This is a genomic window from Psychrobacter sp. BI730 (assembly GCF_013414195.1).
GTDB lineage: Bacteria > Pseudomonadota > Gammaproteobacteria > Pseudomonadales > Moraxellaceae > Psychrobacter.
This window is the reverse complement of record NZ_JAATTV010000009.1, coordinates 1-57,671: the sequence shown is the minus strand read 5'-3', so window position 1 is coordinate 57,671 and position 57,671 is coordinate 1. Positions and strand designations below refer to the sequence as shown.

Annotated in this window: 43 protein-coding genes, 4 tRNA genes and 1 pseudogene (1 of these 48 running past the window's edge); 25 read left to right on the top strand and 23 right to left on the bottom strand. The window is 42.9% G+C overall.

Annotated elements, in window-relative coordinates; all coding sequences use genetic code 11:
• The 4 genes from HCZ91_RS08485 to cysM all read right to left on the bottom strand — a co-directional run.
• Positions 1 to 802 carry the 5' end (the start) of a bifunctional (p)ppGpp synthetase/guanosine-3',5'-bis(diphosphate) 3'-pyrophosphohydrolase gene (locus HCZ91_RS08485; protein ID WP_101204259.1) on the bottom strand. The gene continues 1,736 nt to the left of window position 1, outside the view, so the window shows 802 of its 2,538 coding nt (coding positions 1-802); it begins with the start codon at positions 800 to 802; the stop codon falls past the left edge of the window.
• 423 nt (positions 803 to 1,225) lie between these two features.
• Entirely contained in the window at positions 1,226 to 2,758 is a 1,533-nt protein-coding gene (gene rlmD, locus HCZ91_RS08480; RefSeq protein WP_179799081.1) for a 23S rRNA (uracil(1939)-C(5))-methyltransferase RlmD, read from the bottom strand.
• A gap of 101 nt (positions 2,759 to 2,859) precedes the next feature.
• The gene (locus HCZ91_RS08475; protein ID WP_179799039.1) at positions 2,860 to 3,684 is read right to left on the bottom strand and encodes a 3'-5' exonuclease; all 825 of its coding nucleotides are present in this window, start codon (positions 3,682 to 3,684) and stop codon (positions 2,860 to 2,862) included.
• A 142-nt stretch (positions 3,685 to 3,826) separates the two neighbouring features.
• Positions 3,827 to 4,783, bottom strand: coding sequence for a cysteine synthase CysM (gene cysM, locus HCZ91_RS08470; RefSeq protein ID WP_218870111.1), 957 nt, complete (start codon positions 4,781 to 4,783; stop codon positions 3,827 to 3,829).
• A 606-nt stretch (positions 4,784 to 5,389) separates the two neighbouring features.
• Between cysM and HCZ91_RS08465 the strand changes: the two genes are divergently transcribed.
• From HCZ91_RS08465 to tsf, 10 genes are all read left to right on the top strand, one after another.
• A complete protein-coding gene (locus tag HCZ91_RS08465; RefSeq protein ID WP_179799037.1) occupies positions 5,390 to 9,019 on the top strand; it encodes an ATP-binding protein in 3,630 nt (1,209 codons plus the stop codon).
• 223 nt (positions 9,020 to 9,242) lie between these two features.
• A complete protein-coding gene (locus tag HCZ91_RS08460) occupies positions 9,243 to 10,055 on the top strand; it encodes a crotonase/enoyl-CoA hydratase family protein (RefSeq protein ID WP_179799036.1) in 813 nt (270 codons plus the stop codon).
• A 357-nt stretch (positions 10,056 to 10,412) separates the two neighbouring features.
• On the top strand, positions 10,413 to 11,672 hold the full coding sequence (locus HCZ91_RS08455) for a multidrug effflux MFS transporter (RefSeq protein WP_179799035.1): 1,260 nt from the start codon (positions 10,413 to 10,415) through the stop codon (positions 11,670 to 11,672).
• 353 nt (positions 11,673 to 12,025) lie between these two features.
• Positions 12,026 to 12,895 carry a transporter substrate-binding domain-containing protein gene (locus HCZ91_RS08450; protein WP_179799034.1) on the top strand — a complete coding sequence of 290 codons (870 nt, stop codon included), beginning with the start codon at positions 12,026 to 12,028 and terminating at the stop codon, positions 12,893 to 12,895.
• Positions 12,896 to 12,907: 12 nt separating this feature from the next.
• Entirely contained in the window at positions 12,908 to 15,088 is a 2,181-nt protein-coding gene (locus HCZ91_RS08445; RefSeq protein WP_179799033.1) for an ATP-binding protein, read from the top strand.
• A gap of 61 nt (positions 15,089 to 15,149) precedes the next feature.
• Positions 15,150 to 15,512 (top strand): response regulator, encoded by a 363-nt coding sequence (locus HCZ91_RS08440; RefSeq protein WP_057758425.1) that lies wholly within the window; start codon positions 15,150 to 15,152, stop codon positions 15,510 to 15,512.
• 30 nt (positions 15,513 to 15,542) lie between these two features.
• Entirely contained in the window at positions 15,543 to 15,992 is a 450-nt protein-coding gene (locus HCZ91_RS08435; protein ID WP_057758427.1) for a chemotaxis protein CheX, read from the top strand.
• Positions 15,993 to 16,027: 35 nt separating this feature from the next.
• Positions 16,028 to 16,477, top strand: a complete 450-nt coding sequence (locus HCZ91_RS08430; RefSeq protein WP_057758429.1) for a chemotaxis protein CheX — start codon at positions 16,028 to 16,030, stop codon at positions 16,475 to 16,477.
• A 452-nt stretch (positions 16,478 to 16,929) separates the two neighbouring features.
• The gene (gene rpsB / locus HCZ91_RS08425) at positions 16,930 to 17,721 is read left to right on the top strand and encodes a 30S ribosomal protein S2 (protein WP_057758431.1); all 792 of its coding nucleotides are present in this window, start codon (positions 16,930 to 16,932) and stop codon (positions 17,719 to 17,721) included.
• A 375-nt stretch (positions 17,722 to 18,096) separates the two neighbouring features.
• Positions 18,097 to 18,978, top strand: a complete 882-nt coding sequence (tsf, locus tag HCZ91_RS08420) for a translation elongation factor Ts (RefSeq protein ID WP_179799032.1) — start codon at positions 18,097 to 18,099, stop codon at positions 18,976 to 18,978.
• Between the two features lie 156 nt (positions 18,979 to 19,134).
• Here the strand turns inward: tsf and HCZ91_RS08415 are convergent, their stop codons facing one another.
• The 4 genes from HCZ91_RS08415 to hflX all read right to left on the bottom strand — a co-directional run bounded on the left by HCZ91_RS08415 (position 19,135) and on the right by hflX (position 23,373).
• Complete coding sequence (locus HCZ91_RS08415) at positions 19,135 to 19,941, bottom strand: lytic transglycosylase domain-containing protein (protein WP_179799031.1); 807 nt, start codon at positions 19,939 to 19,941, stop codon at positions 19,135 to 19,137.
• A gap of 486 nt (positions 19,942 to 20,427) precedes the next feature.
• On the bottom strand, positions 20,428 to 21,117 hold the full coding sequence (locus tag HCZ91_RS08410; protein WP_102094604.1) for an LrgB family protein: 690 nt from the start codon (positions 21,115 to 21,117) through the stop codon (positions 20,428 to 20,430).
• A 16-nt stretch (positions 21,118 to 21,133) separates the two neighbouring features.
• Entirely contained in the window at positions 21,134 to 21,568 is a 435-nt protein-coding gene (locus HCZ91_RS08405; RefSeq protein ID WP_179799030.1) for a CidA/LrgA family protein, read from the bottom strand.
• A 377-nt stretch (positions 21,569 to 21,945) separates the two neighbouring features.
• On the bottom strand, positions 21,946 to 23,373 hold the full coding sequence (gene hflX, locus HCZ91_RS08400; protein ID WP_057758442.1) for a ribosome rescue GTPase HflX: 1,428 nt from the start codon (positions 23,371 to 23,373) through the stop codon (positions 21,946 to 21,948).
• Between the two features lie 306 nt (positions 23,374 to 23,679).
• Between hflX and HCZ91_RS08395 the strand changes: the two genes are divergently transcribed.
• Positions 23,680 to 24,480: a lysophospholipid acyltransferase family protein gene (locus HCZ91_RS08395; RefSeq protein ID WP_179799029.1), complete on the top strand. Its 801-nt coding sequence runs from the start codon at positions 23,680 to 23,682 to the stop codon at positions 24,478 to 24,480.
• Positions 24,481 to 24,653: 173 nt separating this feature from the next.
• Here HCZ91_RS08395 and HCZ91_RS08390 read toward each other — a convergent pair whose 3' ends face one another.
• Together HCZ91_RS08390 and HCZ91_RS08385 are read right to left on the bottom strand one after the other, a co-directional pair.
• A complete protein-coding gene (locus HCZ91_RS08390) occupies positions 24,654 to 25,694 on the bottom strand; it encodes an aldo/keto reductase (RefSeq protein ID WP_179799028.1) in 1,041 nt (346 codons plus the stop codon).
• A 65-nt stretch (positions 25,695 to 25,759) separates the two neighbouring features.
• Positions 25,760 to 26,257 (bottom strand): peptidylprolyl isomerase, encoded by a 498-nt coding sequence (locus HCZ91_RS08385; RefSeq protein ID WP_179799027.1) that lies wholly within the window; start codon positions 26,255 to 26,257, stop codon positions 25,760 to 25,762.
• 183 nt (positions 26,258 to 26,440) lie between these two features.
• Here HCZ91_RS08385 and HCZ91_RS08380 point away from each other — a divergent pair, with 183 nt between their 5' ends.
• Complete coding sequence (locus HCZ91_RS08380; RefSeq protein WP_346342187.1) at positions 26,441 to 27,109, top strand: DUF1294 domain-containing protein; 669 nt, start codon at positions 26,441 to 26,443, stop codon at positions 27,107 to 27,109.
• A 139-nt stretch (positions 27,110 to 27,248) separates the two neighbouring features.
• On the opposite strand, the gene lspA is transcribed toward HCZ91_RS08380, so the two are convergent.
• From lspA to HCZ91_RS08360, 4 genes are all read right to left on the bottom strand, one after another.
• Complete coding sequence (gene lspA, locus HCZ91_RS08375) at positions 27,249 to 27,905, bottom strand: signal peptidase II (RefSeq protein WP_179799025.1); 657 nt, start codon at positions 27,903 to 27,905, stop codon at positions 27,249 to 27,251.
• Positions 27,898 to 30,759 (bottom strand): isoleucine--tRNA ligase, encoded by a 2,862-nt coding sequence (gene ileS, locus HCZ91_RS08370; RefSeq protein ID WP_179799024.1) that lies wholly within the window; start codon positions 30,757 to 30,759, stop codon positions 27,898 to 27,900. Before ileS ends, lspA begins: the two co-directional genes overlap by 8 nt.
• 450 nt (positions 30,760 to 31,209) lie before the next feature.
• On the bottom strand, positions 31,210 to 31,758 hold the full coding sequence (locus HCZ91_RS08365) for a protein disulfide oxidoreductase (protein WP_179799023.1): 549 nt from the start codon (positions 31,756 to 31,758) through the stop codon (positions 31,210 to 31,212).
• A 206-nt stretch (positions 31,759 to 31,964) separates the two neighbouring features.
• Positions 31,965 to 33,602: a carbon-nitrogen hydrolase family protein gene (locus HCZ91_RS08360; protein WP_134292634.1), complete on the bottom strand. Its 1,638-nt coding sequence runs from the start codon at positions 33,600 to 33,602 to the stop codon at positions 31,965 to 31,967.
• A gap of 537 nt (positions 33,603 to 34,139) precedes the next feature.
• Between HCZ91_RS08360 and HCZ91_RS08355 the strand changes: the two genes are divergently transcribed.
• Positions 34,140 to 34,769, top strand: a complete 630-nt coding sequence (locus HCZ91_RS08355; protein ID WP_179799022.1) for a BLUF domain-containing protein — start codon at positions 34,140 to 34,142, stop codon at positions 34,767 to 34,769.
• 90 nt (positions 34,770 to 34,859) lie between these two features.
• Here the strand turns inward: HCZ91_RS08355 and HCZ91_RS08350 are convergent, their stop codons facing one another.
• Positions 34,860 to 36,296 (bottom strand): FAD-binding oxidoreductase, encoded by a 1,437-nt coding sequence (locus HCZ91_RS08350; RefSeq protein WP_179799021.1) that lies wholly within the window; start codon positions 36,294 to 36,296, stop codon positions 34,860 to 34,862.
• Between the two features lie 336 nt (positions 36,297 to 36,632).
• Here HCZ91_RS08350 and serA point away from each other — a divergent pair, with 336 nt between their 5' ends.
• On the top strand, positions 36,633 to 37,859 hold the full coding sequence (serA, locus tag HCZ91_RS08345; RefSeq protein WP_057758460.1) for a phosphoglycerate dehydrogenase: 1,227 nt from the start codon (positions 36,633 to 36,635) through the stop codon (positions 37,857 to 37,859).
• A gap of 149 nt (positions 37,860 to 38,008) precedes the next feature.
• Here the strand turns inward: serA and HCZ91_RS08340 are convergent, their stop codons facing one another.
• From HCZ91_RS08340 to HCZ91_RS08325, 4 genes and pseudogenes are all read right to left on the bottom strand, one after another.
• The gene (locus HCZ91_RS08340) at positions 38,009 to 39,067 is read right to left on the bottom strand and encodes a rhodanese-related sulfurtransferase (protein ID WP_218870107.1); all 1,059 of its coding nucleotides are present in this window, start codon (positions 39,065 to 39,067) and stop codon (positions 38,009 to 38,011) included.
• Between the two features lie 229 nt (positions 39,068 to 39,296).
• Positions 39,297 to 39,878: a tetratricopeptide repeat protein gene (locus HCZ91_RS08335; RefSeq protein ID WP_057758462.1), complete on the bottom strand. Its 582-nt coding sequence runs from the start codon at positions 39,876 to 39,878 to the stop codon at positions 39,297 to 39,299.
• Positions 39,879 to 40,292: 414 nt separating this feature from the next.
• Positions 40,293 to 40,901, bottom strand: a complete 609-nt coding sequence (gene metW / locus HCZ91_RS08330) for a methionine biosynthesis protein MetW (protein ID WP_057758464.1) — start codon at positions 40,899 to 40,901, stop codon at positions 40,293 to 40,295.
• A gap of 32 nt (positions 40,902 to 40,933) precedes the next feature.
• A pseudogene (locus HCZ91_RS08325) lies at positions 40,934 to 42,262 on the bottom strand (homoserine O-acetyltransferase); the annotation flags it as partial.
• 488 nt (positions 42,263 to 42,750) lie between these two features.
• On the opposite strand from HCZ91_RS08325, the gene hemH reads away from it, so the two are divergent.
• Entirely contained in the window at positions 42,751 to 43,770 is a 1,020-nt protein-coding gene (hemH, locus tag HCZ91_RS08320) for a ferrochelatase (RefSeq protein WP_179799019.1), read from the top strand.
• Positions 43,771 to 43,884: 114 nt separating this feature from the next.
• Here the strand turns inward: hemH and HCZ91_RS08315 are convergent, their stop codons facing one another.
• From HCZ91_RS08315 to HCZ91_RS08300, 4 genes are all read right to left on the bottom strand, one after another.
• Positions 43,885 to 44,259, bottom strand: coding sequence for a hypothetical protein (locus HCZ91_RS08315; RefSeq protein WP_179799018.1), 375 nt, complete (start codon positions 44,257 to 44,259; stop codon positions 43,885 to 43,887).
• Between the two features lie 290 nt (positions 44,260 to 44,549).
• Entirely contained in the window at positions 44,550 to 45,008 is a 459-nt protein-coding gene (locus HCZ91_RS08310; RefSeq protein ID WP_227684724.1) for a hypothetical protein, read from the bottom strand.
• A gap of 356 nt (positions 45,009 to 45,364) precedes the next feature.
• Positions 45,365 to 48,253, bottom strand: a complete 2,889-nt coding sequence (gene polA, locus HCZ91_RS08305) for a DNA polymerase I (protein WP_257020022.1) — start codon at positions 48,251 to 48,253, stop codon at positions 45,365 to 45,367.
• 313 nt (positions 48,254 to 48,566) lie between these two features.
• Positions 48,567 to 48,980, bottom strand: coding sequence for an organic hydroperoxide resistance protein (locus HCZ91_RS08300; RefSeq protein ID WP_071002265.1), 414 nt, complete (start codon positions 48,978 to 48,980; stop codon positions 48,567 to 48,569).
• 266 nt (positions 48,981 to 49,246) lie between these two features.
• Here HCZ91_RS08300 and HCZ91_RS08295 point away from each other — a divergent pair, with 266 nt between their 5' ends.
• The 10 genes from HCZ91_RS08295 to HCZ91_RS13950 all read left to right on the top strand — a co-directional run bounded on the left by HCZ91_RS08295 (position 49,247) and on the right by HCZ91_RS13950 (position 57,337).
• Positions 49,247 to 50,149, top strand: a complete 903-nt coding sequence (locus HCZ91_RS08295) for a hypothetical protein (protein ID WP_179799016.1) — start codon at positions 49,247 to 49,249, stop codon at positions 50,147 to 50,149.
• Positions 50,150 to 50,354: 205 nt separating this feature from the next.
• Positions 50,355 to 51,950 carry a peptide chain release factor 3 gene (locus HCZ91_RS08290; protein ID WP_102094627.1) on the top strand — a complete coding sequence of 532 codons (1,596 nt, stop codon included), beginning with the start codon at positions 50,355 to 50,357 and terminating at the stop codon, positions 51,948 to 51,950.
• Positions 51,951 to 52,153: 203 nt separating this feature from the next.
• Entirely contained in the window at positions 52,154 to 53,005 is an 852-nt protein-coding gene (locus tag HCZ91_RS08285) for an RsiV family protein (protein ID WP_179799015.1), read from the top strand.
• 157 nt (positions 53,006 to 53,162) lie between these two features.
• The gene (locus HCZ91_RS08280; protein WP_179799014.1) at positions 53,163 to 54,383 is read left to right on the top strand and encodes an FHA domain-containing protein; all 1,221 of its coding nucleotides are present in this window, start codon (positions 53,163 to 53,165) and stop codon (positions 54,381 to 54,383) included.
• A 175-nt stretch (positions 54,384 to 54,558) separates the two neighbouring features.
• The gene (trpE, locus tag HCZ91_RS08275; RefSeq protein ID WP_179799013.1) at positions 54,559 to 56,055 is read left to right on the top strand and encodes an anthranilate synthase component I; all 1,497 of its coding nucleotides are present in this window, start codon (positions 54,559 to 54,561) and stop codon (positions 56,053 to 56,055) included.
• A 192-nt stretch (positions 56,056 to 56,247) separates the two neighbouring features.
• Positions 56,248 to 56,323: transfer RNA gene (locus HCZ91_RS08270), tRNA-Thr, on the top strand.
• Between the two features lie 67 nt (positions 56,324 to 56,390).
• Positions 56,391 to 56,474 (top strand) — tRNA-Tyr (locus tag HCZ91_RS08265).
• Positions 56,475 to 56,558: 84 nt separating this feature from the next.
• Positions 56,559 to 56,632: transfer RNA gene (locus HCZ91_RS08260), tRNA-Gly, on the top strand.
• Positions 56,633 to 56,735: 103 nt separating this feature from the next.
• Positions 56,736 to 56,810, top strand: a tRNA-Thr gene (locus HCZ91_RS08255).
• Positions 56,811 to 57,019: 209 nt separating this feature from the next.
• On the top strand, positions 57,020 to 57,337 hold the full coding sequence (locus tag HCZ91_RS13950; protein ID WP_257020013.1) for a DUF6122 family protein: 318 nt from the start codon (positions 57,020 to 57,022) through the stop codon (positions 57,335 to 57,337).
• The last annotated feature ends 334 nt before the right edge of the window (positions 57,338 to 57,671 follow it).

Below are 57,671 nucleotides of genomic sequence, written 5' to 3'. Positions count from 1 at the left end.
CACGCGTTTGACGCTCTGGCCTAGAAAACGTCAATTCACGCATGGCGAAAGTACGTTCAGCCAGTTTTATCAGTACCACGCGCACGTCGTTGGTGACAGAGATGAGCATACTATAAATATTTGATAGCTGATCACGCTGATTATTGACGAAATGGTCTTCTAAGCGCTTGTTACTCTCGATAATCTCCGACAGTTTACCCATTGCAAGGGTGTCTTTAACAAGCGTCAAAATATCTGGACCAAAGTTTTTTTCAACTTCAGCGAGACTAATGATTGATTTGCGCGCACTGCGATACAGCATGGCCGCGACCAGTGCTTCTTCATCTTGATAAAGATAGGTCAAAATATCAGTCATACCAATACCGGTCACATAAGCGCCTGAACGCTCAGATTCACTGGTATTCATATGACTGCGAATAAACTCGCAAGCTGCACTTAGGTTGGGTACTGACTCTTGTCCAATACGCTTGGCCACATTATCTAGCCAAGTAGGTACATCGATATTGGCTTGGTCTAAGTCGACTGCCTCAAGCTCTTTGTTTGATAGCGCATTGGTATCATCCAAATACTCGTCTTCAGTGTGAGGGTCATGCAAATGATAAGTGTGTGCAGCTGAGCGATCAAAAGTAGTATGTAGCTTGTGGGTTGCCAACTGGTATTTGATGTCGAGGGGAATTTGGGCATAGCTATTGGCTGACTGGTGAGAGCGTTGGCTCGCCACCAGTTGTGCCGCAAGTGTTGCACTATCGGCCTGAGTGGTCTGTCCATCCACCAGCGGTAATCCTTCACGAATTTTTACCATAGCCGACTCCTCTTAGCTATTTTGAATTGATTATAACCTCATCTACTATGCACACACTCTGAATTAACGATCCATAAAGCGTCAGCTATAAACCAATACAACTGCTGAAAATGTTATTTTTAGCAGCTATAAAATGCGCGTAAAATATATAAAGCTATGAGTGCAAATGCTTGCTATGTAGCGATTGGAAACATCATCAAAAACATAGGAAGATTGTTTACTATTATCTCATTTTAAAGTGACAAATCAAGCGAGCCTCTGTACGGCTGTGGTCAATTACGCTAAATAATGACTATTTATTAGCACAAACTTATCAAAGCTTTGAGTTATCTTAGATAATTGTAATAACGCTTAAATGTCTCTTTAATCAGGTTCAACTATCAGTCATTTCTAGCTATCAATCATTTTTGAAAATTAATAACGTTAAACTGCTACTTTTTCAAAGCGAGCGATAGATTCAACATGACCCGTATGGCAGAACATATCCATCACGCCAGCATGAGTCAGACGATAGCCTTGTTCTAACAATGCTTTTGTATCACGAGCAAGGGTCGCTGGATTACAAGAGACATAAACAATGCGCTCAGCATTAAATTTTGGCAAATATTGCATAATCTCCCAAGCACCAGAGCGCGGTGGATCAATCAACAGTGCATCAAAGCCTTGGTTAGCCCATGGCTTATCAGTACAGTCTTGAGTCAAATCTTGACTATAAAACTCAGTATTGTTGATACCGTTGCGACGAGCGTTGTCAGCAGCACGTTCGGTCATGGCCTCACTGCCTTCGACACCGACTACTGAGCCTGTCTCGCCAACGAGGCGCGCTAGCGGTAAGCTAAAGTTACCTAAACCACTGAATAAGTCTAGTACGCGTTCGCCTGCTTTTAAGTCCAATAAGTCACAGGCAAGCTTGGTCATCTGACGGTTCACAGATAGATTTACTTGAGTAAAGTCAGTAGGGATAAATTCAAAAGTCAGATCATACTCTGGCAATTGATAATATAAACGCCCAAATTGCTCGCTCAAATCATCAGCGTCTGTCAACGCAATACGTTGGATGCTATCAACGCCTTTCGACTGCAAATATAGCTGCCAATTACGCGCTGCGAAAAATACTTTTAGTTTGTCTATATCAGCGTCTGACAACGGTTCTAAATTACGTACGATGAGCGCAACTGGCTGATTGCCATCAGGTAGTTCTGGCAGTTGCTCACCCATTGCAAGCTCAAGCTGAGCAATCTTGTCACGGCTTTCTAAAGTGCTAATAAGCGTTTTTAGGTTTTCAATCTCAAAGCCAATACGCGGATCCAAGATATGACATTCATTTAGCTCTGCCAAGAAGTTACTTGAGCGCTCACGAAAGCCGACAAGCGCGGTTTCTTTTTTGACGACATAGCGTACGCCCAAACGTGCTTTGGTACGATAGCCAAGACGATCGCCGACCACAGGAGGGAGCCAATTGTCCGGTTCCGCGTTGGCTTGGTGCATCAGCATTTCAGCCAGTACCGACTGCTTGAAGTTTATTTGACCATCTGGTTGCCAATGTTGCAAGTTACAACCGCCGCAGGTACCGAAATGCGGGCAGGGTGGTACAGCACGTTCAGGGTTTGGGTTGGCAGTGATATTAATGGCATCGCCTTCTTCAAAGCTAGCACGGCTGTTAGTTATTTTTACTAAGGCGCTCTCACCGGGTAGGGCAAAGCTAACAAAGATCTTTTTGCCATGCTTGTCTTCAGCATGACCTTCAGCAACGTCAAAACCATTACCATACACAGCAACACCGCGACCATCATGTGATAAGCCATCTATATTGAATGGAATTGGCTCTGCATCTTTTAGACGACGACGTGTCTTTGATGATGGCTTTGATTTTTTCTTACTCGGCGGAATGACAATCGTTTGGGTGTCGTTTGTTTGAGCTTCATTCGTTTGAGCGTTACTGTTTTGCGCTGCCATATCAGATGCTGTAGATGTTTTTGAATCGGTGGGTTGCATAAACCTGCCTTAATAATAAATAACTAGAAGAGGGGAATAAAAAACTACTAATAATGCGAATTCTATAATTCGGGTGCCGATGACCAGTCAGCGATAAACTCTTGATGTCGCGGACTACCGTCAGCTTGGGTATACTTTGCCAGATAGTCATAGCTCTGCTGCTGCCAAGCATCAAAATCTTGTGAAGACAACTGTCCTGTTAGACGTAACCAGCGTAAATAAATAAGCCAAGTATTCATCACATCAGACTCACAGTATATAGATAGGGTCTGCCAGTCACCGCTACCAACAAGCGCGCCAACCATGCTGCCATCCACGTCAGTTTTACCGGGTAATCCGTACAGACTTGCGACGATATCCATAGCTTCGCGGCGGCTGGCACCGTACTGGCTAAACCGATCCATCAAGTCTAGATGACGCGTATGAAAGCGATTAACATAATTATCAAAGCGCATGTTTTTAATACGCTCGCCTTCTTCGAACAGCCATGGTGCTGACAAATCATATTGCATGGCACGATATATCAGTACAGGTATGTCAAAGCCTGAGCCATTCCAACTAATAAGTTGTGGCAGTGTCTCAATGTCATTAAACGCTCTAAAGAATTTGGCTAGGATTTCTTTTTCACTAAATTTATCGGCAGTCAAAGAAAATAGCGATAACTTACCATCTTTGATATACAGAGCTGAGATACAGACGATACGCTGTAGTGGCAAGCGCATAAAGTCGTGCCCTGCCTCTTGTGTACGTATGGCTGTCAGCGCGCTTAACGCATCTGCATCGTTAAGATCGGCCAATTGCGGATAGATACGGCGTGCTGCATCGACATCGGCAACAGTCTCGATATCGAAAACTAAGATAGGGTCGGATGGTAGCGCTTGTGACATAGATAATCCTGACTATTTATGAGCTTATAGTTAATTCATTATAAAAGAATGACAACATTAACCTTGCTTGAAGTATTACATCTGCACTTGGCCGCTTTGCACTTCTTTTAAATTAACGATACTAAATGGTATTTCTTATGCATTAATTAACTTCTGCGCTGCTGTTGTTCGTATTACTATCATCAACGTTATATAAACCTGTTGATAAATAACGATCGCCACGATCGCAAACAATGAAAGCAATAACAGCACTAGGATTTTCTTTTGCCACTTGGGTCGCTGCCCATGCAGCTGCGCCCGAAGATACTCCAGCAAAGATACCTTCAGTCTTCGCCAACTTACGCATATAGACTTCGGCAATACGCTGATCGATATCCATCACTTCATCAATCAAGTCTGCATCAAAAATACCTGGCATATAAGCCGCTGGCCAACGGCGAATACCAGCAATCGAAGCTTCTTCGTCAGGCTGTAGGCCAATGATTTTGACGTCTGAATTTTGCTCTTTTAAATAACGTGACACACCGGTAATCGTACCTGTCGTGCCCATTGAGCTAATAAAATGCGTAATTTTACCTTCTGTCTGTGCCCATAGCTCAGGGCCTGTAGTCAGGTAATGTGCTTGGCTATTGTCAGGATTATTAAACTGATCCAATACAACCCCTTTGCCATCTGCTTGCATCTGTAATGCCAAATCACGCGCAGCTTCCATACCTTCGTCTACTTCAATCAGCTTTGCGCCATAAGCAATCATGGCATCTTTACGCTCTTGGGTAGAGTTAGTTGGCATCAGCAACGTTATCGGGTAGCCACGCATCGCAGCAACCATGGCCAATGCAATACCAGTATTGCCACTAGTGGCTTCAATCAACATATCACCAGGCTTGATATCACCGCGTTGTTCTGCTTGATAAATCATATTAAAAGCAGGACGATCCTTTACAGAACCCGCTGGATTATTGCCTTCAAGCTTAGCTAGTACTGTGGCACCATTGGCAATGTGCTCTTGCTCAGGCAGGCGTTGAAGTTGTACCAGCGGCGTTTGACCAACGCAATCAGCGAGGGTAGTGATTTGAGTAATAAAGTTAGCATTTGACATGGCCGTAGTGGACATAAAGTATCCTTTTCTATTTTTTAAATATGTTTTTAATGGCTTGTTTTTGATGGAAGCGCTGTTTTTATTGTTTGATCATAATTTTAGACAGTCGCTTGGGTTATAGGTTTACGGTGATAAGCGAGCTAAAAACGAAAGGCATTAGAGTGCGCTCTCATATGTTATGACTATGAGCGATATATTGTGGTAAATAAAAAGTGGCTTTATTATATCATTTTGTTTTCAGCTGCGCTTATCGCATCAAGGATTAATAGTCACTGTATCAGGTCAATATCAATGTTACGTTGAGGGTTGCAAAAGTAGGACCATTGCTTAAAGCCATATTCTCTTTAACACAGAGTGGTTGGCACTCTAATTATAACGTTATTCATCACATGGAATGCCTAACCAGAACTTATAGAATCCTGTTAAGATAATCTTGAGTTGTATATCAATTGTCTTATCAGAACCAATTACTTTATTAACAATTAGTGGCTTCATTAAAAATAGCGCCTTACCCAGATGCTCTGAGATGATGCGCTGCAAGTATCACAAATACTGACATTATTACGAAAATTCACGGCAAGAACCTTAGTAGAGAGTAGACCTAGCATGGCATATAAAAAACGTTTCGATACCAGTAGTGCTTATGGTCAGCTGATCATACTGGTGTTTTTGCCTATCTGTGTGTTGGCAGCAGTAGGCGGCATTTTGGTATTTCACGAAACCATGCGTGCAAGCGACTCGGAGCAAGAAGTATTGGCCGAAGCGGTACTTATTCGTTATACACCAGTCATAGCTGAACTGATTCCTGAGCTGCTAGAACAAGAGCGCCAGCAAGTAGGGAGTAGTGCTGAGAGGACCCAGCAAGCGGCAATGACGACGCTAGAGGGTATCCAAGATAAGCTTGGACGTATGCAGTCTGAGCAGCATGTACAGCGCATTGCTATTATTAATGAAGGCAATCAAATACTAGCAACAGTCGGTTATGGTCTCAATGAAGAATGGCCGCTAATCAGTGATTCCGCAAGCTTTTTGTCACAACGACCAACGCCTGTAGGCACAGCGTATGGCAGTGTATTGGGAGAGTTTGAAGGGCAGACATTGTGGTTACTTGTCGATATGGATAACGAGCCGCTCTACATTGCACGCTACCGTATTGCGATGGCGTTAGTGATTACTGGTTTGTTTACTATCCTGATTCTACTATTGAGTCTAAATATCTATTCGAAACGTTGGATTGCCCCCATTTATGAGCTGCGTTTGCAGTTGCAGCGTACCCATGTCGATAATTTATACCAACCTGTACCCGTTGAGTCAGATGGTGAACTGAATCTATTACAGCAAGATCTAGTCAGAACGTTGCGCCGCTTACATAGAAGCTTTCAAGAGCTCAAAGACCATGCCGAGCAAACTGAGGATGATTTACGTTTGGCATTTGATGAGATGGAGATGCAAAACATCTCTATTCGAAATGCACGTGATGCAGCTATTTCAACCAGCCAAGCAAAATCTGCGTTTTTAGCCAATATCAGTCATGAACTGCGTACACCATTGAACAGTATCGATGGTTTTATTAACTTGCTGGCACGTCATGGCGAGCTCAATCCTGAGCAGGACTTGTATGTACAGACCATACGTAAGTCCTCAGCACACTTGCTCGCTTTGGTAAATGATGTCTTAGATTTTTCTAAAATTGAGGCAGGCAAGCTAGTACTGGATCGTCATGAATTTGATCTTTATGACACTATTTATGATGTGGTTGATATGCTATCTCCTGTCTCTGCGGAGAAGGGTTTGCGCATGGCAGTACTGTTTTACAATGATGTGCCGATGCGCATCAACGGCGATGCGTTACGTCTTAAGCAAGTATTGACCAATATCGTTGGTAATGCCATTAAATTTACGGATAGTGGTGATGTGGTGGTGCGTGTGAGCTTAGATGACCACCGTGATAATTATCTGATGATTAGTGTGCAAGATAGCGGAAAAGGCATTTCTCTGGCAGATCAAAAAATGCTGTTCCAAAGCTTTAGCCAAGGCGATCCATCAATCACGCGTCAGTATGGTGGTACAGGGTTGGGTCTGGTCATCTCCAAACAGTTAACGCGCTTGATGGGCGGTGATATTGGATTTCATGATAATGCGCAAGAGAATATTGCCAACCAAGGCGCGACTTTTTGGTTTCGCATGCCAGCCCATGTCGACGTGCTAGAGGCGGCCACAGGACAGACGATTGAATTGCCAGTATTAGCGCCACTGGCGAGCGAGACCGATGAATTTAATGTACTGGTTTGGATTAATCATACCGCTTCGATACAAGTACTAAAGGCTAGCTTGCAATATTTACCGATTAAATTGACTCAAGCCAACTCATTACCGGGTGTGCTTGAGTCATTAAAAGAGCATGGTAATTATTGGGATTGGGTCATCGTTGATGATGACACGCAAGACGATATGATGGCGCTCCTCAAGCAAATTCGTCTGCATTATCAAGGCAAGCTTGCTGTGTTTGGCTATCAAGTGGCGGCTGATCAAGCACTGCTAAACCGCTATCATGCCAATATACTGTACGAACCATTAGACAAAAGACAACTCTATGCGATGCTCGATACTCAAAGCCGTAGTACACCGCAAAGCTTGCAGGAACCACGCTGGAAAGGGGTCACGGTACTGGCAGTTGATGATCATTTGCCTAATTTATTAGTGCTTGATGCTCTACTGAGCGAGCTAGGGATTCAGGTAGTCACAGCGAGCAGTGGGTTTGATGCTATCGAGATTATCAGTAAACAACAGACCAAAAACATCAAAACTACCAAGAGCGATAAGCAAAGCCTATCGAATAAAACGCAACTCTCTAAAGCAGAAACACGTGATGAGATAAATAAGAAAGCAAATAGCGCGTTCTATCATGAAGACACGATCGCTGACGATAAAGCAGCTACGCAAGACAAAGACAATATTGATTTGATATTTATGGATATTCAAATGCCGCGTATGTCAGGTCATGAGGCAGCTAAGCAGATTCGAAATATCGAAAATGCGGATAGTCGTATCCCTATTATCGCTCTGACCGCGCATGGGTTGGCAGATGAACGTGACAAACTTATAGCCAGCGGTATCAATGACTATGTCGGCAAACCTATTAGTCAACCTCAGTTATTGCAAGTGCTACAGAAATGGCTTGGTCGCAAGAGTACCACACCACAATTGACCGCATTGCCCGATACAGATTTGCAGAGCTTTGGCTTACAGCATCCAGATTTGCAGAGTGATAATTTACAAGATGCTAATGTACAAGGTGCTAACGTAAAGGGTACCGACCCAACAGGGGCTGAGTTAACTCCTATTGACTCGCTGCGTGGTTACTCAATCAATGACAATGATTTATCGAACGACTTGCTCTCTAACAAGGTAAATAATAAAGAGTCTCAAGCCAGTTCAGGTATGTCTTCAGATGACTCAACCTCTACTTATCCAATAATAAGAGGAGACGGAGTAGATCGTAACAGCACTTCTGTCAGTAGCGAGCCGAAAATTACCCGTCCACTATCCTTGAAAAAAATCCGTGATGATTATCTGCGTGATAGCCAGCCTCGTGACGGCTATAGACGAGATACTGCGCGTGATATTCAGCCGCGCTATGAAAGCTTACGTCTACAAAAACAAGGTCAGTCACCACTACTACAATTAACAACAAAATCTATCGACAACTCTCCAGATAGAAGCTCTCAAGACCAAAGCTCTCATGATAGTGCAACTAACGCTAATTCGACTCTACACGAGCAAATCAACAATGACCTTAGCCAAAATAATATAAGCAAAAGCGATACCTCAAACATTTTAGATTGGCAAGATGCGCTCACTCGTTCAGCGAACAAACCTGAATTGGCGGCCAAGCTTATTATCATGATGATCGATACTATCAATGATGAAAAACAGGCGCTTATTCAGGCATGGGAAGCTCATGACCGCAATATGCTGGCACAAATTGCCCATCGTATATTGGGCGGTAGTCGATATACGGGTGTACCACAATTGCGTCAGGCCAGCCAAGATTTGGAAGATAAGTGTCTGCTGAATGTACAGCATACGACACCTGTGCAATTTGCAATGATTGAGCCTTATTATGAGGCATTATTAACGGCGCTAGACAACCTGCAAAAGGTAGATTTATCATCTTATCCGCAGCTTAATTATCATCGCTTAAGCGAAAATGACATGACGTGGAAAATGATATAAGTTGAAGATGAGGTAATAAGGTCAGAATCATTCAGGTTCAGAGATCGATAAGTAACTTCGTTAAATTTGCTAGTCGCTATCAACTAGACAATCTATATCTGCTGTATATGAAACTGACTATAGTATCGTGGCAGTCAGTTATTACTACGGTACAACAAAGACAAGCCTGCTAATATTGTGAATATCAGCACCATATTTATTTTATTCATTAATAAGGATTGTTATGAACGCGATTGCAAGTTACCAGTATGAGACCTTACAAGTTAGTATTACAGACAACATACTGACGGTTACCTTAAATCGTCCACATAAAAAAAATGCCATGAGCTTTCAGGTAATCAATGAGCTGATTAAGCTGGCAGGTCGTATTAGCAAAGACAGAACCATACGCGCAGTCATTCTAAATGGGGCAGAGGGGACTTTTTGTGCAGGGATTGACTTAGGAGACTTAAATCATCCAAAGAACACAGCATTTGCGCTTTGGGAATTGATTAAACCATGGCAAAGTGCGTTCCAACGAGTATGCTTGGTATGGCGTGATCTGCCAGTGCCTGTCATAGCGGTATTGGAAGGGTATTGTATCGGCGCTGGACTACAGTTGGCATTGGCTTGTGACGTACGTGTCAGTCACCCTGACTGTCAACTATCTATTATGGAAGCTAAATGGGGGTTAGTGCCAGATATGGGACTGACCCAATCAGCATTTGGGGTCCTACGAGAAGACACTCTAAAAGAACTCGCCATGAGCGCTCGTATCATCGATGCTAATCAAGGCAAAGAGTTAGGCTTGATTAGCCATTGTAGTGAAGCACCTCTTGAACAGGCACAAAAACTTGCTGCTGAGTTTGCAGAGCGCTCTCCTGATGCAGTGCTAGCAAGCAAACGCGTGATAAATGCGATGTATGATCAACCTGCTAAGACTCTATATAAAGAAAAAGCATGGCAGCTTAAAATGATGCTTGGTCGCAATCGTAAGCTTGCTCTCAGAAAAGCAAAGCAAGCCAGTACTTTATTTGCCAAACGTCAATTCCGCTAAATTTTTTCCACTAGCAACTTTGCTAGTTCTGTTTTTTATTTGACTCGCTTTAATGTAAGAGGGCTATTATCTAAGAACACCAGACATATTTTGATAAGTTCTTTCGACGAGTTTTAATTGTTAGCGGTTGTTTCGCCAATATCTTATAGCCATTGAAATGCAAGCAGATAGCACGATATAGCATTGTCTGCTTGCACCGATGTGGGTAAAGATGCACTATTGTTGTTAAAGGTATCTATTTTGATTACTGGATAAGCCAGTAAAACGATGAAAGCCTACCTAAAAACACGTGCAAGCAATTAAACGTCGAAAAATAAAATATTAAAAATAATAGCCACTATATAAAACGGTCTAAATATGTCTGCTTCAAAACCCTCCCTTCCAAACAAACCTATCGCTTCTGAGCGAGTGCGCTCTGCTGATTTGCCTGTTGCATGGATTATGATGCTTGGACTGATGGTTGCGGTAGGGCCATTATCAATTGATATGTATCTGCCAGCACTGCCATCGATGGCTGATGATTTCGGTGTTTCAACGGCATTTATGGCCAACTCTGTTCCTGCATACTTTTTAGGTTTGGTATTTGGGCAGCTATTTTACGGACCTTTTAGTGATCGTGTCGGCCGTGTCAAACCTTTATATATAGGCATGACGTTATATGTTATCGCTTCTATCCTTTGTGCGACCACTGACAATGAGTACGTACTGTTTGCAGGCCGTACTTTACAAGCGTTGGGCGCGTGCGTCGGTGCAGTAGTTACTCGCGCTGCGATTCGAGATCGCCTCACTGCCAAACAAACGGCAAAAGCTTTTTCCATCATGATTTTAGTGATGGGCTTAGCACCCATATTGGCACCATCGCTTGGCGCGCTATTCTTACAGTTTTTTGATTGGCACTCTATCTTTTGGTTCTTAGCTGCATTTGGCGCTCTCAACTTGCTACTTACTAAGTTTTTCTTTTTTGAAACTTTAACTGAAGAAAATCGCAATGTACGCCCTGCAAGAGAAGTGCTCAGTCAATATTGGGATTTGTTAAAAGATCCGACTTTTAATTACCCAGCAATTGGTGGCGGATTGTTAATGGGAGCAATGTTTGTCTATATCAGCTCGGCTTCTGAATTAATCATGGATACCTATGGCGTCTCAGCGACGCATTTTGGTTGGTTGTTCGGAATGAATGCGGCAGGTTTTGTAGGTTTGACTCAGCTTAACCAATGGCTTACCAATCGCTTTCGAATACTAAGTATTTTGCGATTTGGGGCAATGATGCAGGTTATCTCTGCGGGTGTGCTATTCGTGACTGGTTTGCTTTTAGGGACGGATGCTTGGTTGCCACTAGTACTGGCTTGTATTTTCTTTTGTATCGCAGGATTGGGTCTGACCCAACCCAATGCTTCTGCAATTGCGCTCGCTTTTCAGAAACGCCGTGCTGGTATGGCAAGTGCACTACAAGGCTCGCTGATGTTTTCAGTCGGTATCTTCGGCGGTTTATTATTAAACCTGTTTCCAGTCAACCCAGTTCTCAAGGTTGGCATTGCCCTGTTCTCATTAATGAGTTTCGGTTCTTTCCTGATTTGGAAAATTGATCGTAATCTCAATTTGGACGATGCAGAGTAAAAGCATCTCTATTTTAAGTTAACTGTATTTTAAAAAAGCACTCATACGTTCACAGCGTATGAGTGCTTTTTTTGTGTTGAATAATTATTCAGTTAAGGATCAAGTCTTATAGAGACTTTAAGTAGCAACGGTTATCAGACTTTAGCAAACATAAGTTGTTCCGAATTATATGCTGTATTTTATATATATAACTAACTCTAAATAATGACCAAACATAATTATTGCAATCGCAAAATTAGGTAAGTATTATCTAATGTAACTTTCTGTAAGTAAATATGTATAGACATTGCTTAACCTTGCTAGATTGTCAATTAATTAAAATGTAAAACAACGTTAGGTTTCAAGGATAGATTATGAAGCAGTTATATCGAGCGTTACCAATTTTGTTGAGTGTTGGCCTATTTGGCTGTGGTAATTCTGCTACTCAAGAAAGTGCAAACGCACCAGTAAAGGAAAACACAGATAGCTTTGTGAGTAAGCTACCTGATACAGCGCCAACATTGAAAGTTGCCATGACTGGTGATTTGCCGCCTTTTTCGTTCCAAGATGACTATGGCAATATGCAAGGCACTGATGTTGATTCAATTCGTGCTATTGGTGAAGAGCAGGGATTCAAAGTCGAGTTTTATAAGGAAACTTGGCAAGATATGTTCGATAGCGTCGAATCAGGAAAGCGTGATCTAGCGATTTCTGGTATTTCTTACAAAGACGATCGTGCAGTGAGATATGGTCTATCAACACCATACTTTTTCAACCCAGCTACTATCATGTATTTGGAGGGTAAATTCGATATAAAAGGCTTAAACGATATAAAAGGTCTAAAAGCAGGTACGTTAGAAGGCTCTAAAGAAGAAGACACGCTAAAAGAGATAGGTAGTTCAGTGGAGCTAATTTCGAGACCTACAGCATTTTTGGCGTATCAGGATTTGGTTCAAGGTAATACGGATGTCTTCTTGTACGATATGCCAGTCTTGCAATATATCGTCAAAGGCTATCCTGAGCATAAAGTGAAAATTGTACCCTATGAAGCTGCAGATGCACCTTCAGCCCAGCAAGTGGTGCTCATGGCAAAAGAAAATACTCAGCTTATCAAAACGGTTAATGAAGGTATTGCAAAGCTTAAACAAAAAGGAACGTTTAAAGAGATTGAGAATCGTTGGTTGGGCGCAGCAGAGACTGCTGAAGAAAGTGATTCTGATACTAATACTAAGCAAGTGAACTAAGGAATTCTGAAGATGGCAACCGTACCTAATGTCGACAATAAGCGCTATCAAGGTCTGATTATTTCAATTGCACTATTCTTATCTCTAATCGGTGCTTTGCTAGCGTTCACGTTTTATACCTCAAACTTATTAGAAAGAAACACGGCTTTAATTGACCAAACTAACCAAGTGGCAAACAGTGCACAGGCGGTAATTAAAGATCTTTTCGACTTGGACAGCAGTTATGGTGAGGATACTAACTCTCCACACATACAGCGAGTGCTAAGCCGTTTAGAGCAAAACACTGCGCTAATCACCAGCTCTATCACTGCCATTGAGCAAGGCAGTACAATTACAGATGCAGAAGGTAATAGCTATGACTTGCCAAAAATTGATGGTCAAGCACAAACCAATATTGCTGCGGCCAACGAGCAGTGGAAAACACTAGAGCCCAAAATTCAAGCATACTTAAAAGATGCTGACAACGTCATGGTGCCTTCTGCTGATGAATTGACTCAAGCAGTTGAGCAGGCTAAGACATCAAGTTTGTTTATTAACGATTCTTTGGATAATCTAACCAAAGACGTATTTAATAGTGCAGAACGTCAAGCAACGACCATTCGTCTTATTCAGGTACTTGGTGTTGCCGCTATCTTTACCTACTTCCTAATCTTCGTATTCTTCTTTGTACGTCGTTTACGTGAGACGGATGCTGAAGCACTTGCCGCTCGCCAAGAAACGCAAGAGATTATGGAAACGGTAAATACGGGTCTTTTCCTACTTGATAAAGACTTGAATATTGGTCAACAGCATTCTCGTGCGCTGAACAATATCATCGGCTCTGATCGCTTGGCAGGGGAAAACTTTACCAATGTCTTGCGTGGTCGTATCTCTGATAAAGACCTTAAGACCACCCAGCAATTTATTGAGCAGCTCTATAACCCTCGCGTTAAAGAAAAACTGGTAGATTCACTTAACCCATTACACAAGGTCATGCTACATAACCTATCTGAAGACAAGAGTCTTGATAATCGCTTCTTAGATTTTAAATTCTCACGTGTTTATGACAATAAAGACATTGCTCGTATCTTGGTCAACGTTAACGATGTATCAGATGCAGTCTACTTAGAACAGCGCCTAGAAAAAGAGCGTTCGCAAAACGATATGCAGATTGAGATGTTAACGACTATCTTAAATGTGAATCCAAAGATTATTAATGAGTTTATTGGTAATACTCAAGCGCATATCGAGAAAATGAATAATATCTTGAAAAATCCTGGTAGCTCACAATATGAGCTTGAAGGCAAATTAAAAGCTATTTATCGTGAAATGCACAGCTTAAAAGGCGAGGCGTCAGCACTAAAACTACACAGCTTTACGAAGATTGCTTCTGATGCTGAAGACAAGTTACATGCATTGCAAAACCAAGGTCAGTTGTCTGGCAATGACTTCTTACCATTGGCAGTACATTTGGATGATTTGCTTAGCTTATCGAACACGATTGCGACGTTGGGTGAGCGTATCAACCGCTCAGCACCCACAGCAGCGAAGTCGTCAACTGTACAAGCACCAGTCACTACTCAAAATCCAGTAGCAGACCATACAGCTAGCAATGCTGACTTTGATGGTGGGTTAGATATCGACTTAGACAATGAAGCAGATGACGATTTATTGTCTTTTTACAATGAATTCACAAAAGAGATTGCTGCCAGACAAGGCAAGCAAGTACAGCTAAAAAGTACGACGCTAACCCAAACCAGTATTCCAGTGCATCTTGCAAAGCCAATCAAAGAAATCAGTATTCAGTTGCTGCGTAATGCGGTAGTCCATGGTATCGAGTCGCCAAGTGTGCGTCATACTACTGGCAAAACTGACATTGGGACCATAGATTTGGAAGTGCAGGACAACGGTTCAAACTTTATGTTGGTTGTGCAAGACGACGGACAAGGCATCAACTACGACAGCATCCGTAATAAGCTGATTAAAGAAGGTCGTTTCGGTACGGAAGAGGCAAATCAGCTTAGTAAAGGCGACTTGCTCAAACAGCTGTTCTCTTCTGGATTCTCTACCAAAGAGCACGCAGATGAAGATGGTGGTCGCGGTGTTGGACTTGATATCATCAAAGCAAAAGTAAAAGAGTATGATGGCAAGCTTAACGTAAATAGCGAGCTGGGTCAGATGACACGGTTTGTCATTACTTTACCTAAAGCTTAATCAAAATAGTAATTATATTGTCAGGGACGACAAGCACTTCATTAAAGGTAGTAGATAAGTTATGCATAAGTTAATGATTGTTGATGATTCAAATATTATTAGAAACCGTATTCAGCGCGCATACGATTCAGGAAAGTTCATGTTGGTTGCGACAGCGACCAGCGGTGTTCAAGCCATCGAAAAGTTCAATGTCCATCGTCCTGATGTGATCACCATGGACTTAACCATGCCACAAATGGATGGGCTAGAATGTATTGAAAAAATCATCGCGATTGATCCTGAAGTACGCATTTTAGTGGTATCAGCGTTATCGGATAAAGCCACCGGCATTGAGGCATTATCATTGGGTGCCAGCGGCTTTTTGTGCAAGCCCTTCTCAGAAGAGGAGCTTGTCGAGTCTTTGTATGAGCTGATGCAAGACTAACACCATTCATCGACCAAAGCAGATGTCATTATGAAAGAGCAAAAGCTACAGATTTTTTTAAGTATTATTAGTAATTATTTTGACCAGTTTGGTGGAGAAGAGCTTATTGCCGATACCCCTTACTTACTAGAAAACAAACAGCCAAAAGTCCACGATTATACGGGCGTGATTGGTATATCTGGTGGCCAAAAAGGCGTGGTATATTTTTCGGCGACGCGTGACTTACTGTCTTCAATCTTAGACAGCATGGGCGAAACCGATAAAAGTGAAGAGAACTATGTAGATCTGGCTGGGGAAGTGGCCAATACCATCGCAGGCAATGCACGCAAAGAGTTTGGCTCAGAGTTTCATATCTCTGTACCATTTGTGTTCAAAGGTGCGCCGCAAAGTATTGTATTGCCGAACGATGAGCGTTCTTTTATCATCCCCATCACTTGGCATTCTCAAGTAGGCGAGATTGTGGTTTGTTTGCAAGACTAATGCTGCCACGTAATACAGATGGATATTAATATATTATGGTTAAAGTAGAAAAACTGGGTGTATTTCTAAGCTCGATCAATGCATTTTTTGCGCAAATCGATGGCTCGGAAGTGTCAATTGATACCCCTTACTTGAACAACAACAAAAGCGCGATTGGCTTTGATTATAGCGGTGTCATTAAGATATCGGGCCCTTTAGAAGGCTGCGTCTATGTCAGTGCACCAAGCGTGATGTTGCGAGAAGTCATCAAAGTGATGGGCGAGCCTGACTCTTCAATCACGATGATGAAAGATTTGTTGGGTGAAATGGCCAATACAATCTCAGGTAACGCTCGGACAGAGTTTGGTTCAGAGTTTATTATCTCGCCGCCGCACATTGTTGAGAGTGCGCCAAGCGTGTCTTATCTGCCTAAAGATCGTCAAAGCTATATCACACCATTTACGTGGCGTGGTTACAAGGCGGTCATTGGTATTTGCATTGCATAAGTTATAGTCAGTCCTCTATAAACGAGTGATAACTATAAAAGAGTGACAGTGTTGACCTTGCTTGAAAAATAGCTATTAAAAAGATAATCATAAAAAAGCGATGCAAATGTGTCGCTTTTTTTGTTTTGTTATCGCCATATTTTGTTTTTATCTTATTGATACGCTACGAACAAACTGCTGGAGATTCCAAGACGTTATGTGATAAAATACAGCGCAGCTATTTTTTTATAGTTTAGATTTGGGCATCTGCTTCAATCTAGCGATAGCTTCTTTTTTTAAACCAACCAATGACACACACATCATGGCAAAAAATTGCTGGGTGTTTGGCGACTTGATTAATTTGTGATCTGTTAGTGCTTTACTAATGAAAACTAACCGGTAGCAGATGCGTGTCGCTAAATAGGCTGTTTTTGTGATGTGGAGGCATAACCCAACCAATAGGATATATTCTCATGGCTACAAAGAATCCAACCAAAATCGAAATGCGCGACTTACTACAAGCAGGCGCTCACTTTGGTCACCAAACACGTTTTTGGAACCCAAAAATGGGTCCATACATCTTTGGCGCACGTAACAAAATCCATATCATCAACTTAGAGCACACCGTAAAAGCGTTCAACGAAGCGTTGACTTACGTAAACGGCCTAGCTGCTAAGAAAAACAAAGTATTATTTGTTGGTACTAAACGCGCTGCAAGCGGTATCGTACGTGAGCAAGCAGCTCGCGCTGGCATGCCATACGTTGACCATCGCTGGTTAGGTGGTATGTTGACTAACTGGAAAACTCTACGCCAGTCAATCAACCGTCTAAAAGAGCTAGAAAAGCAAGCAGAAGACGGTACTTTCGCTAAGCTAACTAAGCGTGAAGCGCTAGAGCGTACTCGCGATATGGAAAAACTTGAGCGTTCACTAGGTGGTATCAAAGACATGGGCGGCCTACCTGACGCTATCTTCGTAGTAGACGTAGATCACGAAGCTATCGCTATTAAAGAAGCCAAGAACTTGGGTATCCCAGTTATCGGTATCGTTGATACTAACTCTAGCCCAGACAACGTTGATTACATCATCCCAGCTAACGATGATGCTATCCGTGCTGTGACTTTGTACGTAACTTCTATGGCTGATGCTATCATCGCTGGTAAAGAATACGCACAAACTCAAGCTGGTGGTAAAGCTGAGCAAGCACCTGCTGCAACTGAAGAAGCGCCAGCTGCAGAAGAAGCTGCTGCAACTCCAGCAGAATAAGTAGCTGACTTAAAAAGTTTAACTTTGTAAGGATGTCTTGATAGTGTATCTATCAGCATCCATATAATGTTTTGAACAGCGTATAAGCTCATAATAGGCATGATGTAGTTTTACTCGTCATGCCTTGTTATTGAATAAAGCCTTATTAATAATGCCATGCATATAAGCGAGCAGCTATTAAGCGAGTATTATCGTTCCTACTGGTCATATCGCTATATTATAGAGATGTTATTTGTTTGACATCATTTATGGCTATATTAGTAATCGTTCAAGACGAGCTGTCTGCTAGATTTTAAGTAATACTAAGATATCGAATAGAAATACAGCATTTAGAAATACAGCACTCCTATACATAACTATACTAAGGTGACTCTTATGACAGAAGTAAAAGTATCTGCCAAAATGGTAAAAGAATTGCGTGACCGTACTGGTCTTGGCATGATGGAATGTAAAAAAGCGTTAGAAGAATCAAACGGTGATGTTGAAGTTGCCATTGATAACCTACGTAAATCTGGTCAAGCTAAAGCAGCTAAAAAAGCGGGTAACATCGCAGCTGACGGCGCTATCATCATCGCTCAAGGCGAGAACAAAGCATTCTTGTTAGAAGTTAACTGCCAGACTGATTTCGTTGCAAAAGATGACAGCTTCACTGCATTTGCAGAAAAAGTTGCTAACCTTGCACTAGAAAACAACGTAACTGACGTTGCTGCTATCTCTGAATTGTCTTATGGCGAAGGTCAGACTGTTGAAGAAGCACGTGTATCTCTAGTACAAAAAATCGGTGAAAACATCCAGATTCGCCGTGTTGAAACCCTTGAAGGTGCTAACATCGCTGCATACCGTCATGGTCTACGTATCGGTGTAGTTGTATCTTTTGAAGGTGGTGACGCTGACACTGGTAAAAACCTTGCTATGCATATCGCTGCATTCAACCCTGTTGCTGTAGATGACGAAGATGTTGCTGCTGACGTATTGGCACGCGAAAAAGACATCATCGAAGCAAAAGCTCGTGAGTCTGGCAAGCCTGACAACATCGTTGAAAAAATGATCGAAGGTGGCCTACGTAAGTACCTAGACGAAGTAACTTTACTACGTCAGCCATACGTTATGGACAACGACAAGAAAGTTGGCGAAGTCCTAAAAGCTGAAAACGTAAAAGTACTTGGCTTCAAACGTCTAGAAGTTGGTGAAGGCATCGAGAAGAAGCAAGAAGACTTCGCTGCTGAAGTTGCTGCAACTCAGGCTGCTAACAAGTAAGTACCAAATAGTGTTGGATCAGGCTGTGAGTCCTTAATTGTGGCTCACAGTTTGGCTTTATTACTCTTAATGCATCAAGATATAAAGCATCCAAACATAAAAAAGCCCATTAACGAATTAATGGGCTTTTTTATGCCTGACTTTTAGATAATTGGCTTAGCGTAAAGCAGCATAGGCTGAGTTGGCATAGCTGGCACTATTCACATTGCTGCTGGTGCCGTAACTGACATTTTGTAAGCCACTACTTGTACTAGTGCTACTGGTTTGATTGTTAGCACTGATACTTGCACCAAACAGTCCGGCATCGTTTTTATACAGGCTATGATAACGGCTCATCACTCTTTGAACATAGTTACGTGTTTCTTTGAATGGAGGGATGCCACCATATTTATCGACATTGCCTTCGCCCGCATTGTAGCCTGCGACAGCATGTTCGACATTGTTATTGAAGCGGCGCATGAGCCACGCGATATATTTGGCTGATCCTTCGATATTATCTGCAGGGTTCCAAGGGTTGCTCACATTGAAGCGGCGCGCAGTTGCTGGCATCAACTGCATCAGACCTTGTGCGCCTACTGGTGAACGTGCATTTGGATTGAAAGCTGATTCAGTATGCATCATCGCTTTCATTAGGGCAGGGTCCACACCGTTGCGTTCAGCGGACGCACGAATGTAGCTGTCGTAAGAGTTGCGACTTCCGCTGTTGCTAGCGGCACTGCTACCATAGCTATCGCTGCTTCCGTCATACATCTTAGAGTCTTTATAATAAGTTACTTTTACTTTTTTCGTGAACTTATCAAAATTTCCACTAGGATTGACGTTGGTCAACAGCACTTGTCCACCTTTGTCTTTGTAGATATACATGTTGCCTGCATTGGCAGCGACAGAAAAGGTCGAAAGAGCAATGGCACTTAGTAAAAGGGGAGATAAGCAGCGAGTCATTAAAGTAGCCGTATTTATCATAGTAAAATCACTTTTTATCGAATAACAGCAAATTGTTTTGCCTACATATGCATTGATTTAGGCGCTTAAGCGGTTACTGATTTTGCAGAATTATTTAGCCCACTGTGAAGACAGCAGCTTAGCAATTATCACTTTCAATAAGGAACCACTTGCAATAGATACAAAAAATAATAGTTGCTTACTATAACATATAATAACTTTTTGGCGCATCAGATTGACAAACTAAGTTGTAAAATCAGATTTTTATTATTAAATAACCTTAGATAAATCAATATGCTAACTTTTCTAAGTGATTTAATGAGCCATTTGTAGTAGGTTTTTTGAGTTGATAAATTTAGACAAATAAAGTGTCTCAATGTTTTAAGAAATAATAATGACATTTGAATAATCGAGGTGATTTTCAATCTGACATTAACAGTAGATAAGCCTATTAATGGTTAGGTTTTTAAAAATATAAGAGTAGTTTAGGTAGGCTTTCAGTGATGACTAGATACCGATAGCACTGATAAAAATAGGCACCCAAACCGCGGTAACCAACCCGTTCACTGCCAAACCAAATGCAGCATAACGTCCTGCTGTATGACTGATTTGCCAAGCTTCTACTGTACCAAACGCGTGAGCCGCTAACCCCAGTGCTAGACCTTTAGCACGGTCGTCATTGATACCGCGGAACAAAAAGCGAGCGACCGTACCACCTATCAGACCTGAGACGATGATAATTAGGTTAGCCATTGCCAGTGGTGCTTTGATTAAATCTGCGACACTCAAGCCAATAGGCGTCGTAACAGAACGGGTAGCGAAAGCCAATAGGGTCTCATGACTGAGCGAAAATAAATAGGCCAGTGACATAGGCAGTAATGCGCCAACGACGCTAGCGATAGCGACAATTAAGGTGAGTTTTTTAACTGGTAAGCCTTTGAAATTCATCGCCGCCAATGGCACAGCCAGAAGTACTGTCACATATCCCAACAGATGGTCAAATACAGGTTTTGCCGCGCTGTAATAGTTGTTGTAATCCCACTGCAGTAAAAATAGGAAAACAAGTACTAGGACAAGTGCGGTAATGACCATCGGTAACCATGATAATTTACGTGCTAATACACGTGCAATTACGTGTGCTGCTAATGTCAATAATATTGCAGCTAGGGTTGCCATAAATACGCTGTCAAAAGTCATAATATCTCTCCGCAGCTCACGGCTGTCCCTTTTGCTCAGTGGTAGTCGTACTATCAGTGTTTGCAGCATGGTTAAGCCAACGATTGGCCAATAATGCCAGTCCCCACAGTGGTATGAGCGTACTAACGATCATCGTTATCATCACACCCAATAGCTCATCTCCTAGAGCAAATAGCAACAAGCCTGCACCAGCAGAAACTGGTAAGAAGGCAAAACCACTATCGACTAGTAATGTATTACTGGCCTGTGTGAGCCAGATCGGTAACCCCTTGAGCAGTCGCCACGCCATCAAAATGACAAACATCGCAACCAAACCGACAATATTGGCCGCTTTTTCGATGCCTGCCATTTGACAGAGAACAACCGCCGTCTCTCGGACAACGATAACCATGGTCAACGTTAAAATTAACGAAATCCATAGCGGGAGATGGGAGGAGTGAGCAGGCTTCATAAGCAATTCTGGCCAAGTCAGATATAAATGGATGGTGTACCAAACAAAGTATGTGATCACACCAAGAACACAACGTAGAAAATGATGCTATGCATACTGATGGTAGCAATGATTCACTTTCGAGAGATTAGCGCTATCTATCAATATTTATTGAATGTATAACAGGCGATTATATAGAGAGTGGAGCAACTAATAAAGCCTATGCACCGTGACTGGTCATATCCAAAAAAAATAGACGATATCAATGGATATCGTCTATTCTATTTTAACGTACTATACAAGGGTTTGTGGTCGAACAGTATGAATCAAACGTTCATTCAATTACTGCCGCAAATGACTCACTATTCATAATAGCTGTTATTTTACAGGAACAACGATTATTTTTCTGAATCAGCTGTTTCTGAGTGTAATGCATCAAACTCGTCAAACGCTTTTTCCTCAGCCTCTGTCATGGTTGGCTCTTCAACGTCATCAACTTTTTCAAACTCTTCTAGTACCGGCATCAGCAGTGTTGCTTGTGCAAGCGGCAACACATCGATAGGTTTTAAGTTGGCTTGACCCAGTAGCTGTCTTAGACGGTCACTTGGCAAACGAATCGTCAGACATTCACGACCTGTATCGTCATAGCTTTCTTCTTCAATAACGCCCAGTTCATATAGAGTGTTTTTGAACTGTCCGGCATCATACGGCAAGGTCAAATCAAACGTTGTCAATTTACCTGTCAGCAGTTGCTGTACGGCAAGCGTTAGCTCTTCCATACCGAGGTTCTGTCTAGAAGAAACATAGACGCGGTTTGGCTGACCTTCGCTAGCATAGCCGATATGTGCAGGCTCGTCAGTCAAATCAATCTTGTTATAGACATTGAGCACAGGTACATCGTTATCGATTTCTGCCAATACTTCCTTGACCGCCTGAATCTGCTCGTGCATGTCCTCGCTAGAGGAGTCAATGACGTGCAATAACAAGTCTGCTTCTAGCGTTTCTTCTAGAGTCGCATGAAAAGACTCAACCAGCTCATGCGGCAGATGACGGACAAAACCAACCGTATCGACCAAGACGACACGACCAACCCCCTGCCAGTCTAGACGGCGTAGAGTAGGGTCTAGCGTCGCAAATAGTTTGTCAGCAGCGTAGATATTTTCATCGACCAAACGGTTGAACAAAGTAGATTTGCCCGCATTGGTATAGCCGACCAGTGAGATGGTCGGTACGTCTGATTTTTGGCGACGGGCACGACCTTGCGCACGGGTCTGGCGAACTTTTTCTAGTTTGCTCTTTAGCTGATTGACGCGAGTCTGTAGTAGACGACGATCGGTCTCAAGCTGAGTCTCACCCGGCCCACGCAGACCAATACCACCTTTTTGACGTTCCAAATGCGTCCAACCACGTACCAGACGCGTTGATAGATGGTTAAGCTGAGCCAGCTCTACTTGCAGCTTACCTTCGTAAGTACGAGCGCGCTGCGCAAAAATGTCCAAGATTAAACCAGTACGATCCAACACGCGGCACTTCACTAGCGCTTCGATATTACGCTCTTGTGATGGCGACAAGCTGTGGTTAAACAGTACGATATCGGCTTCGTGTTCGCGCACCAATTCTGCGATTTCTTCTGCTTTTCCGCTACCAACGAAGTATTTGGCGTCAGGGCGCGAGCGTGATCCCGTGACTAGTGCCAATCGATCGGCACCTGCTGAATCAGCCAACAGCTCAAATTCACTAAGATCGTCAGGATCTTGAATTTGGCGGATGTCTAAATGTACTAAAATGGCGCGTTCGCCACCTTCATGTCTTTCAAAATAATCCAAAGAGTATCACCTATTTAATAAAGTAAATGTCTCGCTATGATCAGCTCAAGAAGCTTTGATGTAGCGTTCATATTATTATCTATATATGGTCTTATCACTTGATATTAAAGCGTATTAGCATAATTAGCGATGGTTTTATGTTACAGCGTTTGCTGCGGATAATTTTTTATAAATCTGCTTTATTACCCATTTGTATAAAAGTCAGCATTCACTGAGTGAACAAGCTATCACTGAGTGTGCGAACTTTGTTATACTGGGCTCGTTTTTTGACTATTAAACACCCGTTATTTAATCATGAGGGCGAAGATGAGCCAAGCTAAATCAAGCTTTTCACTCAGACGACAGTTGAGCCGAGGTAGACAGGTTGCTGGTATGACCACGACTATGGTCGGCGGCATACGCGCGGCGAAGCGTATCGGTGCCTTTAAGCAGCCACCACGCGAAACCCTACCACGCTATATCCAGACATTCTGCCGCAAGATGGCAGGCTCTTTTGGTGTAAAAGTAGTAGAAGTGGAACCTGTAGAGCAGTTCCATGGCTTGTGGGTATCGAATCACGTGTCATGGATGGATATTCCTGTCGTTGGTACTGTGAGCCCAGCGTTCTTTTTATCCAAGGCTGAAATCGGTGAATGGCCTGTATTTGGCAAACTTGCCCATGCCGCAGGGACGCTTTTCATCGAGCGTGGCTCCGGTGATGCAAGCTCAGTATCGGCACAGATTGCTGACTTTTTAGCCAAAGGTTTTTCGATTATTTTCTTCCCTGAAGCGACCACTACTAGTGGTAAAAAAGTAAAGCGCATTCATGGAACATTGCTGCAAGCAGCCATTGACGCTGATGTGCCTATCAGACCGATCATCATCGCTTATGTCAATAAAGACGGCACACTAAGCGACGCATTGCCATACTATGGTAAGCTGACGATGAAAGAAAGTATGAAAAAAGTGCTCGATAGCAAAAACGTGACCGCTTATGTATTGCCACTCGCGCCTATAGATCCAGAGGGTCGTAACAAAAGCGAGCTGACCAATTTATTGCAAGCACGCATGAATGAAGGGTTGGCTGAGCTGCACTCAAGAGTACTTAGCGCACCAGTTGAAGAATGATTACTTAGAGTTGAGCTAGTTAGAGTTGAGCTAGTATAGCTAATCTCAGCCAGTTAATAAAAGGGCGCAAATCGTTTCGATTTGCGCCCTTTTTTATAGGAAGTTTAATAGAGCATGCATAATCTTATTTATCCAGCAGGCTCTATTAACATCCAGTCTCTATAAAATACCAACTATGGCGATGGATTAGGCTGCTGTGTATGCACCGCTTCAATCGCTTCTAATACATCTGCTGTTAGCTCCACATTGACACTGTCGATGTTTGATTTGAGTTGCTCGGTCGTTGTCGCTCCAATGATGTTGCTGGTGACAAAGTGACGAGAGTTTACAAAAGCCAATGACATCTGCGCCATGTCCAGACCTGCATCAGCAGCTATCTTGGCATATTGCTCAGTAGCTGATTTGGCTTGCTCATTCACGTAACGACCGAAACGATCATACATGGTCAGACGGGCGCCAGTTGGACGTTTGCCATCAAGATATTTACCAGACAATACACCAAAACCAAGCGGTGAATACGCAAGTAGACCAACGTTTTCACGATGGGCAATCTCAGCCATACCAACTTCGTATAAACGGTTCAATAGGCTATATGGGTTTTGCACGGTAAGAGGTGGAATTAGGCCATTTTTATCTGCTTCCCATAGATAGCGCATGAGTCCCCACGCGGTATCATTCGATAAGCCATAAGCACGAATACGACCTTTTTTGATTTCATCGTTCAACGCTTGAATGGTTTCTAAAAATGGGGTTAAATCGTCTAATGACTGTGCCGCCATCTCTTCATCATAGCCGCTCTGACCAAAGAAATTCGCCTGACGCTCTGGCCAATGCAGCTGATAGATATCGATATAGTCTGTTTGTAGACGTTCCAAATTACCATCGATAGCGCTACTAATATGCTCGGCGTTAAAGCGCGTTTGACCATCACGCAAAAACCCCATCGGTGATATTTTGCTAGCAAGAATGACTTTGTCACGCTGTTTGGTCTTGTTAAACCAAGTGCCCATAAAGCGTTCAGTATCGCCCTGTTTGTCTTTATCTGGTGGTGACGGGTACATCTCGGCGGTATCCCAAAAGTTCACACCTTCACTGAGTGCCATGTCCATTTGCTCATGTGCTTCGGACTCAGTATTTTGCTGTCCCCATGTCATCGTGCCTAGACAGATTTTAGATACTTTTTCATCGAGTTGCGGTAACGTTTGATACTGCATATAAGTCTCCCTTTTGACTGTTTTTTATCAATATTTATTTTTAGATGAGTTGTATTTATTGATGTTTACATCAATTTGATACCAGTGACACCGGGTGGTGTGACTTTAAAGATTTTTACTTTAAATAATACGTCTTGTCCTGCCAGTGGGTGGTTAAAGTCTACTTCGACTTGGTCTTCATCGATGGCACTAATCGTACCGGGTAAGGTGTTTTTACCTTTGTCTTCGAACTCAACCATCATGCCAATTTCTGGATTGTCAGCGACTAGCGCAAACTGAGTACGGCTAAAATGTTGAATGTTTTCAGGATTCCACTCACCAAAAGCTTGCTCTGGCTCAAGATGTGCGGTACGAGTATCACCGGCGCGCAGATTCATCAGTACTTGCTCAAAACCAGGTAACAAGCTCTCATCACCAATGGTCAAAGACACAGGTGCATCACGATTAAAGGTTGAATCGATGATGGTACCGTTCTCTAGTGAAACTTCAAAGTGCAACTTCACAAGGCTACCATAAGCGATACGAGTGTCTTCATTTGGGTTAATAAATTGAGATTGAGTCATAATAAAAAGCCATCGGTTACTAGAGTAAAAGAATAGAAAATAATGTGTTTGATTGCAGTCTTTTTAATTGCAGTATTATAGTGTAAGAAATAATAAGCCATCTAAGACCAGATGTAAGCGTCAATAATGTAACGCAGATGGTGTACTATAATTGGCAATTCTAAAAGATATGAGGTGTCGGTAGTGAATAAACAACAAGGCACTGTCAAAAAATGGCAGGACGATAAAGGGTTTGGCTTTATTGAAACTGAAGCAGGCGAGTCTGTCTTCTTTCATGTGAGTGAGTTTAAGGCTAAGCGCCGTCCTGATATCGGTGAGGTAGTGGTCTTTAGCATTGGACAGGATGCGGAGGGACGCAAGCGAGTCACGCAAGTACAAGAGCTTGGGTTTGTGCAGCAAAAAATGGCACAAAAAAATCAGCAGATCCGTCAGCGCAATCAGAAACGGAGCCATCAGGCAGAGTTTGAAGCGGGCCAAAAGAAACGCTCGTTCCTTGGACTGGCTTTTTATGGTGTTTTAGCTTTATTAGCAGCGACAGATAAATTGAGCTGGCTAGTGTTCGGCTGGTACGTCGTGCTAGGGATTATTACTTATGGTATGTATGCCAAAGATAAAGCTGCTGCGCAAAGTGGCGACTGGCGTACGCCTGAGTCTACACTGCATATACTAAGTGCGCTTGGCGGTTGGGTAGGCGCGCTATTGGCTCAGACGTATCTTCGGCACAAATCACAAAAGCCTGAGTTTCGAGTGACTTATTATTTGACCGTCGTTGTGAACATGGCAGGGTTGTTGTTTCTATTGGCAGGTGGTGGGTTAGAGACTGTGACTGGTTTACTGTCAGAATTTCTATAAATAATTGCATTCACGATCTGCAGTATTGCTACGTGTCTGACGAAAGCACTAAAACGATCGACAAAAAGAAGGTGGGTTACGTAGTCGTAACCCACCTTCTTTATTTATAAATTGAATTAATATCTCTAGCTATAGACGATTATGACCGTGGCATTTCACGCTTCTTTTCCAAAAACAGCATATCAATGACAATCAATAGTACACCGATAGATATACCGATATCCGCGATATTAAAAATCGGATAATGCCAAACATCAGCATAATGCACATGGATAAAATCAATTACATGACCATGTAATAAGCGGTCGATTAAATTACCAACTGCACCGCCCAATACTAAAGCCAGACCGAAAGATAACAGCGTAGCTTTGCGAGGTGCTTTAATCAGATAAATGATTAGAAATAGCGACATGAGTAACGCCAGCCCTGAAAAGAACCACTTCTGCCAACCGCCAGCATCTGCCAAAAAGCTAAAAGCTGCGCCATAGTTGTAAGCCAATGTCCAATTGAGAAATGGCTCAATCACCGGCACTGGATCATGAAAGGTCAGTTTGGTTTCTGCCAACCACTTGGTCCACTGATCGATAATGACAATAACCAATGCCAATATATACCATACAAAAGCACGACTGCCATTGGCCACCAGCTTTGGTGTCCTATTTGTTGACTTGGTCAGGCGACTTTTAGGCGTGGTCGAGCTACCCGTGGTTGCATGAGCAGGCTTAGGCGAATGATCGACTTCAGATTGCGACGGCTTATTGTGCTGGCTATCAGGTGTATCTGTTGGATTAGGCATAATGGCGCACCTCGCCATCGCCACTGACATTGGTCACGCAGCGCGCGCATAGCTCAGGATGGGCGCTATCCGTGCCGATATCATCACGGATATGCCAGCAGCGTACGCACTTAGTACCAGTAGCCGCGCTTACTTGGACTACTAAATCTACAGCCTCTTCTGTATTCGTTTCGGTTGCTTCTGCTGTCTGTGTGATGCTATCAGCAGGCGCTTCGCTCATTGGCTTTAATGCAGCGTTACTAGTAATTAGTACAAAACGTAGCTCTTCATCAAGCTTAGCTAAGCTCTCATGCATAGCACCGTCAGCGTATAGACTCACGTCGGCAGACAAGTTGGCATTGATGATTTTTTCGCCACGTGCAGTTTCGATATGTTTGTTTACCATGTCTTTTGCGAACATGATGCGCTGCCAGTCATCGTTGCTGATAGCACTTAGCTCAAACGCTGGGAACTCGTACCATTCTTGAGTAAATACATAACCGCCTTTATCCGCATCACGTTGATTCAATACTTCCCAAGCCTCTTGCGCTGTGAATGACAAGATTGGTGTAATCCAGCGAATCAATGCATGAGTGATATGGTAGATAGCTGTCTGCGCAGAACGACGAGGCTGTCCATCTGCCTGCGTGGTGTACTGGCGATCCTTGATAATATCTAGATAGAAGCTACCCAAGTCTTGCGAGCAAAACGCAGTGACGTGCTGAGTGACTTGGTGAAAGTCCATCGCATCGTAAGCGCTAATGATTTGCGCTTGTACGGTTTGTGCGCGCTCAATGATGAATTTATCAAGGCTAACCAATTCGTTGATATCAATGCTATCAGTCGCTGGATTGAAGTCATCGGTATTGGCAAGCAAGAAACGTAAGGTGTTACGGATACGGCGATACATATCGATCGCACCTTTAAAGACCGTCTTACCTGCGCTCATCTCATAACGATAGTCACTTGAAGCAATCCATAAACGCAGCATGTCCGCGCCTGTTTTATTGATCTCTTCTTGCGGGGTGATGATGTTGCCAAGTGACTTACTCATCTTGCGACCGTTTTCATCGACCACAAAGCCATGGGTCAATACTTGCTTAAACGGTGGGCGCTCATACATCGCTTCTGACGTCAGCAGTGACGTCTGGAACCAGCCGCGATGCTGGTCAGAGCCTTCTAAATACATGTCAGCTGGATTGGTCAACTCATCACGTTGATCAAGTACGGCAAAATGCGTCGTACCTGAGTCAAACCAAACGTCTAATGTGTCAGTTGCTTTGTCATAGTCAGCGGCTTCACTGCCTAAGAAGTCTTCACAGCTAGCATCAAACCACGCTTCTACGCCGCCTTCATTGATTTTTTGCGCCGCAGTTTCCATCAGCTCAAGCGTGTTTGGATGTAGCTCGCCTGTTTCTTTGTGCGTAAAGAAAGTGATCGGCACGCCCCATGTACGTTGACGTGAGATACACCAATCAGGACGACCCGTCATCATTGATTCGATACGGTTTTGTCCCCACGCTGGAGTCCAGTTGACTGTAGGAATATCAGCAAGCGCGCGAGCACGTAAGCCTTTGGTTTCCATGTTGATAAACCACTGAGGCGTAGCACGGAAAATGATTGGCGACTTATGACGCCAGCAATGCGGATAGCTGTGCTCAATTTTGGTATGGCTGATTAAATGACCATTGTCATGTAGGGCAGCGATGATTTTTGGATTGGCTTTATAGATATGCTCGCCAGCAAATACAGCAGCGCTATCTAAATAAACGCCCGTACCGCTTACTGGGTTTTCTACTGGTAAGTTGTATTTTAAACCAACGATATAATCGTCTAAACCGTGACCAGGTGCAGTATGTACCAGACCAGTACCACTATCAGTAGTCACATGATCGCCCAAAATGAGCGGCACTTGACGGTCTGCAATTAGTGGATGCTGGGCATGTAGGCCTTCAAGCTCGCTGCCTGATACGGTTGCTAGGATGCCGTTATTTTCTAGTTTAAGTTCGTTTAGCGCAGTCTCTACAAGATCCGCTGCGAGTAATAGGTTGCTTTTTTCGGTAGCAACCACGCTATAGTTATGCTCAGGATGTACTGAGATAGCTTGGTTGGCAGGTAGTGTCCATGGCGTGGTGGTCCAAATAACAGCAGCGATATTATCTGCGATATCTGCCAATGCGGCTACTTTATCCGTACCGAGTACATCAAAGCTGACATAAATCGCATCAGAGACTTTATCTTGATACTCTACCTCTGCTTCTGCTAGGGCAGAGCTACAGTCCAAGCACCAGTTAACTGGCTTCATACCGCGAGTCACATGACCATTGTCATAGATTTTGGCAAGCGCACGCACGATGTTAGCTTCTTGATGAAAGTTCATCGTCAGATAAGGATTGTCCCAATCACCAAACACACCTAAGCGCTTGAAGTCTGCCTTTTGCAGTTCAATCTGAGTGCTCGCATATTCGCGGCATAGGCCACGGAATTCGGTCGCAGACACTTTTTGACCGACTTTACCGACCTTAGCTTCGACTTTTTGTTCGATTGGCAGACCATGACAATCCCAACCAGGGACATAAGGAGCATCAAATCCCGATAGGGTTTTTGATTTCACGATAATGTCTTTTAGTACTTTATTGACTGCGTGACCCAAGTGAATCTGACCGTTGGCGTATGGAGGGCCATCGTGCAAAATATATTTGGTTGCACCAGCACGCGCCTGACGAATTTTACCGTACACGTCATCTGCTTCCCAAGCAGCTAACCAATCTGGCTCGCGTTTGGCAAGGTTTGCGCGCATCGCAAATGGCGTATCCGCAAGGTTCAGCGTATCTTTGTAATCTTGGCTTGGTGTGTCAGTGCTTTTATCAGTCATAGAAGGTATCTTTTTAAAAGGTAGGTTTGTGTGTCGGTTCAAAACCGGATACAAGGCTCGATGTTCAATGTAGTTCAATATAGTACTGAGTGTCACGCGGTATTGATAATGCTTAATTACTAATAGTAGGTATATTGCTCATCATAGTCGGTTTATCAACCATCATGTCAATAAATACCCATTGTCGCTCATTAGTCGGTAAATAGTTACGTCAATAATAAATGGTAACGAGACGATTGCAACATAAAATATGCTAGTAAAAATAATTCAAAAAAATATTTAGATCGGCAGCTATTATATGACAAAAAGGGTAGGGTAAAAAGAGCTGTGCGAGGTCGACCCAATTTTGTCCAATATCAATCCTTTACCTGCGCCGTATATCATTGGCAAAGACGTAACTATAATCTCTTCGCATAATGATTTATTGAAGCATGAAGTACGTCACAAGTGCTAAAAAACAGATGCTAACCATAAGCGCAGTTTCAATGACCATAATGGCTGAATCCCTGTTAGCCCTTGTGTCATCTCACCATTCTCTAATACCACATAAGATGGTGTGACTTGTCCTTGCCAATCTGTAAAGATATTGCCTTGTTGATCATTTATGGTGGTGAAATCAAACTGATGCTGATCGAGGTAGCTGTGTAACTCTTGATTTGAGCCGGACTGTACGGCAACAGTGACAACAGGATAGTTATCTGCTGCTAGTTTATTGATTGTGGGCGAAGTAAAGCTGCAGACTGAACACCACGTACCCCAAAAGTATACCAGCGTAGGCCGCTCATGACTCATCGCCGCTAGATCGATAGTTTGTCCTTGGTAATCGGTCAGTTGCAACTGAGGGTTGGCAGGCATGACAGGCTGTCGCCACCAATTGACCACGCTATAGATCACAACAAACATGAGACCGTATAACATTATCGTTTTAAGTATCGAAATGATCTTTCGCTTCGGCTGCTTCTTTGGCTTTATTTCTGTTTGCTCAATATCAGTCGTCATGACATCCGCTTTTTAGTTTGCATATTGTTTTCAGTTATTTTCAAATGATGGCCTATCGTCACTGCTTATCTTATGGTAATTGCCTATATGATCATTGCACAAAGAGTAGACAATAGATAAAAATAAACGGCTGAAAATCAGCCGTATTATTTATAAAGTCTACTATAAGTGTGCGACGTCAACCGACCATAACTAACTACAATTAACTACGGCTTTTGCGCTCGGTTTTGTAATGGATCACCAATAAGCACGCTGCCTGAATTTTCAAGGCGCTGCTCATCACTCAATTTGCTCGCTGGCACTTTGGCCTTGCGCTTCCACTTTAAGCTGAACAAATCATCACGGCGGTCAATCAGGTTATGTACTGAGCCTTCATGACGAACGTGAGTAAGCTTGTCTAAGTTTACATCAGAGAAGAACACCATCTCCGTGTTGGCAGTGGTCTCTGCCATAATCGCATCATGTGGGAATGCAAAATCTGACGGTGAAAAGATCGACGATTGAGCGTACTGAATATCCAAACTCTCAACTTGCGGTAAGTTACCCACTGAACCGCAAATCATCACATAGCATTCGTTTTCGATAGCACGGGCTTGTGCACAGTGGCGGACACGTAGATAGCCGTTTTTGGTGTCGGTCCAGAAGGGCACAAACAAGATATCCATGTCATCAAGTGCCATTAGACGTGCAAGCTCAGGGAACTCAACATCGTAGCAGACCAAGATACCGATACGACCCGCATCTGTATCAAACACTTTGACTTCATCGCCACCTTCGATTACCCAAGCGCTGCGCTCATGCGGGGTAATATGAATTTTGCGTTGCTCTTCAACGGTACCATCGCGGCGGCATAAATAGCTGACGTTATACAAGGTATCGTCTTCATCTAGTAACGGCATCGAACCGGTAATGACGTTGACGTTATAACTGACGGCTAAATGCGAGATTTCGTTTTTGAACCACTCGGTATAACCTGCCAAAAATCGAATAGCGATATTTTGATCGGTTTCTTCGCATAGACCCATCAATGGCGCATTGAAAAACTCTGGTAAGCAAGCAAAGTCTGAGTTGTAGTCAGCCATGATATCGACAAAAAACTCAACCTGTTGCAGTAGCTCTTCAGGTGATTCGACTTCACGCATCTGCCACTGAATACCACCAATACGCACTTCAGACTTGCGAGTATTAGGCTTATAGTCTTTAGGCTCGTAGTAGATATTTGCCCACTCAAGCAAGGTAGCAAAGCCCTTTGATTGCTTATCATCTGGTAGATAAGCGGTCAAAATACGTTTAACGATAAAGCCATTAGATAGCTGGAACGACAAAGCTGAATCGTGAATTTCACGGCTTTCAACGGCATCAATATATTCGCCTGGAGTCAGATCTTTATGGTTATGATAGTTAGGTATGCGTCCACCGGCTAAGATAGCGCGGAAATTTAACTGTCGGCATAGCTCCTTACGTGCATCATACAGCCGTCGACCGAGGCGGTAGCCACGATAATCAGGGTCGATGAGTGCATCTAAACCATAAATTGCATCACCTTCTGGATTGTCTCTGATGATTTCTTTTTGCCCAATCAAATCGTCATAGGTATGCGGATTTGAAAACTTAGCATAGTCAACGCGCATAGAGAGCACAATACCAATCAGCTGATCATGATCAAACAAAGCAATCTGACCTTCAGGGAACGCGTCAATCAAAGTATGAATGGTTGTCTTTGACCATGCGCCACCCAAGTTTACATAGACACGATCCATCAAGGCTTTTAATTGTGGATAATCTTTTTTCTTAATCTCAGCAATCGTGAGGTGAAAATCATCTAGTTTTTCCATCTTACTCATAAGTTTCCTGTTTTAAATAGCTATTGAATGTAGTGGTATCAAATAATGGGGTCATAGCACATTGGTGTGCCGATTTTTGTGCAAAAAAGTAATAAAAACATTCCAATAGGAAGATATTGTCGTTACAATAATTTATTGCCATATTTACAATAGGTTATGTTGATATCTTAGACTGTTTTGCTCACTATATTTAGTACTGTTTTTGACTAACGTATAGGATTAAAGGATAGCGACTGCCGCATTCTATATCGCTTTATATCTATTAGGTTTGTGAGCACCGATAAGCGCCTAACTCTGCATTATCATTGTACCTGCGACTGTCTTGCTATTTATTATCTCAATATAGAATCTAAATAATATCTATCAGTACCTTTTGTTTTGCTTGTTATCATAGCAAGCTGTAACGGTAATAACAGTCTCACGTAGTAAATATTTGCTACGTTTTTGTGAGTCAATTTTTTGGTTCAACTCAGGCATAGTATTGTGTTGCTTGTTTCGTTTAGCCGTATCTCATCGGCTTCTTAGGATTATTTTATTATGCCTTTAAATCATACCAATAGAATCATGAAGTGGGATGACATAGATGATTCCGCTTTGGTTCAGTTGGTCTATGTCAGTACGCTGACTCTTGGCTCGCGCTTGAGCACCTCTATTTTTGATGAAGTAGAAGGCCACGCACGTAACTACAATCAGCAGCATAACATCACAGGCACGCTATGCTACGGCAATGGTCACTTCCTGCAATGTATTGAAGGTAAAAAGTCAGATGTATTTAATCTGCAAGAGCGTATCTTTGTCGATAGTCGTCATAAGAATGTAGAAGTGTTGCTGCTACAAGTCATCAATCATCGCAGCTTTGCCGACTGGCGTATGCGCTTGCTGTTTTTGGAGCGTTGGTTATGGTCACCCGCGACCAAGAAACAGGCCGTACAACTATCTCCGTTTTTACCCTTTGCGCCGCATGGTTGGTCGTCTGATCGAACTGAGCAGTTTTTGCAAATTATCAAAAATTTCGATAGCCCACCCCACATTAAAGCAGCAGGTATTACTTATAATGCATTGGGTAATATGGTGCGTCATATCGCGGCACCGCATCAGGCATTTCTGATTATTCAAGGGTTTTTGAGCATATTACTGATCGTTGCACTAATACTGTTATATTTATAGATTGTAGTTTCTGCGAATTATAAACCCAAAAAAAGACGCTAGCCTCTCGGTTTAGCGTCTTTTTATTTGAGATAAGTGTTAAACATCTAATCACATATCAAAAATCTTACCACGGTTCATAATGTTGTTTGGATCGAATACTTTTTTGACTTCTCGTAAATAATCAATCTCCGTCTCACTGCGGCTATAGTGCAAGTACGGTTTCTTTGTCATACCAACCCCATGCTCAGCAGACACTGAACCACCATATTTCTGTACCGTCTCAAACACATATTTATTGACGACCTGACACTCAGCAAAGAAATCATCTTTATTCATATTCTCAGGTTTTAAGATATTCAGATGCAAATTACCATCGCCGATATGACCGAACCAACAGACTTCAAAGTCTGGATAGTTGCTGCTGACAATATGATCAATCTCTTCGATAAAGGTCGGTACGTGACTTATCAGCACCGATACATCGTTTTTATAAGGGGTAAATACTGAGATAGTCTCTGAGATATATTCGCGTAGCTTCCACAGCTCTGCCGCTTGTGTGAGGTTTTGGCTCATCACCCCATCAACGACCCAGCCTTGCTCCATACAGTGCTCAAATATGGCCATGGCTTTATCCATGATTGGCTCATAAGGTGCTTCAAATTCTAATAGCGTATAAAACTTGGTACGTGATTCAAAGGGTTCTTGTACTTGACCATGTGCCATCAGCTTATCAATCGCTACATCGTCAAAGAATTCAAAAGCGGTCAAATCAATTTGTGCTTGAAAGGCAGAGAGCACGTTCATGACATCGTTAAAGCTGTCCATGCCAAGCACCATAACGTTTAAATCTTGTGGCTGACGCTCAAGCTTGATTTGCGCATGAGTGACAAGGCCAAGCGTGCCTTCACTACCGATGAATAATTGACGTAAGTCATAACCTGTGGCGTTTTTTACCATGCCGCGATTTAGCTGCAAGATATCACCTTTACCAGTGACAACAGTCAGACCCATAATCCATTGACGGGTCATGCCATAACGAATGACTTTGATACCGCCAGCATTGGTTCCGATATTGCCACCGATTTGACTAGAGCCTGCTGAGGCAAAGTCGACAGGATAGTATAAGTCTTTTGATTCAGCGAATTCTTGCAACTGCTGGGTGACCACACCGGCTTCGACTTCAACTATTCGATCGGCAGGATAGAACTGTCCGATGTGGTTCATTTTATCCATGCTGACGACGATCTCGCCATTAGCAGCGACAGCACCAGCAGAGAGTCCTGTACGACCACCACTGGGGGTTAGGACGACGTTGTGCTCATTGGCAAGGAGTACGATGGATTGCACTTGCTCTGTAGTCTTTGGAAAGACGATAGCAGATGCAGCAGGGGCAAAGTGCTTGGTCCAGTCTTTACCCCAGTGCTCTAAACTCTCAGCATCAGTTTTGATTTGGCTGGGATCGAAATCATGGGTATCAGTGAGCGTGCTCAAGATGGTTTGCACGGCATTGGTTTCGGATGTGTTTTGAGCGGTAGTTGGCGTCATGGTCAAATCTCAATATTGGCGTAAGCACGATGCTGGGACTGTTTATTATATAGCGAAACAACTATAAATTCAGTGGTGAGTCAGCTCGTAGAGGTAATAAGTGGGTGATAATTTTTACCTATAAGAAGAGGTAAGTAATAAATAATTGATTCGAGCGGTTTCAAACAGAATAATTCACTATAGCATAAAAATTTTTCAGGCTTGATAACCAATAATTCATCTAATCTGCTAACATCGACCTCAAATTTTGTGTAAGATATCGGGACTGTTTTCGTTTCATCCATCATAGATTATCCAACAGGTAATCTTATAAAACAATTATAGGACAGTTCTCATATGGCGTTATCACTACAAAAAGACAAAATCCGGTTTTTATTGCTTGAAGGTCTACATGACAATGCCCTAAAAGTATTGGAAGGAGCTGGTTACCACAACATCGAGAATATCAGTCACGCCTTAGATCAAGACGAGCTGATTGAAAAGATCAAAGATGCTCACTTTATCGGTATTCGTTCGCGCACTCAGTTGACGCGTGAAGTACTTGAGCACGCACACAAGCTTATCGGCATTGGTTGCTTTTGTATTGGTACCAACCAAGTAGATCTAGACGCCGCTCGTGATCTTGGTATCCCTGTCTTTAACGCGCCATTCTCGAACACTCGCTCGGTAGCTGAGCTAGTATTGGCCGAAGCCATTATGCTGTACCGCGGTATTCCTGAAAAGAATGCAACCGTACATCGCGGCGGCTGGGGTAAGTCTGCGACCAACTCACACGAAGTGCGTGGCAAGACTATCGGTATCGTCGGTTATGGCTCTATTGGCTCGCAGCTGTCTGTCTTGGCAGAAAGCTTCGGTATGAAAGTCATTTATCATGATGCTGTGACCAAATTGCCACTAGGCAACGCGGTACAAGTTGGTAGCCTAGAAGAGCTACTATCAACGGCTGATATCGTGACATTGCATGTACCTGATGTACCAAGCACTCGCTATATGATGAAAGCTGAGCAGTTCGCTCAGATGAAAGAAGGCAGCTACTTTATCAATGCGGCTCGCGGTACGTGCGTCGAGATTGATGATCTGGCGGATGCGCTTGAGTCTGGTAAAATCTTGGGCGCGGCTATCGATGTGTTCCCAAAAGAGCCAAAATCAGCTGACGAAGAGTTTGAGTCACCATTACGTAAGTTTGATAATGTGATTTTGACGCCGCATATCGGTGGTTCAACCCAAGAAGCACAGGCCAATATCGGACTGGAAGTAGCAGATAAGTTTGTTAGGTACTCTGACCAAGGTGATACAGCGACTGCGGTGAACTTCCCAGAAGTTTCTATTCCGTTCAAAGAAAACTCGCATCGTCTACTACACATTCACAAAAACGTGCCAGGCGTACTGTCTCAGATTAACCGCCTATTTGCTGAAGCTGGCATCAACATCCTAGCGCAGAGCCTGATGACAGAAGGTGATGTTGGTTATCTAGTGATGGATGTCGATTACAATGATTCGACCGCTGCACTAGACCAATTAAAAGATGTAGAAGAGACTATCCGCGTACGTATCTTATTCTAATATAGTCAATCCGCTTTCAAATTGGATTAACTATATCAGTGCTAATAGTTTTGGTAGGCACTGAAGATTTATCATAAAAAAAGAGAGGCTCTATTGATTAGAGCCTCTCTTTTTTATTTCACTTCTTTTTTATTGTACTAATGTTAAGTTTAGTTCGCTTTAGTGTTGTTTGCAGCTTCTGCCTGTAGACGCGCTTCCGTTTTGGCGGCTTTACGTTTTTCGATTACATCCATCACGTCGCTACCGATATGGGCTTCGCCACGCTTCTTGGCTAGCTGCATTTGGTGCTCGCGCTCACGGAAACGGGCTTTTTGCTCATCGGTTGCCTTGTCGATACAGTGTGGGCAAGATTCGCCTTTGATATAGGCAGGGCTTTGCATGTCATCGACAGTGATCGGCATACGGCAAGCAAAACACTGCTCGTAGTTGCCTTTCTCTAAGTTATGGTTGACCGAAACTCGATTATCAAAAACAAAGCAATCACCTTGCCACATAGAATCACTGGCAGGGACTTCTTCTAGGTATTTTAGGATGCCGCCTTCTAAATGATAGACCTCTTCAAACCCTTGTTCGCGTAAATACGCAGTCGACTTCTCACAGCGAATACCACCCGTACAGAACATCGCCACTTTTTTGTGCTTGGCTGGATCGAGCTCTTTTGAAACGTATTCTGGAAACTCGCGGAACGTTTCAGTGTTAGGGTTAACCGCATTTTGGAAGGTGCCGATTTGCACTTCATAGTCGTTACGCGTGTCGATCAAGGTGACTTCAGGATCTGAGATTAACGCATTCCACTCGCTTGGTTTTACATAGCGACCAACGGATTCCAATGGGTCGATATTCTCGACACCCATAGTGACGATTTCTTTTTTCAGCTTCACCTTAGTGCGATAAAAAGGTTGTGCGTCAGTATAGGATTCTTTGAAGGTAAACGTACCAATCGCCTCGATACTACGCAGGTAGTCAAGAACAGTATCGATAGCTTGACGCGTACCAGAAATCGTACCGTTAATGCCTTCGCTGGCAAGCAACAACGTACCTTTCACATCGTTATCGAGCATAGTGTTTAGTATGGGCTCACGATACTGTTCAAAATCAGCAAAGCGTGTGAACTTATATAGTGCAGCAACGACGATATTATTAGTTACACTATCGTATACAGGGGCTGAATTGTTGTCAGTTATCGCAGTTTCTTTGTTGATGCTCATGTCTTTCTCCTGCTGGCTAGGTCGCAAACCTAGTGCAATGATAATAAAAAAGTAGATAGGTATATAACATTATCTCAATTGTGGAATTGATTAATGCGCGCGTAGTGTAGCAAATTTTAGATGGGTTTTGAATAGTTTGTATTGCTTGGCTTGATGTTATAGAAAACAGAAAAGCCCAGTAAAATACTGAGCTTTTTTTATATTCAATTCGTAATACGAAAGTTAGAGTTTACTTACTCTGGAACCAAGTATCTGCTTTGCTACGAGCACTGGCGATGTCATCACTTGATAAGTTTAATGCCAACTGACCAATTTTACCGCGTGCTTTGTTACGCACTTTTTCGTCTAGCATGCCATCACGGGCAGCCAAGTCATACCATTTATAGGCATCGACCAGATTTTTTTGCTTTTCATCTAATAGCGCAAGCGTGTAGCTGGCACGGTTATCGCCACGCATTGCAGCTTTTTCTAACCACAGACGGGCTTGTTGCAAGTTCGGCTGTACACCTTCGCCACGCAAATACATGATAGCAAGATTCAGCTGAGCAGGGGCAACGCCTTGCTGAGCCGCTTTGGTATACCACTGGATTGCTTGTTGGGTATTTTGCGCAATACCTTCACCTTTTTGCAAACGCTTGGCCAGATAGAACTGAGCATGATCGTTACCTTGGGCGGCACGACTAGACAACTCGCTCACAGGCATCAGCTCAAAACGTGAGGTATCAAGCGGTACGTTTGATATTAACTCAGCATTGGCTAAACCAGCACAAGAAAATAATGCAGTAAACAACGCAGCTTTTAATAATTTCATAGCAGCTCCAAAATTAGGCAGTTAATAAGCAAAAAAAAATTGTACCGCTAAACATTGTCTCGCTAAAGACAGTCAGACGGCGATAACAATTAGGTGGAATCTTGCGATATGAACTTACCTAATCATTAGCAAAAGGGGGTTGTCATCTCTAAATCAGAGATTTCACCCTAACTGATTAGACAAACGGTCGTAATAGTGGGGTGGCTGACAATATTTTGCTAGCTTAACACCCAAACTTACGAAACTCAAATACTAATTACAAGGTCTAATAGACGTTTGTACCTGATTGTCCTTAACAAAATCAGACAGTTACTAAAAAATTATATTAAGTTAACAATCTATTAAGGTTAATATCAGTACTTACAGCACTGTTTAGCAGTCTATAAAATACAAAGATAGCTAATGATTTATCGGCTATTTTTTGGTCACTCGGTAGATAGCGACGTCTGCTAACAAGTTAGGCGCTTGCCTAATTAACGCCTTCATTAGCGGTGTGTGACCTTTCTCAGAATCGCTAACGGCAAAACGATTAATAATATGAATATCATGCTGCGCACATAACAGCTCAAAATCTTTAAAGGTACATAGATGAATGTTTGGCGTGTTATACCATTCGTAAGGCAGCGCTTCAGAGACAGGCATCATACCTTTTAGCCCTAAATGAATGCGGTTTTGCCAATGCGCAAAGTTAGGGAAGGTAATGACTGCTTCACGGGCAACTCTCAGCATATCAAGCAACAACTCATCAGGTGCTTTTACTGCTTGTAGGGCACGTGCCATGACAACCGTGTCAAAGCTGTTATCAGCAAAGCGCGCTAGACCATCGTTGAGATCCTGCTCGACAATTGATAAGCCATTACCAATTGCCTCATTAATTTTATCTTCATCAATCTCTAGTCCGTAACCTGTCACGCCTAGTTTTTGCTGTAAGTGGGCAAGCAGCTCGCCATTGCCACAACCTAAGTCCAGTACATGTGCTTGCGGCGCAATCCAGCGCTCTGCCAGTTGGTGATCCATTCTCATGAGCGTTCTCCTGTGGCTGAGCGGCTAGGGGTAATAAATGGCGCAGTCAAAAATCCTTTGACCGCACCCATGTAGCGAGGAATATCAAACAAGAATGAGTCATGTCCGTGCGGCGCGTCAATATTGATATAGCTGACTGGTTTACCAGTGGCCATCAGTGCATCGACAATCTCTTGCGAGCGCTCAGGTGCAAAACGCCAATCAGTGGTAAATGACACGACTAGATACTGGCATTGTGTATGAGCAAAGGCAGCTTTAAGCGCAGAAAGCTCTTGCTGACGATCAGACTCAATATCTTCAATCGTCGTTACCGCATCTTCTAACTCACTCTGTGCATTGGCTTTGCTAGATTCGACTGACGCCGCGATTGAGTCTTCTATTTGCACTGCCGACTCTGTAGTATCTTTTGCTACCGTTGATGGGTAGTCGCGTATTGGATAGTCGCGCGTCGGATCAAAGTAATCTAAGGCTTTGGTCATGAGCAGATAGGTATTGGCATCGAAGTTTTCACTAAAGCGTTCGCCTTGATAGCGTAGGTAGCTTTCGACCTGAAACTCGACATCGTAACCATACATGAATTTACCTGATTTTAAATCACGGCCAAATTTGGCTTTCATCGCGTCATCAGTTAAATAGGTAATATGCCCAACCATACGCGCCAATATCAGTCCGCGACGAGGATAAGTGCCTTCTTGTATATAGCGCCCGTCTTTAAAGTCAGGATCGGATAATATAGATTGGCGCGCCACTTCGTTAAAGGCGATATTTTGAGCAGATAGCTTTGGCGTACTGGCAATGACCACACAGCGCTTTAATCGCTCTGGATAATCAACAGACCACTGTAGCGCTTGCATACCGCCCATTGAGCCGCCGACAATCGCATGCCAAACGTCGATGCCTAGACGATCTGAGAGCATTGCTTGGGTTTTTACCCAGTCTTTGATGGTGATCAGCGGAAAATCAGGGCCATACACTTGCGGCTCATCGCTGCTATCTGAATCAAGGCTGTCCGAACTAACACTATCCGAACCAACGCTATCAGGGTTAATAGTGGTAGGCCCTGTTGAACCAAAACAGCTGCCGATATTATTGACACACACCACATAAAACTGATTGGTATCAATCGCTTTATTAGGGCCAATCATATTGTCCCACCAGCCTGCTTTTTTGTCATCAGCACTATGGAAGCCAGCTGCATGATGATTGCCCGATAACGCGTGGCAAATCAGAATTGCATTTGATTTGTCGCTATTGAGCGTACCGTAAGTCTCTACCATCAAGTCAAACGAGGGCAGGGTACGGTTGCATTCTAACGTTAAGGGCTCAGCGAAATGAAAATTCTGAGGCGTAACGACACCCACAGACCCTACAGCACTGTCGGTATTGGCTGAGCTATTAGGGTGAGGTTGTGAATTAGGATGCTGGTCACTGGTATTATCAGAGCGTGCGTTCAAAGCTACCTCGCAAGACTACAATCATCAATAAAATAAAAGCAAAATGGCACGTTACTAACAGGCTATTTTACCTACACGGTTTTTATAAACTGGGCCTGCCTATTGTATGGTGATGCGCGTTGGAGTACAACCGTCGAGCGCGCCTTTCGAGCGTATCGATCATAGTTTGTATGTAAAATTCGCCATAGGCAAATAATGAACAAGTCCTAGCATCAAGTAATCAAGAGTTAATAAATAGCAACTGCGTATCAAATTGTATAGGGGCGCTTTTAGCCCGCGTCATTAATGGATAAAATGCTACACTAATGAGATGTCTATTCAACTATGTCTTAACAGTATCGTCTCTTATTACTTTGACCTAACCCTTAATAACTTACTGCTAATAAAGTGCTGCTATGAAACCTAAATTGCCCCCACGTATTGCCGTTTTGTTAGTGAATCTTGGTACGCCAGATGAGCCAACGGCACCTGCCGTACGTCGCTACCTCAAACAGTTTTTGTCAGACCCACGAGTGATCGAGATTCCCAAATTCCTATGGGTTATTATTCTGAATCTATTTGTCTTGCCCAGTCGTCCTAAACGCGTAGCAAAGGCTTATGCGAGCATTTGGGAAGGTGACTCACCGATTCGTAAAATACTAAAAAGCCAAGTTGGGCTATTAGAACCACGTTTGGCTGATAGTGTGGCACCGTTTCGTGTCTCTGTGCATCCTGCGATGAGCTATGGTAATCCTGGTTTGCCTGATGTCATGGACGCGCTACGTGGTGAAGGGGTTGATCACTTTGTCATACTGCCGTTGTTTCCACAGTACTCTGCCTCTTCAGGCGGTGCTGTATATGATGCGCTGACGAAGTGGACGCTCAAGCAACGCAACTTGCCAAATTATACGATTGTCAAAGACTACTTTGCCCATCCGCTATATATTCAAGCTTTGGCCAACTCTATTCGCCGTTTTCAAGAGAAGCATGGCAAGCCTGAAAAATTGATGTTTAGTTTTCATGGTATTCCGCAGCCTTATGCTGATAAAGGTGATCCGTATCCTAAACGTTGTAAATGTACCGCTGCGCAAGTGGCACATGAACTTGGCCTGAACGATGACGAATGGATTATCAGTTTTCAGTCACGCTTTGGTAAGCAAGAGTGGGTTAAGCCATATACCGATGTGGTGTTGGAAGATTGGGGTAAGTCAGGTGTGCGCTCGGTACAGGTGATCAGTCCAGCGTTTTCAGCAGATTGTCTAGAAACATTAGAGGAGCTAGCCATTGAAAACCGTGATAACTTCCTTAATGCTGGCGGGCAAGAGTATCATTATATTCCTGCTCTAAACCTTGATGAAACACATATTGAATTGCTTGAAGCGTTGAGTTTGCCATTGGTAAAAGGTTGGGCTGGCACGCTAGATGGTTGGGTTTAGACAGTCGAAAGTCGCTGTTTTAGTAAGTTGAATAGTAGAATAAAAAAAGCACGCTTAACTATATTAAGCGTGCTTTTTTGGTTTAGAGGGGTAGGTCAACAATCGTATTAAGTTCTAAAAATCATCATCGTTGCTACGTTCGGCCGCTTCTCTATCAACAATATCCATCGCATCTGGATAATCACTGTCATCAAGATTGTCCTGAACCAAAATCTCATCGACACGTGACTCATCGATATTTTGACGATGCGCAGGTGTGAGTCCTTGAGTCGCATCACTACCGACTTCTGAGTTATTAAATCCCGCACTATTATCAATCACATCATCGTTATCGATGGTATGCAGCATAGGATTGTCCAAATCAACCAATTGGTTGTCTTGTTCATCCTGATTATTGTTATCTAAGTTATCGACGTTGTCATTATTGTCACGACGATTACCGTCAATATGATCCATCTCTTTTGGTAGTGGGTTTTTTGAATTTTCCATGAATAATTCCTTATTGTAGTTATTAGATGTCGCCATCATTAGAAATAAAAATATCGCGCTGACTTGTTAAAGTCATCGCTCATTGCACTGTAGATAATATGCTTCTCAGTTTGTACGCTTATTCAACTTTTCACTAGTAGTAAGGTGTGACAGGATGTTCAAAAAATGTAAGACGATGATTAGAATACAATTACGACTACTCAAGATGAGTAGTCGTAATTATTTATGAAATTTATGCTAAGTCTTTGTACGATAGCCAGATCGCTACATAAATAATAAAACTTATAGTTTTAATTATTGGCGTGGTCGAACTTATAATTTAACTTCTGAACCAGACATGACTGATAGTCAGCCAGTTTAAATCGCCATAAATAGGTCAAGGCAATACCGTAGATTGCAGTCTCAGCCAGCTCTTCGACAATTTCACCAAATGTATGCGGGAACATAATAGCGTTCTCGCCCATGTACTGAATGACAGCAAGTACAGTAACGCTAAGATAGAGCGAAACTGGCACGTTTTTTAGCACTGCCCATAGGTAATGCCTCGAATAGACCAGCAAACCAAGCGCGACGAGATAGATAACGGTAAGGACGCTGTCCTCCCACCAGTCATAAGATTGACCAAGCATCGAAAAGTCGCTTGGAACCAGTAAGTCTGGTAGATAGTTCAACTCTCGACGAATGACAGAAACAAATATAAGTACGGCTGCCAGCCAAAAAGCCTTAATTTGTTTGACATGACTTTTCATAACATATTGTAAAATACGCAACAGGCATGCTATCAAAAGTATAATGCCAGGGACTTCAATGATGCCATCTGAGCTCAAAATAAATGACTCCTGCGTATCAAAAAGAATGTGTTAAAAACAAAAAAGTGAGCCTAAAGGCTCACTTTAAAGCAAAAAATATCGAATAGTTAGGGTTTAACAGATGACCTATTATAAACCCCATATTTAGATATTACTGTTATGAAATATAACTAACTGGTCATAAGTGATTGTTAATATAAACAATATATAATGACTCATTGTAGTATCAGTTATCAAAAACTGTCATATCTGCAAGGTGCATGAATAATACTACCTGACAAAATGACAGTTAGTGATTAGTGTGCCTCATCCCAGTTTTGACCACTATCAGCCTCGACTAATAAAGGTACTGCAAAGTCTACATTCCAGCCTTTTTCTACTGCTGTAGTCGTCAATACATCTTGCATAGCATTAGTAATTAGCTGGCTAACTTCGTCTACTTTATCGGCATCTACTTCAAACACCAATTCATCGTGAACCTGTAGCAGCATTTTGGCTTGTTCTTTTGGCAGCACTTTATCAACGGCAATCATAGCAAGCTTGATTAAATCGGCAGCAGAGCCTTGTAGTGGGGCGTTAATCGCCGCGCGCTCAGCACCTTGCTTGACCATACGATTACTATGATTGATATCAGGCGTATAGAGCTTACGACCTAATATCGTCTCGACATAACCTTGTTCATAGGCGCTGGCACGAGTATTGATCATATAGTTTTTGACGCCTGGATAACGCTCAAAGTACATATCGATATAGTCTTGTGCCTCGCCGCGGCTCATCTGTAGCTGCTTGGCAAGTCCAAAGGCACTCATTCCGTATAACAGACCAAAATTAATGGCTTTAGCATTACGACGTTCGGTCGAAGTGACGTCTGCGACATCCTTACTAAGTACTTCGGCAGCGGTGGCCGCGTGAATATCTAACCCTTCGTTAAAGGCATGAGTTAGGTTCTTATCACCTGAGAAGTGCGCCATTAGACGCAACTCAATTTGTGAATAATCCGCTGCCAAAATAACGCGACCTTCTGGTGCGATAAAGGCTTGACGAATGAGGCGACCAGTCGCAGTACGAATGGGAATGTTTTGTAAGTTAGGATCTGTTGAGGACAAACGCCCAGTACTCGTTAATGCCTGATGGTAGCTAGTATGTACGCGATCGGTTTCGCTATCTGCGACATTATCGAGTGCATCAGTATAAGTGCTTTTGAGCTTAGACAGCCCGCGATACTCTAGCGTAATATCAACCAATGGATGATCGATTTTTGATAGTACAGCCTCACCAGTCGAGTATTGACCAGACTTGGTTTTTTTGCCACCAGCCACGCCTAGCTTTTCAAATAGCATCTCACCGAGCTGCTTAGGAGAGCCTAAGTTAAACTCTTCGCCGGCCACTTCATAGGCGCGTTTTTCTAGAGCGATAATTTCTTCATCAAAGCGTTTTGATAGCTCGTTTAAGAATGAACGTTTAATCAGAATACCATGCGCTTCCATTTGGCAAAGTATCTCTGCTGTTGGAATCTCTAGCTCGTGTAACAATTTGGCATTATTGGCATCGTTAGCCAGCTCAACGCTGAATACGTCAAATAATTGATAGGTGATATCAGCATCTTCACAAGCATAGTCGCTCGCGATATCGATGGCCACTTGGTCAAAGGTAACTTGCTTAGCGCCTTTACCTGCCACATCTTCAAAGCTGATGGTTTGCGTTTGCAGATAATGGCGTGCCAAATCGTCCATACCGTGTCGAGTCGCTGCCGCATTGATAACGTAGCTGGCAAGCATGGTATCCATCGCCCAGTTATTTGGCTGCTCATGTATCGCACCGACTAGGTCGATATCATAGTGAGCAAGGATATGCGCATCGTACTTTAGATGCTGTCCGATTTTACCGATATTAGGATTTTCTAAGACAGGTTTTAAGCGAGCTAATACTGTATCGCGATCAAGCTGCTTGGCTATTAGCTCATCACCTTCTAGGCTATGCGTAAGCGGAATGTAATAGGCTTCGTGTGCTTGCAATGCGAAAGATAAACCGACGATTTGTGCATCACGCCAATGAACGCTAGTGGTTTCGGTATCAATGACAAAATGCGGAGCAGCTTCTAACAATTCGACCAAGCTATCAAACGCTGGCTCATCGAGTACAGTGTGCCACGCTTTATCATGGTTAGTACTGTCTTTGATGTTGTCAGTATTGGTCGATTGGAGCGATTTTGCTACCTGTGCCTGTGACTCAGTATTGGCTTGGCTATCAGCAACACTTTTAGAGCCATTGGCAGGGTGATTTGGATGATCGAGCGATGCCAGCTCATTTCTAAACTCAAGCTCATTATATAAGTCGCGCAATTCATCTATATGCGCACAAGGGTCGGTATTGATTTTTAGATCATTCCAATCTTGACCGATGGCTAAGTTGGTGACGATGGTGGCTAGCTTCCTATTAAAAGGAATATCGTCGGCGTGTTCGATCAGACCTTTCGCCCCGCGACCTTTGATAAAGCCAATGTGCTTGAGCATGTTTTCAATATCACCATACTCAACGAGTAGGTCTTTAGCGGTCTTTTTACCGATGCCAGGTACACCTTTGATACCGTCAGAGGCATCACCCATGAGCGTCAAAAAATCAATCATTTGGTTTGGGTTAATGCCGAACTTATCGATCACCGCTGGTGTATCCGTGACTTTACCAGTAAAGCTGTCTTCTAAGATGACGCAATCATTGACCAACTGCATCATGTCTTTATCGCCCGTTGAGATGACCACATGGTGACCTTGCTCGACGGCACGATAGGCAAGTGTACCGATGATATCATCGGCCTCTGCACCCTCGATACGTAATAGCGGAATACCCAAGGCGCTGACCAAACGATGAATATAAGGAATTTGCTCTACCAGCTCTATATCGATAGGCGGACGAGCGGCCTTATAGTCAGGCGACATATGATGGCGAAAAGTCGGTGACTTTGTATCGAAGCAGACGGCCATATGAGTAGGGTGATAACGACGCATCAGTTTTAGCAGCGCATTCAAGGTACCGCGAATCGCATTGGTGATTAGACCCTGCGAGTTTTGCATGGTCTTTGGGAGGGCATGATAGGTGCGAAACAGATAATACGAGCCGTCGACTAAGATAAAGGGCGGCTGATCTTTGTCTACGTGACTGGTATCCATCAGTGCCACATTTGGCATATCGTCAAAATTCGGTAAGGTTTTAGGATCGAGTGCTTGATGGGAGTTGTGGTCGTTATCGGCGGTATTGTCAGCTATATTATCAGTCATAAAAGTCACTTATCAGCTATTAGATAAAAATATGTCCTTATTATAACGATAAAAACAGTGCGTGCCGAACTGCTTAACCGTTACGAGATGTTCTGGCGGTTTTATTTTTTCACCAAAATTTCAAACAAAAAAAGAACCCAGACCAGCTGAGTTCTTCTATAATTAACGTATTTTTAATTAACTACTTTCTTAATTAATCATTGATAATGAGTCTCATAATGCGTTACTTTACTTCTGAGGTGACTTCAACATCGATGTTGCCGCGTGTGGCTTTAGAATATGGGCATACTTGGTGCGCTTTCTCGACCAACTGTTGAAACTCGTCAGCTGACAATTCTGTATTTTCACCAATGACATGAATTTTAGCAGCCAGTTTATAGTCATGGCCTTCGCCTTGAAGCAAATCTACTTCAATTGAAGTGGTTGAATCAAACTTTGCTTTTTCCATTTGCTTAACAGCTGCAAGGGCGCCATCAAAGCAGGCACTGTATCCCATGGCAAATAGTTGTTCTGGGTTATTGCCCTCTTTTCCAGAGCCTGGTGGTACCATGTTTATAGTCAGGTCATTGTCACTTAAGCTTGCTGAACCTGCCCGGCCGCCAGTAACAGTCGCTTTGGTAGAATATAGAGTTTTCATAACACATCCTTTGTTGTGAGTTTTTATGTTTATATCTGAATGGTAAATCTCAACGTGAAACCTAGCATAACAAATCGCAGGCGCAGCTCAGTGCATTGGGAGTAAATATATACTACTAGTTTGTAAATGAGATTTCGGGCACAGTTTTATTCGTTTCTAGATTTACAAGCTTATTGTACAGTCGTCAAAGAGGTGCAATAGCGGTAATGAGCCATATATATTATCAGTACAGATAATAGAAATCTGAATCATAAGGACATTGTTTGATGAATAGATGGATTGCGATACCTAGTGTTTGTTTTTTGACGACGCTCGCTTTGATAGGGTGCGAGGAAGAAGACGGCGCTTATGGGACGGCTAGTAGCAAGATTACATTGACAAGCTTTGCTAATAGTTATGATAGCAAAGCCAATGCTACGGCAATTGCGCGAATTGATGAAACGTATCGTACTGGTGCGCGCGAGATCAAAACAACCAATCTCATCAATAGTTATAGCAATCAAAGCCTGAATGATTTAGACAGAACCGTGCTGGCAGATGACTTCGAGGGTCGACTTGAAAATAAAGACATCGAGGTTAATGGTCGGACGGTCAAACGTCCTATTTATGAAAAAAACAGTAATAACAAACTAGGCTACGAAACCACTTATAAGACGCTTAACTTATCAGGGCTGCGTGCTAACAGCTATGTTGCTAGTACAAACGTGAATAATAGATACGGTATTATTACCGACTTAAACAACTATCCTGAAATTCCGACCAATGTTGCTTTTCCTGAAGGGTCGGTTTGTTATATCCCTGTAATAACCAGTGAGCGCTCATTTTTGGCATTTAATGAGAAAAACAAGACTGGATATGCTTCAATAGAAAGATGGATTGAAGTGGCCAAAACCCGCTTTAGTGCGGATAGAGATCATAGAACCTCTCAGTTCGGAGTTGGCGTAGGCAATCAGCAACAAGCCGCGCAAGTCATGTTTTTCGAATACGATGATCAGCCTGCTTATGAATATAGCGGTGTTGAGTATGGAAAAGACGTCTATGAGGCAAACTATGTCGCCAAAGGTAGCACCGACCCGAACACAGACAGTCGTTTTGACGTAGTTGATTGTACAATCGTCAATGAGATAGCTGGCGACTTCTTGGCTGAGCAAATCGAACGCTACTATTGAGATGAATTGATGACTATTAGTCGTGCTAATTAAGCAGGATGATCGTAATTAAAAAGCCCAAAAACACGCTTCGTTTAAATAACGGGGCGTGTTTTTTTATACGCTAATTCTGCACCCTGATGCTAAATCCGCTACAATACGCCCATTATTTATTTTATTTATTTAGAGTCACTTCTAAATCACATAACTGTTGAAGCTGAAAATTATGAGCGTAGATCCAAAGAAATTAAACAAAGAAGTTGCTAAGCGCCGCACCTTTGCCATCATCTCGCATCCCGATGCTGGTAAGACCACCATGACCGAAAAACTCCTGTTGTGGGGTCAAGCGATTCAGGTAGTGGGCGAAGTAAAAGGCCGTAAGACAGATCGTCATGCAACCTCAGATTGGATGAGCATGGAGCAAGAGCGTGGTATCTCGATTACGACGTCTGTCATGCAGTTTCCGTATAAAGACCATATGGTCAACCTACTAGATACCCCAGGTCACGCCGACTTTAGTGAAGATACTTACCGTACTTTGACCGCAGTGGATAGTGCGCTGATGATGGTCGATGGCGCAAAAGGTGTCGAAGAACGAACCATCAAGCTGATGGAAGTGTGTCGTATGCGCGATACACCTATCATCTCATTCGTCAACAAGCTAGATCGTCAGATTCGTGAGCCGCTTGAATTGCTTAGCGAAATCGAAGCAGTGTTGAAAATCAAATGTATCCCAGTGACTTGGCCTATCGGTATGGGTCAAGACTTCATCGGTGTCTATCATTTGACTGAAAATAAAACTTACTTTTATGAAAAAGGTAATGGCGGCAAGATGACGGTCTCGGAAACCCGAGAAGGCTACGATTATCCAGATATCCGTGAGCGTCTAGGACAGTTGATGTTTGATGCTTTTGAAGAGTCGCTTGAGCTGGTACAGATGGCGCTAGAAGAGTTCAGTGTTGAAGCGTTTTTGGCTGGCGAGATGACGCCAGTATTGTTTGGCACAGCATTGGGTAACTTTGGGGTAAACATGGTACTTGATACCTTGGTCAAATATGCACCGCCACCAAAAGCCCATCCAACGACTGAGCGTGAAGTATCAGCCACCGAGACAGATTTTACAGGCTTCGTCTTTAAAATTCAGGCCAATATGGATCCACGTCATCGTGACCGTATTGCGTTCTTGCGAGTGTGCTCTGGTAAGTACGAGAAGGGCATGAAAATGAAACATGTGCGTCTGGGTAAAGACGTACGTATTGCTGATGCGCTGACCTTTTTAGCAGGTGACCGCGAGGCGCTAGAAGAAGCCTATCCGGGTGATATCATTGGTTTGCATAACCATGGCACCATCTCCATCGGTGACAGCTTCACTGAAGGCGAAGAGTTAAGCTTTACCGGTATTCCGCATTTTGCTCCTGAATTGTTCCGCCGTGTGGTACTAAAAGATCCGCTTAAATCAAAAGCTCTGCAAAAAGGTCTTCAACAATTAAGTGAAGAGGGCGCAACGCAGGTCTTTATGCCGCAGATTAATAATGATTTGGTTTTGGGTGCGGTCGGTGTCCTACAGTTTGAGGTAGTCGCGCATCGTCTCAAAGAAGAGTACAAGGTTCAATGTACCTTTGAGCCAGTATCGATAGCTACGGTACGCTGGATTCATTGCGATGATGAAGTAGCATTGGCGAAGTTCAAGAAGAAAGCTCATGACCAATTATCAATAGATGGTGGTGGTTATTTAACGTACCTTGCACCATCACGTGTTAACTTACAGTTGATGCAAGATCGTTATCCAGAAGTGACTTTTAGCAGTACGCGTGAGCATTAAAATCAGCCACATCGCTGTATTGTTTATCTATTAAGACACGCTAGCCGTGTCTTTTTTATTGTCTGTTATTTATGTGATAAATGCGAGGAGATAAGCATTTAATTGTCAACAGAACCTTAAAAACACAAACAGTGTTCCTACAATACAGTGCAATTGTTACGGTAGAATGATAAACAACATTTTATATTTATAAAAGAGGACATATGCACACTACGACTCAAACTGATGATAAATCTATATCGGCTGATCTATTTTCGATAAAGGTAAGCCAGAGACGTTCAATTGCTATGTTAACTGGCAGCCTATTATTAAGTGCCGTTAGTATGTCGGTAAATGCAGGAAGCTTTCTTAGCAGCACGGAATATCTACCGTATCAACTACCCAGTAATATACAAGAGACATGTGACAAGCGTGATAACTGTCCAGAGATTGAAGTTAAATATCTCAAAAGCAGTCAAAACTGGATAGATGAGATTGCCAATGCCCGTATCGATAACTTAGTCGTCAATAGTCAGATGACAGAGTCAGCACCTATCAAGGGTGAAAGCAGCGAAAAAGAAGTTACGGCTGCTCTTGATAGCTTTGTGAGCTCACAATTTCGAGATATGCCTGATGATGTGTCGTGGGGTTATAATCTGATGGTAGCGCCCAATTATCTAGGTCATGTCGATGACTTTGAACTGTTTGAGATTAGCTCTTATATCTATACTGGCGGTGCACACGGCATGCCTTATAGCGAGTATCTAGTATTTGACCCAAGTACCAAGAAGCAAGTCATGCTTGACGACATGCTTATCTCAGGGCAAAAACCTCGTTTTGAGGCACTTGCCTATGATGCATATAAAGTGTGGGTTAAAACGGTTGCCGAAGACGTGAATAGTTATGAGAAAAACTGGCCATTTACGTTAAGCGATAATGTGACCTTGACTGATAAAGGCGTTAGCATTCGTTACCAGCATTATTCTATCGGCCCATATGCTTACGGTATGCCTATTCTTAATATCCCCTATAACAAGCTCGACAAAGTTATAAAACCTCACTTTATACCAAAGTAAATACTGTATGGTGTTTGAGGAAAGTACTTAATAAACCGTGCTAGGCAACTATTATTAAAGAAATAGCGACAATACTTATCACAAATTGGCAGTAATATTTTAGAGTTATTATTTTTAGCATCATTGGATATTCAATAGAAAAATAAGGAGTTATAACATGACAAACGAGACAGAAAGTACGAATACGGCAGCAAGTACAACTTGGCAGCTGAATGCATTGACCGAAGCGCTAGGTGACCTAACACTGACGGTTAGTGATAGCTTATCTATAGGTCGTGGTAGTGATAACGACGTAGTCCTAGGTAGCAAGCAGGTTTCTCGCAATCACGCGGTACTCAGTGTGTTAGACGGTCAGCTGTACGTAAAAGACTTAGACTCTTCTAATGGTACGTTTATCAATGAGCAACGTATTGCAGGTAATGAATCTAGTCATCTCAAAGCAAATGATACGCTTGGCTTTGCAAGTTTTAGCTTTCAAGTACAGGCATCTGCTGCGCCAGTGACCACAGAGGAGTTAGTAGCAGATGCACATGAAAATGCTGACACAGCTGCCGTGCTGGAAACTACTGCTAGTGAGCCTGTGACTGAAGAGCAGATAATTGAGGAAAGCGTTCTTGAGGAAGAGCCGATCATAGAGCAAACAGTTAATGAGCCAGTGATCAAAGAGACTGGCATCGAAGAAATGTTGCCTGCTACAGATGATACTATACCTGTAGAATCTTTATCTGTAGATGCCGGCTCAGATATGACCGAAGAATCAGTAACCCCTACGCACGAAACCGTTGAACCGGCTGTTGAAGAACCGGCTGTTGAAGAACCAGCTGTTGAAGAGCTAGCTACTGAAGAAGCCGTTGCTACAGAGCCAGTTGTCAAAAAAACAGGGATTGATGAAGTACTGTCTGACGCGGATGCAGCATCGCCTACGCCAGTAGAAGACACGCCAGTTGCTACAGAAGTAGTAGCTGACGCATCTGTACCAACAGCAACCCAAACAGAGGCTGTGACGACTACAGAGCCACCAAAGACAGCATCTACTGATAGCGCGCCAGTGGTAGAAGAGCAGCCAGCAGTGCATGAAGAGCCAGCAGTCCAAGACGAACACGACAAAACGACAAAAACAGAGTTACAAGAAGAAGCTGACCCTGAAGTTTTAAAAGCCAAACAAGCAGCTAGTGCACAGTTTTCAGGCACGGCTAATTTAGGGCAGCCGCGCGATCTTGGTACCGAAGGCAATAATGCGATGGATCAAGAAATCAGCAACCCTGCTCATGCAGGTCATGTAGAGAAAAAAGCGAGCGGCGGCTGGTTTATATGGGTATTTGTGACCATTCTAATTATCGGTTTGGCCTTATGGTTGTTTAATATGGGCGGTGCATAATTCAAATCTACACTAGGTCTTTGTCGTAATTTTTGATAGAGAGCCTTGTTGTGCTTACCGTTTTTTAAACAAATGACTCATTATAGCGTCGATATTTTAGCGAATATTGGCGCTATATTTTATAGAGCAGCTTATAGTTTTATTATTGCCTATAAGGTGCTAAGAGAGCGCTATTATGATGACTTTTGAAGAATACCAAGCTTTTAGAGATAGAGGCTTTAGTCACGCACCACTAGTAAAAAAACGTCTGATGGATGCGCAGACTCCCGTATCTGTATTCTCAAAAGTGCGTGACCTAAATGGCTCTGCCTATCTATTTGAGTCTGTGGTAGGTGGTGAGCGCTGGGCACGATACTCCATGATTGGATTGGGTAGTGATCTGATTTTGCAGTACGCTGATGGCAATATGACGACCAAACGAAACGATCATATCGATACAGAGTCAGTAGAGGATCCTTTTGATTACCTGCGTGAGCTGATGGCGCAATATCATATGCCAACCGCTGAAGATGTGCCGACGATGCCGAGCTTTAGTGGCGGTCTAGTCGGTTACTTTGGATATGATATGGTACGTGTTATTGAGCCAAGTGTCGGCTTATCTGATGCGGCCAATCCAATGTCGATGCCAGATATGTGGCTGATGCTTTCGATGAGCATTATTGTATTTGATAATTTAGAGAATACGCTATCAATCATCGTCTATGCTGATTGCCAGTCTGAGGATGGCTACAGTTCAGCTATCCGTGAGCTAGAACAAATCGAAGAAAAGCTAGCAGAGCCATCCAATTTGCGCGCACCTGTAATGCCTACGCCTAAATTTATATCGCAAACAGGTGCCGAAAAATACTGTAGCGATGTCAATAAAATAAAGGATTACATTGCCGCAGGTGACGTCATACAGGTAGTGCCAGCGCAGCGATTGACAGCGGACTATACAGGCGACTCTCTAGCCGTCTATCGTGCGCTTCGCTACCTTAATCCGTCGCCTTATCTGTTCTTGGTGCATGGCTATACACTCGATGATCACAAACGCTTTGATATTATCGGTGCTTCTCCTGAAATCCTATCCCGTATCGAAAATGGCAAAGTGACGGTAAGGCCGCTAGCAGGGACACAGCAACGTGGCCGAGATGAAGCTGAAGATCTAGCGCTTGAGCAAGAGCTGCTAAATGATGAAAAGGAGACAGCCGAGCATTTGATGCTCATTGATTTGGGTCGCAATGATATTGGCCGCGTTTGCGAGTATGGCAGTGTCAAAGTCACAGAAAAGATGTTTATAGAGCGCTACTCACAAGTAATGCACATCGCATCTAACGTTGAGGGCACGATACGAGCTGACAAAGATGCACTAGATGTGTTTTGCGCTACCTTTCCAGCTGGTACGCTATCGGGTGCACCCAAAATCCGCGCCATGCAAATTATCGATGAGATAGAACCAGTACGTCGAACAGTGTTTGGTGGCTCAGTTGGTTATCTAGGTTGGAATGGTAATATGGACACGGCCATTGCTATCCGTACTGCGGTGATGCGCCGTGGTGAGATACATATTCAAGCTGGAGCAGGGGTTGTCGCTGATTCTGTGCCAGAAAAAGAATGGGATGAAACCAATAAAAAAGCATTGGCATTAATAAAAGCGGTAGAAATGGCCTGTAATGGCTTGCGTATTCGCTAATTAAATAGCCAGTGATATGGCAAAAATAAAGGCTGCAAGTAAAAAGCCAATTTATTGCCATATTTTTATTTATAAAAAAACCAGCTTAATCAGTAACTTAAATATTCATATCAAATTAATTTAAAAAAAGATGAAAAAGTACTTGCGCATCTCAAAAAATTTGATAGAATAGCCACCACTTTAAGAGAACAAGCCGACTTAGCTCAGTTGGTAGAGCAACTGACTTGTAATCAGTAGGTCGCCAGTTCGATCCCGGCAGTCGGCACCATCTCTCTTAAAGTAGCTTTTTATGAATTTGTCTTAAATGTAAGTCATTTTTGTTCAAAGCAACCTAAGGTGGGGTTGGGGAGCGGTCAAACCCAACAGACTGTAAATCTGTCGCGAAAGCTTCGAAGGTTCGAATCCTTCCCCCACCACCATATTTTCTAAAGTTTGTCATAGCGCCAAGCATACTCTCTATATCTCATAACTCTCGATTAGAGTTATCCTGAATAAGAGTAAATGCGGGTGTGGTATAATGGTAACACCTTAGCCTTCCAAGCTAATGACGCGGGTTCGATTCCCGCCACCCGCTCCATATATACACCATCGCAAAGCATAACAATAAATCATCACGAGAGTCAGTAATTATTGCTGCATCGTGATATTTTTTTTAGTGCAACTCAAAGGTCTTAACACACGCTCATATAGCTCAGCGGTAGAGCACTCCCTTGGTAAGGGAGAGGTCTCGAGTTCAATTCTCGATATGAGCTCCATTTATTGTTTATACCTTTTATGCTTGTTTTGCTATTTATATAACTTTGCGTCGATATCGAAATTATAGAATATTGAAATATATAACAGTAGTGCGGTAGACAATGATTCAAAGGTGACACTGAGGTGTTGCCTTTTAGTGCTGTCAGTATATTAATAAATATTGGTTTTGATGGTCTTATATAGAGAAGACTAAAACTAATAGGTCAGTATGCAGATATTAATACATTATTTTTTGCACTTTGGTTTTCCTCTTTTTATCGCGATTGCGTTTTTTAGAAAAGAGTGGAAAAAAGCATATCTGATTTTGCTTGCAACCATGTTGGTTGATATAGATCATCTGGTAGCAAACCCAATATTTCAGGCAAATAGATGTAGCATTAATTTTCATCCGTTACATACCTATTATGCGATGCTAGTGTATTTTGTTTTACTCTTTCTTCGTAAGCCTCTTAATATCATTGGAATTGGATTGCTGTTCCATATGTTAACGGATTTTACGGATTGTTTGATGATGTCGGTCAGCTAATATCGCGACCTTGCATATCAAGATAATTATACGGTTATAAGAAAGGTTATAATCAATCGAGCTTTATATCTACTAGTTAGAGAGAAGTCGATTTCGATTGAGAGATGTATGACTATTTAAGACAAGTCAGCGTATAATAACGGATACAAGAATTAGTTCGGAGCATTGTTTAAGCAGTGGTTCGTGCGGTTGATAGCTAGGTTTATGATGATTTAATTCTATTATGAGCCATTAAACAGCTTTTTATTGATCATTCACCAAAAAAAGAGGAAATACCCATGGCAAAGGCCAAGTTTGAACGTAACAAGCCACACGTCAACGTCGGTACAATCGG

Excerpts from the sequence above, each read along its gene's own strand:
- rlmD (WP_179799081.1), bottom strand. The coding sequence starts at position 2,758 with ATGGCAGCGCAAAACAGTAACGCTCAAACGAATGAAGCTCAAACAAAC.
- HCZ91_RS08475 (WP_179799039.1), bottom strand. The coding sequence starts at position 3,684 with ATGTCACAAGCGCTACCATCCGACCCTATCTTAGTTTTCGATATCGAG.
- cysM (WP_218870111.1), bottom strand. The coding sequence starts at position 4,783 with ATGTCAAATGCTAACTTTATTACTCAAATCACTACCCTCGCTGATTGC.
- HCZ91_RS08465 (WP_179799037.1), top strand. The coding sequence starts at position 5,390 with ATGGCATATAAAAAACGTTTCGATACCAGTAGTGCTTATGGTCAGCTG.
- HCZ91_RS08460 (WP_179799036.1), top strand. The coding sequence starts at position 9,243 with ATGAACGCGATTGCAAGTTACCAGTATGAGACCTTACAAGTTAGTATT.
- HCZ91_RS08455 (WP_179799035.1), top strand. The coding sequence starts at position 10,413 with ATGTCTGCTTCAAAACCCTCCCTTCCAAACAAACCTATCGCTTCTGAG.
- HCZ91_RS08450 (WP_179799034.1), top strand. The coding sequence starts at position 12,026 with ATGAAGCAGTTATATCGAGCGTTACCAATTTTGTTGAGTGTTGGCCTA.
- HCZ91_RS08445 (WP_179799033.1), top strand. The coding sequence starts at position 12,908 with ATGGCAACCGTACCTAATGTCGACAATAAGCGCTATCAAGGTCTGATT.
- HCZ91_RS08440 (WP_057758425.1), top strand. The coding sequence starts at position 15,150 with ATGCATAAGTTAATGATTGTTGATGATTCAAATATTATTAGAAACCGT.
- HCZ91_RS08435 (WP_057758427.1), top strand. The coding sequence starts at position 15,543 with ATGAAAGAGCAAAAGCTACAGATTTTTTTAAGTATTATTAGTAATTAT.
- HCZ91_RS08430 (WP_057758429.1), top strand. The coding sequence starts at position 16,028 with ATGGTTAAAGTAGAAAAACTGGGTGTATTTCTAAGCTCGATCAATGCA.
- rpsB (WP_057758431.1), top strand. The coding sequence starts at position 16,930 with ATGGCTACAAAGAATCCAACCAAAATCGAAATGCGCGACTTACTACAA.
- tsf (WP_179799032.1), top strand. The coding sequence starts at position 18,097 with ATGACAGAAGTAAAAGTATCTGCCAAAATGGTAAAAGAATTGCGTGAC.
- HCZ91_RS08415 (WP_179799031.1), bottom strand. The coding sequence starts at position 19,941 with ATGATAAATACGGCTACTTTAATGACTCGCTGCTTATCTCCCCTTTTA.
- HCZ91_RS08410 (WP_102094604.1), bottom strand. The coding sequence starts at position 21,117 with ATGACTTTTGACAGCGTATTTATGGCAACCCTAGCTGCAATATTATTG.
- HCZ91_RS08405 (WP_179799030.1), bottom strand. The coding sequence starts at position 21,568 with ATGAAGCCTGCTCACTCCTCCCATCTCCCGCTATGGATTTCGTTAATT.
- HCZ91_RS08395 (WP_179799029.1), top strand. The coding sequence starts at position 23,680 with ATGAGCCAAGCTAAATCAAGCTTTTCACTCAGACGACAGTTGAGCCGA.
- HCZ91_RS08390 (WP_179799028.1), bottom strand. The coding sequence starts at position 25,694 with ATGCAGTATCAAACGTTACCGCAACTCGATGAAAAAGTATCTAAAATC.
- HCZ91_RS08385 (WP_179799027.1), bottom strand. The coding sequence starts at position 26,257 with ATGACTCAATCTCAATTTATTAACCCAAATGAAGACACTCGTATCGCT.
- lspA (WP_179799025.1), bottom strand. The coding sequence starts at position 27,905 with ATGCCTAATCCAACAGATACACCTGATAGCCAGCACAATAAGCCGTCG.
- ileS (WP_179799024.1), bottom strand. The coding sequence starts at position 30,759 with ATGACTGATAAAAGCACTGACACACCAAGCCAAGATTACAAAGATACG.
- HCZ91_RS08365 (WP_179799023.1), bottom strand. The coding sequence starts at position 31,758 with ATGACGACTGATATTGAGCAAACAGAAATAAAGCCAAAGAAGCAGCCG.
- HCZ91_RS08360 (WP_134292634.1), bottom strand. The coding sequence starts at position 33,602 with ATGAGTAAGATGGAAAAACTAGATGATTTTCACCTCACGATTGCTGAG.
- HCZ91_RS08355 (WP_179799022.1), top strand. The coding sequence starts at position 34,140 with ATGCCTTTAAATCATACCAATAGAATCATGAAGTGGGATGACATAGAT.
- HCZ91_RS08350 (WP_179799021.1), bottom strand. The coding sequence starts at position 36,296 with ATGACGCCAACTACCGCTCAAAACACATCCGAAACCAATGCCGTGCAA.
- serA (WP_057758460.1), top strand. The coding sequence starts at position 36,633 with ATGGCGTTATCACTACAAAAAGACAAAATCCGGTTTTTATTGCTTGAA.
- HCZ91_RS08340 (WP_218870107.1), bottom strand. The coding sequence starts at position 39,067 with ATGAGCATCAACAAAGAAACTGCGATAACTGACAACAATTCAGCCCCT.
- HCZ91_RS08335 (WP_057758462.1), bottom strand. The coding sequence starts at position 39,878 with ATGAAATTATTAAAAGCTGCGTTGTTTACTGCATTATTTTCTTGTGCT.
- metW (WP_057758464.1), bottom strand. The coding sequence starts at position 40,901 with ATGAGAATGGATCACCAACTGGCAGAGCGCTGGATTGCGCCGCAAGCA.
- hemH (WP_179799019.1), top strand. The coding sequence starts at position 42,751 with ATGAAACCTAAATTGCCCCCACGTATTGCCGTTTTGTTAGTGAATCTT.
- HCZ91_RS08315 (WP_179799018.1), bottom strand. The coding sequence starts at position 44,259 with ATGGAAAATTCAAAAAACCCACTACCAAAAGAGATGGATCATATTGAC.
- HCZ91_RS08310 (WP_227684724.1), bottom strand. The coding sequence starts at position 45,008 with ATGAAAAGTCATGTCAAACAAATTAAGGCTTTTTGGCTGGCAGCCGTA.
- polA (WP_257020022.1), bottom strand. The coding sequence starts at position 48,253 with ATGCCAAATGTGGCACTGATGGATACCAGTCACGTAGACAAAGATCAG.
- HCZ91_RS08300 (WP_071002265.1), bottom strand. The coding sequence starts at position 48,980 with ATGAAAACTCTATATTCTACCAAAGCGACTGTTACTGGCGGCCGGGCA.
- HCZ91_RS08295 (WP_179799016.1), top strand. The coding sequence starts at position 49,247 with ATGAATAGATGGATTGCGATACCTAGTGTTTGTTTTTTGACGACGCTC.
- HCZ91_RS08290 (WP_102094627.1), top strand. The coding sequence starts at position 50,355 with ATGAGCGTAGATCCAAAGAAATTAAACAAAGAAGTTGCTAAGCGCCGC.
- HCZ91_RS08285 (WP_179799015.1), top strand. The coding sequence starts at position 52,154 with ATGCACACTACGACTCAAACTGATGATAAATCTATATCGGCTGATCTA.
- HCZ91_RS08280 (WP_179799014.1), top strand. The coding sequence starts at position 53,163 with ATGACAAACGAGACAGAAAGTACGAATACGGCAGCAAGTACAACTTGG.
- trpE (WP_179799013.1), top strand. The coding sequence starts at position 54,559 with ATGATGACTTTTGAAGAATACCAAGCTTTTAGAGATAGAGGCTTTAGT.
- HCZ91_RS13950 (WP_257020013.1), top strand. The coding sequence starts at position 57,020 with ATGCAGATATTAATACATTATTTTTTGCACTTTGGTTTTCCTCTTTTT.